The 57,671-nt window shown below is 40.7% G+C and carries 52 protein-coding genes and 2 pseudogenes (1 of these 54 running past the window's edge); 5 read left to right on the top strand and 49 right to left on the bottom strand.

The genetic code is table 11. The annotated features are described in order from the left end of the window. The 4 genes and pseudogenes from ACOMA8_RS11565 to ACOMA8_RS11550 all read right to left on the bottom strand — a co-directional run. Positions 1 to 140, bottom strand: partial view of a thiamine pyrophosphate-dependent dehydrogenase E1 component subunit alpha gene (locus ACOMA8_RS11565; RefSeq protein WP_010731441.1) — the 5' portion only. The gene continues 829 nt to the left of window position 1, outside the view; 140 of the gene's 969 nt are visible here — the first part of the coding sequence; it begins with the start codon at positions 138 to 140; the stop codon falls past the left edge of the window. Between the two features lie 16 nt (positions 141 to 156). Beyond that, positions 157 to 1,509 (bottom strand): dihydrolipoyl dehydrogenase, encoded by a 1,353-nt coding sequence (gene lpdA, locus ACOMA8_RS11560; RefSeq protein ID WP_325810848.1) that lies wholly within the window; start codon positions 1,507 to 1,509, stop codon positions 157 to 159. Positions 1,510 to 1,864: 355 nt separating this feature from the next. Further along, complete coding sequence (locus ACOMA8_RS11555; RefSeq protein ID WP_421370912.1) at positions 1,865 to 3,655, bottom strand: sigma-54-dependent Fis family transcriptional regulator; 1,791 nt, start codon at positions 3,653 to 3,655, stop codon at positions 1,865 to 1,867. Between the two features lie 146 nt (positions 3,656 to 3,801). Continuing rightward, positions 3,802 to 4,611 (bottom strand): annotated as a pseudogene (locus ACOMA8_RS11550) (DNA topoisomerase); the annotation flags it as partial. Positions 4,612 to 4,748: 137 nt separating this feature from the next. On the opposite strand from ACOMA8_RS11550, the gene ACOMA8_RS11545 reads away from it, so the two are divergent. Next, positions 4,749 to 5,429 carry an IS6-like element IS1216 family transposase gene (locus ACOMA8_RS11545; RefSeq protein ID WP_181441734.1) on the top strand — a complete coding sequence of 227 codons (681 nt, stop codon included), beginning with the start codon at positions 4,749 to 4,751 and terminating at the stop codon, positions 5,427 to 5,429. Between the two features lie 96 nt (positions 5,430 to 5,525). Here ACOMA8_RS11545 and ACOMA8_RS11540 read toward each other — a convergent pair whose 3' ends face one another. The 28 genes and pseudogenes from ACOMA8_RS11540 to ACOMA8_RS11405 all read right to left on the bottom strand — a co-directional run bounded on the left by ACOMA8_RS11540 (position 5,526) and on the right by ACOMA8_RS11405 (position 31,833). Beyond that, on the bottom strand, positions 5,526 to 6,437 hold the full coding sequence (locus tag ACOMA8_RS11540) for a conjugal transfer protein (RefSeq protein ID WP_421370910.1): 912 nt from the start codon (positions 6,435 to 6,437) through the stop codon (positions 5,526 to 5,528). Positions 6,438 to 6,455: 18 nt separating this feature from the next. Beyond that, positions 6,456 to 7,460, bottom strand: a complete 1,005-nt coding sequence (locus tag ACOMA8_RS11535; protein ID WP_421370908.1) for a bifunctional lytic transglycosylase/C40 family peptidase — start codon at positions 7,458 to 7,460, stop codon at positions 6,456 to 6,458. Further along, positions 7,457 to 9,580 carry a CD3337/EF1877 family mobilome membrane protein gene (locus ACOMA8_RS11530; protein WP_421370906.1) on the bottom strand — a complete coding sequence of 708 codons (2,124 nt, stop codon included), beginning with the start codon at positions 9,578 to 9,580 and terminating at the stop codon, positions 7,457 to 7,459. Before ACOMA8_RS11530 ends, ACOMA8_RS11535 begins: the two co-directional genes overlap by 4 nt. Positions 9,581 to 9,584: 4 nt before the next feature. Beyond that, positions 9,585 to 12,032 (bottom strand): conjugal transfer ATPase TcpF, encoded by a 2,448-nt coding sequence (gene tcpF, locus ACOMA8_RS11525; RefSeq protein WP_421370903.1) that lies wholly within the window; start codon positions 12,030 to 12,032, stop codon positions 9,585 to 9,587. Next, positions 12,019 to 12,408, bottom strand: coding sequence for a conjugal transfer protein (locus tag ACOMA8_RS11520; protein WP_010739394.1), 390 nt, complete (start codon positions 12,406 to 12,408; stop codon positions 12,019 to 12,021). The genes tcpF and ACOMA8_RS11520 overlap by 14 nt, the downstream gene beginning before the upstream one ends. Before the next feature lie 21 nt (positions 12,409 to 12,429). Next, positions 12,430 to 12,987, bottom strand: coding sequence for an SLATT domain-containing protein (locus ACOMA8_RS11515; protein WP_421370901.1), 558 nt, complete (start codon positions 12,985 to 12,987; stop codon positions 12,430 to 12,432). Between the two features lie 363 nt (positions 12,988 to 13,350). After that, on the bottom strand, positions 13,351 to 13,842 hold the full coding sequence (locus ACOMA8_RS11510) for an SMODS domain-containing nucleotidyltransferase (protein WP_421370898.1): 492 nt from the start codon (positions 13,840 to 13,842) through the stop codon (positions 13,351 to 13,353). A gap of 69 nt (positions 13,843 to 13,911) precedes the next feature. Then, complete coding sequence (locus tag ACOMA8_RS11505; protein WP_421370896.1) at positions 13,912 to 14,688, bottom strand: toll/interleukin-1 receptor domain-containing protein; 777 nt, start codon at positions 14,686 to 14,688, stop codon at positions 13,912 to 13,914. Positions 14,689 to 14,751: 63 nt separating this feature from the next. After that, positions 14,752 to 15,255 carry an antirestriction protein ArdA gene (locus ACOMA8_RS11500; protein WP_421370894.1) on the bottom strand — a complete coding sequence of 168 codons (504 nt, stop codon included), beginning with the start codon at positions 15,253 to 15,255 and terminating at the stop codon, positions 14,752 to 14,754. A gap of 12 nt (positions 15,256 to 15,267) precedes the next feature. Beyond that, entirely contained in the window at positions 15,268 to 15,489 is a 222-nt protein-coding gene (locus ACOMA8_RS11495) for a hypothetical protein (RefSeq protein WP_002298822.1), read from the bottom strand. 4 nt (positions 15,490 to 15,493) lie between these two features. Continuing rightward, positions 15,494 to 15,613 (bottom strand): DUF3789 domain-containing protein, encoded by a 120-nt coding sequence (locus ACOMA8_RS11490; protein WP_421370883.1) that lies wholly within the window; start codon positions 15,611 to 15,613, stop codon positions 15,494 to 15,496. A gap of 14 nt (positions 15,614 to 15,627) precedes the next feature. Beyond that, positions 15,628 to 16,812, bottom strand: a complete 1,185-nt coding sequence (gene mobT / locus ACOMA8_RS11485) for a MobT family relaxase (protein WP_421370881.1) — start codon at positions 16,810 to 16,812, stop codon at positions 15,628 to 15,630. Between the two features lie 254 nt (positions 16,813 to 17,066). Continuing rightward, the gene (locus tag ACOMA8_RS11480; RefSeq protein WP_002335610.1) at positions 17,067 to 17,357 is read right to left on the bottom strand and encodes a hypothetical protein; all 291 of its coding nucleotides are present in this window, start codon (positions 17,355 to 17,357) and stop codon (positions 17,067 to 17,069) included. Next, positions 17,347 to 18,489, bottom strand: a complete 1,143-nt coding sequence (dcm, locus tag ACOMA8_RS11475) for a DNA (cytosine-5-)-methyltransferase (RefSeq protein WP_421370879.1) — start codon at positions 18,487 to 18,489, stop codon at positions 17,347 to 17,349. The genes ACOMA8_RS11480 and dcm overlap by 11 nt, the downstream gene beginning before the upstream one ends. Before the next feature lie 75 nt (positions 18,490 to 18,564). Further along, a complete protein-coding gene (locus ACOMA8_RS11470) occupies positions 18,565 to 18,729 on the bottom strand; it encodes a hypothetical protein (protein ID WP_002335608.1) in 165 nt (54 codons plus the stop codon). Further along, positions 18,722 to 19,396, bottom strand: a complete 675-nt coding sequence (locus tag ACOMA8_RS11465) for a zeta toxin family protein (RefSeq protein ID WP_002335607.1) — start codon at positions 19,394 to 19,396, stop codon at positions 18,722 to 18,724. The genes ACOMA8_RS11470 and ACOMA8_RS11465 overlap by 8 nt, the downstream gene beginning before the upstream one ends. 78 nt (positions 19,397 to 19,474) lie before the next feature. Next, on the bottom strand, positions 19,475 to 20,815 hold the full coding sequence (locus ACOMA8_RS11460; protein WP_421371027.1) for an FtsK/SpoIIIE domain-containing protein: 1,341 nt from the start codon (positions 20,813 to 20,815) through the stop codon (positions 19,475 to 19,477). Positions 20,816 to 20,883: 68 nt separating this feature from the next. Next, on the bottom strand, positions 20,884 to 21,219 hold the full coding sequence (locus ACOMA8_RS11455; RefSeq protein WP_379979210.1) for a damage-inducible protein J: 336 nt from the start codon (positions 21,217 to 21,219) through the stop codon (positions 20,884 to 20,886). Between the two features lie 9 nt (positions 21,220 to 21,228). Then, a complete protein-coding gene (locus ACOMA8_RS11450) occupies positions 21,229 to 21,603 on the bottom strand; it encodes a YdcP family protein (RefSeq protein WP_379979152.1) in 375 nt (124 codons plus the stop codon). Positions 21,604 to 21,615: 12 nt separating this feature from the next. Further along, the gene (locus tag ACOMA8_RS11445) at positions 21,616 to 21,930 is read right to left on the bottom strand and encodes a YdcP family protein (protein ID WP_421370876.1); all 315 of its coding nucleotides are present in this window, start codon (positions 21,928 to 21,930) and stop codon (positions 21,616 to 21,618) included. Positions 21,931 to 22,042: 112 nt separating this feature from the next. Then, positions 22,043 to 25,260: pseudogene (gene fss3, locus ACOMA8_RS11440) on the bottom strand (fibrinogen-binding MSCRAMM adhesin Fss3). Between the two features lie 884 nt (positions 25,261 to 26,144). Further along, the gene (gene lepB, locus ACOMA8_RS11435; protein WP_161899600.1) at positions 26,145 to 26,690 is read right to left on the bottom strand and encodes a signal peptidase I; all 546 of its coding nucleotides are present in this window, start codon (positions 26,688 to 26,690) and stop codon (positions 26,145 to 26,147) included. Between the two features lie 47 nt (positions 26,691 to 26,737). Next, entirely contained in the window at positions 26,738 to 28,186 is a 1,449-nt protein-coding gene (locus ACOMA8_RS11430; protein ID WP_161899599.1) for a S41 family peptidase, read from the bottom strand. 144 nt (positions 28,187 to 28,330) lie between these two features. Then, on the bottom strand, positions 28,331 to 28,552 hold the full coding sequence (locus ACOMA8_RS11425) for a YozE family protein (RefSeq protein WP_161899598.1): 222 nt from the start codon (positions 28,550 to 28,552) through the stop codon (positions 28,331 to 28,333). Beyond that, a complete protein-coding gene (gene msrA, locus ACOMA8_RS11420; protein WP_161899597.1) occupies positions 28,552 to 29,067 on the bottom strand; it encodes a peptide-methionine (S)-S-oxide reductase MsrA in 516 nt (171 codons plus the stop codon). The genes ACOMA8_RS11425 and msrA overlap by 1 nt, the downstream gene beginning before the upstream one ends. A gap of 84 nt (positions 29,068 to 29,151) precedes the next feature. Continuing rightward, a complete protein-coding gene (locus ACOMA8_RS11415) occupies positions 29,152 to 29,817 on the bottom strand; it encodes a YpmS family protein (RefSeq protein WP_421371025.1) in 666 nt (221 codons plus the stop codon). A gap of 29 nt (positions 29,818 to 29,846) precedes the next feature. Next, positions 29,847 to 30,773, bottom strand: a complete 927-nt coding sequence (locus ACOMA8_RS11410) for an SGNH/GDSL hydrolase family protein (protein ID WP_421370873.1) — start codon at positions 30,771 to 30,773, stop codon at positions 29,847 to 29,849. Between the two features lie 217 nt (positions 30,774 to 30,990). Beyond that, positions 30,991 to 31,833 carry a DegV family protein gene (locus ACOMA8_RS11405; protein WP_421370871.1) on the bottom strand — a complete coding sequence of 281 codons (843 nt, stop codon included), beginning with the start codon at positions 31,831 to 31,833 and terminating at the stop codon, positions 30,991 to 30,993. A 124-nt stretch (positions 31,834 to 31,957) separates the two neighbouring features. Between ACOMA8_RS11405 and trhA the strand changes: the two genes are divergently transcribed. Beyond that, complete coding sequence (gene trhA / locus ACOMA8_RS11400; protein ID WP_161899594.1) at positions 31,958 to 32,611, top strand: PAQR family membrane homeostasis protein TrhA; 654 nt, start codon at positions 31,958 to 31,960, stop codon at positions 32,609 to 32,611. 57 nt (positions 32,612 to 32,668) lie between these two features. Here the strand turns inward: trhA and ACOMA8_RS11395 are convergent, their stop codons facing one another. The 8 genes from ACOMA8_RS11395 to ACOMA8_RS11360 all read right to left on the bottom strand — a co-directional run bounded on the left by ACOMA8_RS11395 (position 32,669) and on the right by ACOMA8_RS11360 (position 41,926). After that, positions 32,669 to 33,163 (bottom strand): dihydrofolate reductase, encoded by a 495-nt coding sequence (locus ACOMA8_RS11395; protein ID WP_421370868.1) that lies wholly within the window; start codon positions 33,161 to 33,163, stop codon positions 32,669 to 32,671. Positions 33,164 to 33,205: 42 nt separating this feature from the next. After that, on the bottom strand, positions 33,206 to 34,153 hold the full coding sequence (locus ACOMA8_RS11390; RefSeq protein WP_421370867.1) for a thymidylate synthase: 948 nt from the start codon (positions 34,151 to 34,153) through the stop codon (positions 33,206 to 33,208). Positions 34,154 to 34,273: 120 nt separating this feature from the next. Then, positions 34,274 to 36,175 carry an ABC-F family ATP-binding cassette domain-containing protein gene (locus ACOMA8_RS11385; RefSeq protein ID WP_421370865.1) on the bottom strand — a complete coding sequence of 634 codons (1,902 nt, stop codon included), beginning with the start codon at positions 36,173 to 36,175 and terminating at the stop codon, positions 34,274 to 34,276. Between the two features lie 275 nt (positions 36,176 to 36,450). Beyond that, complete coding sequence (locus tag ACOMA8_RS11380; protein WP_421370863.1) at positions 36,451 to 38,583, bottom strand: penicillin-binding transpeptidase domain-containing protein; 2,133 nt, start codon at positions 38,581 to 38,583, stop codon at positions 36,451 to 36,453. 401 nt (positions 38,584 to 38,984) lie between these two features. Next, positions 38,985 to 40,196 (bottom strand): LCP family glycopolymer transferase, encoded by a 1,212-nt coding sequence (locus ACOMA8_RS11375; protein WP_161899589.1) that lies wholly within the window; start codon positions 40,194 to 40,196, stop codon positions 38,985 to 38,987. Between the two features lie 289 nt (positions 40,197 to 40,485). Continuing rightward, the gene (locus ACOMA8_RS11370) at positions 40,486 to 40,686 is read right to left on the bottom strand and encodes a cold-shock protein (RefSeq protein WP_010753946.1); all 201 of its coding nucleotides are present in this window, start codon (positions 40,684 to 40,686) and stop codon (positions 40,486 to 40,488) included. Positions 40,687 to 40,766: 80 nt separating this feature from the next. Beyond that, entirely contained in the window at positions 40,767 to 41,252 is a 486-nt protein-coding gene (locus ACOMA8_RS11365) for a GNAT family N-acetyltransferase (protein ID WP_421370859.1), read from the bottom strand. Positions 41,253 to 41,317: 65 nt separating this feature from the next. After that, on the bottom strand, positions 41,318 to 41,926 hold the full coding sequence (locus ACOMA8_RS11360) for a superoxide dismutase (protein WP_421370856.1): 609 nt from the start codon (positions 41,924 to 41,926) through the stop codon (positions 41,318 to 41,320). 305 nt (positions 41,927 to 42,231) lie between these two features. On the opposite strand from ACOMA8_RS11360, the gene ACOMA8_RS11355 reads away from it, so the two are divergent. Next, complete coding sequence (locus ACOMA8_RS11355) at positions 42,232 to 43,038, top strand: DUF1189 domain-containing protein (protein ID WP_421370854.1); 807 nt, start codon at positions 42,232 to 42,234, stop codon at positions 43,036 to 43,038. A gap of 126 nt (positions 43,039 to 43,164) precedes the next feature. Further along, the gene (locus ACOMA8_RS11350; protein WP_421370851.1) at positions 43,165 to 44,112 is read left to right on the top strand and encodes a phosphoglycerate dehydrogenase; all 948 of its coding nucleotides are present in this window, start codon (positions 43,165 to 43,167) and stop codon (positions 44,110 to 44,112) included. A gap of 67 nt (positions 44,113 to 44,179) precedes the next feature. Here ACOMA8_RS11350 and ACOMA8_RS11345 read toward each other — a convergent pair whose 3' ends face one another. The 9 genes from ACOMA8_RS11345 to ACOMA8_RS11305 form a co-directional block, all read right to left on the bottom strand. After that, entirely contained in the window at positions 44,180 to 45,127 is a 948-nt protein-coding gene (locus ACOMA8_RS11345) for a glycosyltransferase family 2 protein (protein WP_421370849.1), read from the bottom strand. Between the two features lie 413 nt (positions 45,128 to 45,540). Further along, the gene (locus tag ACOMA8_RS11340) at positions 45,541 to 45,837 is read right to left on the bottom strand and encodes a HesB/YadR/YfhF family protein (RefSeq protein WP_161899583.1); all 297 of its coding nucleotides are present in this window, start codon (positions 45,835 to 45,837) and stop codon (positions 45,541 to 45,543) included. A gap of 14 nt (positions 45,838 to 45,851) precedes the next feature. After that, entirely contained in the window at positions 45,852 to 46,517 is a 666-nt protein-coding gene (locus ACOMA8_RS11335; protein WP_161899582.1) for a potassium channel family protein, read from the bottom strand. A 143-nt stretch (positions 46,518 to 46,660) separates the two neighbouring features. Continuing rightward, positions 46,661 to 47,290 carry a response regulator transcription factor gene (locus ACOMA8_RS11330; RefSeq protein WP_161899581.1) on the bottom strand — a complete coding sequence of 210 codons (630 nt, stop codon included), beginning with the start codon at positions 47,288 to 47,290 and terminating at the stop codon, positions 46,661 to 46,663. Positions 47,291 to 47,328: 38 nt separating this feature from the next. Beyond that, entirely contained in the window at positions 47,329 to 48,414 is a 1,086-nt protein-coding gene (locus tag ACOMA8_RS11325; RefSeq protein WP_421370846.1) for a sensor histidine kinase, read from the bottom strand. Then, positions 48,411 to 49,136: a cell wall-active antibiotics response protein LiaF gene (gene liaF / locus ACOMA8_RS11320; protein WP_161899579.1), complete on the bottom strand. Its 726-nt coding sequence runs from the start codon at positions 49,134 to 49,136 to the stop codon at positions 48,411 to 48,413. Before liaF ends, ACOMA8_RS11325 begins: the two co-directional genes overlap by 4 nt. A 352-nt stretch (positions 49,137 to 49,488) precedes the next feature. Further along, on the bottom strand, positions 49,489 to 49,968 hold the full coding sequence (greA, locus tag ACOMA8_RS11315; protein WP_161899578.1) for a transcription elongation factor GreA: 480 nt from the start codon (positions 49,966 to 49,968) through the stop codon (positions 49,489 to 49,491). Positions 49,969 to 50,229: 261 nt separating this feature from the next. Continuing rightward, on the bottom strand, positions 50,230 to 51,705 hold the full coding sequence (gene mltG, locus ACOMA8_RS11310) for an endolytic transglycosylase MltG (protein WP_421370844.1): 1,476 nt from the start codon (positions 51,703 to 51,705) through the stop codon (positions 50,230 to 50,232). A gap of 315 nt (positions 51,706 to 52,020) precedes the next feature. Further along, a complete protein-coding gene (locus ACOMA8_RS11305; protein ID WP_421370842.1) occupies positions 52,021 to 54,636 on the bottom strand; it encodes a GH25 family lysozyme in 2,616 nt (871 codons plus the stop codon). Positions 54,637 to 54,934: 298 nt separating this feature from the next. Here ACOMA8_RS11305 and ACOMA8_RS11300 point away from each other — a divergent pair, with 298 nt between their 5' ends. Next, a complete protein-coding gene (locus ACOMA8_RS11300) occupies positions 54,935 to 57,490 on the top strand; it encodes a L,D-transpeptidase family protein (protein WP_421370840.1) in 2,556 nt (851 codons plus the stop codon). The last annotated feature ends 181 nt before the right edge of the window (positions 57,491 to 57,671 follow it).

Here is a 57,671-nt window from a genome sequence, read left to right as displayed (position 1 = left end):
GCTTCTTCGCCAGCATATAAGTGAACGAATCCTGGAATTTCACCTGTCGTAAAAATATCATGCACTTGGTTTTCAAAATTACGGATATCGTACATTGTTTTTAGGATCCATTTTGCTTGATCTTTTGTCATTTTTGTCATTTTCTTTTCCTCCTTATTAACCATGAATTGCTCGTCCAAATAATGAATTGCTCGTCTCACCAATCACTTCAGAAAGCGTCGGATGGGCAAAAATCATTTCATCAAGCTCATCAATTGTTCCTTCTGCTTCTTTTACAGCTAAAATCGTATGAATCATCTCTGTTGCATGGCTTCCGACAATTACCGCTCCTAGAATTTGATGGTAGTGTTTTTCACTAATTATTTTGACAAATCCATCTGTTTCCATCGCTGCAATGGCTTTCCCATTTCCTGAAAAAGGCATCATCTTCACAACTACATCTTGATATTGGGCTTTCGCTTCTTCTTCAGATAGTCCAAAACTTGCTACTTCAGGACTAGTGTAAAGACAACGTGGGACAGATGTTTTATCCACTGGGAATCTCTCAGTACCAAACATCGCCTCGACAGCGCGTATCCCTTCTTGACTGGCAACATGTGCCAATTGATAACCTCCGATGACATCGCCTATTGCATAGATACTTGGAATACTGGTCTGATACGTATTGTTTACGCGAACGAAACGGCTTGCTTCATCCAATTCAATCTCCAGTTGACTCGCTAAAGTCAAATCTGGTTTTCGCCCAGCAGCTACGAGTAAGCGATCATATGCCACAGCTTTCCCAGCTACGATGACTTCCTTATCGGTTACTTGGTCAATTTTTGCAGAAGTCGTAATGGCAATGCCCATTTTTGACAATTTCTTTTTGATGATTTTGCGCGCTTCTGGATCTTCCGTTAGTAAAATATCTTTGGCTACCTCTAATAACGTTACGTCTACGCCCAATGGTTTCATTGCAAATGCCAACTCCACTGCAATAATCCCACCACCGATAACGACAAGTTTTTTCGGTAATTCAGCCATAGAAAAGAACGTATCGGTCGTATTATAATGTGCGTGTTCAATCCCATTAATCGGTGGCACAAAAGGTTTTCCCCCTGTCGCCAATAAAATCTTTTCAGCATGCAATGCTTTCTCAGCTACCTCGACGCACGTCTTAGAAACTAACGCAGCCTCACCTTCGATGTAATCAATTTTATTACTCGAAAACAAATGCTGAATGCCCGATTGCAGTGTTTGAACGACGCCATTTTTTCGATCGACCATTTTTGAAAAGTCTAAGGCATTGAGCGTAGTATCTACACCATGTTTTTTTCCTTCTTCCAATGATAAGAGCCAATGCGCATGTTGCAGATAGCTTTTCGAAGGTATACAGCCCACATTTAGACAGGTACCTCCTATTTTATTCTTTTCGACCACAGCTACTTTTTTGCCGAGTTGTGCAGCTTTAATCGCCGCAACATAGCCGCCCGGTCCAGCGCCAATGACAATTAAGTCATAGTTTGTCATGAATTGTCCCTCCTTATTGATTACGCTTTCAGTCTAGTAATAAGCAAGTTGCATGCCAACTTTTTTGTGAAACAAGAGAGAACATCTCTCCTTTCACAAATCCTTGCTATACGACTGATTTACGATGTTATACAACAAATCACTCCGGCCATATTTTTAATCTTGAAACACACACTTTGGAATCGCTTACCTTTTTGAGACACAATCGCAACAAAGATGTGATACAGTTTGTCTCATTAGCGAGTTTCTGAGACACAAAAAAAAGAGAAGTTTCCTTCTCTTTTTTTTTTTGCTTCAAACTATTTTTTTACTAAAAAAACAAATTTCTTCTCAATTTGCTTTTTTTCACAAAAATTTACCAAGACAACTCGTATTTTTTTAGTTTGCGATACAGTGTTGCTCGTGAGATATTTAATGTTTCTGCTGTTTTTGTCATATTGAAATGGCTCGCTTCTAACGCTTCTTCAATCCGATGTTTTTCTGATTTTATTTTGCTAGTAAAGATAGGTTCGTAGGAATTGGTTGAACCCTGATTTAGGTAAATGCTACCTGTTTGAATTAAGGCGTTCAATTCATCCTCTGACGGTTCTGAATCAGAGTAAAATATCGCCACTCGCGATAGAAAATTATTGAACTCCCGGATGTTACCGTACCAAGGATATCCTTTGGCAACTTTTTCAATCTTCCACTTCCAATCAATTTCCCAATGATTGCTCACCATAAATCGGTCAACCAGTGGAGCAATATCCTCTAAGCGTTCTCTAAGAGGCGGAATGCGGACCGTACATACAAATAAGCGATAAAATAGATCTTCTCGGAACTTGCCTTCTAGGGCCAACTTCCGTAAATCCTTGTTACTTGCCGTAATTAAGCGAAAATCAGTCATGACCGGTTTTCCACTAATAGGGGTCACCATCTTGTCTTCTATTACACGAAGCAAAGATTGTTGCATCTTTTCCGACATACTATCAATCTCATCTAAAAATAAGCTGCCGCCATTGGCTTGTGATAATTTTCCTTCAAACCCTTTCGCATTGGCGCCAGTAAACGCGCCTGGTGCATAGCCAAAAAGCTCACTTTCCAATAAATTCTCACTAATAGCCCCACAATTAATAGCAATCAAAGGGCCATTTTTTTGTGGACTATTTTGGTGAATGGTCTGCGATATTATTTCCTTTCCACTACCTGACTCGCCAAAAATATGAATTGGCACACTCGTTGTAGAGACCTTAATAACCTGATTCAAAAACTGTTGGTAACTCTTACTTCTAGAAGCTACACCTGGATAGGTCGGTGTGTTACCCTTTTCATTTTTCACTTGATACAATTTGTATTTGTAACCGATTAGTTGGCGATTACGCATAATACTTTCTTGATCATAAATCATTGCTGGACTAATGATTTTACGCATATCCTGCCCTATATGAAACTGATCTGCCATACTAGGCGGTACTTGAATAATGCGAAAATGCGCATCACAAAAAAGAACTTCTTCTAAAAAAGACTTTGCGTACTCTAATAAGTCATTTCGTCGTTGAATGTGCCGTTTCATCAGCTGATTGGATATTTTTTGCGTCAGCATCGTCAATAGTAAAAATGAATCCTTCGCCGTCGAGTTTTGATACGTTGATATATCTAGGACTCCGAGAATTTCATTGTTTTCATCAAGAATTGGTGATGCCGCACAACTCCATTTTCTTGATGCTGCCGAGTAATGTTCTTCCAAAGCAAGACACTCATCTTCTTTTGATCGCAAGGCCAGACCGATAGCATTCGTACCGACTTCTAACTCTGACCAATTACTTCCTTCACGAAAGGCAATCTCATTGGCAAAATCTCTTGCTTGATAATTTCCCGTTCGCCAAATGATATTTGCTTCATTATCGGTTAGAATAAATAGTTGATTTGTTAAGTGAAACTGTTTTTCAATGCTACTTAATTCCGCTTTAACAAGTTGGATGAGTTCTTGATTCTCTTGCTGCTTCGTTGTTAAGTCACTTGCAGTTAAAATTTTTGGTGGTTTGACTAAAAAAGGATCCACATGGTTTTGTAAACAGAATTGCCATGAATTAGCTATTTTTGATGGAAGCTGCGTTAGGACTCTCGTTTCTCCTTGTACAAACTGCTTCCAAATTTGTTTTTCCATCTAATCATCTCCTTTAATCCTTTACACTATTATACAACAAGATTGTGAAATAAAAAAAGGAAGTCTATCTGCCCTTAAATTCTGTCAATCGAGATGGATTCACTAAGCTTTTTTTTTTTATTTCAGTCTAAAGTCTGTTTTTCCCCCTTCGTTTGTATCTTGGTTTCTTCATACAAGTAATCAGGTAAAAACATGGCAACGGTCGTTTTAACGACTAAAGCATAAATTTTTCGTTGCAAATCGTCCATTTTCGCTAATGCAGATTCGGTAGGTACTTGTTTTGTTGGGATAATGGCGTGGTGTTCCTGTACCTTGCTACCGTCCACATAACGCTTTCTAGGCTCTGTTTGAACCATTTCAAGATCAAGTCCTAAAAAACCGCTATATTTGCCAAAATTCGCTTTTAAATAAGCAAATTCGTTCTCTGTAATAAATGGTGTATCTGTTCTTGGATAACTCAATAATTTTGCTTCATACAGTCCTTGCATAGCTTTTAAAGTTTGGCTCGCTGTCGCTTTATAAAGCTGATAAACTTTTGATTGCAAACTACTTAAAGAAAACAGACTCGGACTATTCGTTTTTTTCTCTTTGGTTTGAACATCAGCAATTATCCCCTCTTGATTGCCTATTTTAGCTTGTTTAGAAGAAACAAAAGCTAAAAGCTCCTCTTGGGTTTTAAAACGCTGTGTGGGGCTTAGAACGCCCTTAAATGACCCTTGGTTTACTTTTATACTAGCTTCCACCTCGAAAAAAGGTTCTTTTTTAAAATTCTCTATGGCTTCCTGGCGCTGAAAAATAAGGTATAAGGTGGGCGTTTGAACACGTCCTAGTGAAAATGTACCTTGTACGCCTTTCTGTTGTAAATTTAACGTATACAAAGGGCTTGCGTTCATGCCGATCAACCAATCGGCAATTTGGCGTGTTTGCGCTTCTTGATAAAAGGGATAGTAATTCATTCCTGGTTGCAAATTTTGAAAACCGCTTCGGATCACATCTTTTTCTAAGCTATTGATCCATAGGGTTCTGTTGCAAAGTTTTAAATCTACTATCAAATAAGGTAGAATAATAGAAAAAGATAGCAGGAGGAATGACGATGAATCATTTTAAAGGAAAGCAATTTCAGCAGGATGTGATTATTGTAGCCGTGGGCTACTATCTTCGTTATAACCTTAGCTATCGTGAAGTTCAAGAAATCTTATATGATCGTGGCATTAACGTTTCTCATACGACGATTTATCGTTGGGTGCAAGAATATGGCAAACTACTCTATCAAATTTGGAAAAAGAAAAATAAAAAATCCTTTTATTCATGGAAAATGGATGAAACGTACATCAAAATTAAAGGAAAATGGCATTATTTGTATCGAGCCATCGATGCAGATGGTTTAACCTTGGATATTTGGTTACGTAAAAAACGGGACACACAAGCAGCCTATGCTTTTCTTAAGCGGTTAGTGAAGCAGTTTGATGAACCGAAGGTTGTAGTCACAGATAAAGCCCTCTCTATTACAAGTGCCTTTAAGAAACTAAAAGAATACGGCTTTTATCAAGGGACAGAACATCGTACCATTAAATACCTGAATAATTTGATTGAACAAGACCATCGTCCAGTAAAGAGACGCAATAAATTCTATCGAAGTTTACGCACTGCCTCTACCACGATTAAAGGCATGGAAGCCATTCGAGGATTATATAAGAAAACCCGAAAAGAAGGCACTCTCTTCGGGTTTTCGGTCTGTACTGAAATCAAGGTATTATTGGGAATCCCAGCTTAAATCATAGATACCGTAAGGGATTTTATTCTTTATTTAAAACTTTGCAACAGAACCATAAAAACTGTTTTCCCTAAACAGTGCCATTCAAGTGTATCTCTAAAAAAATCCAATAATTATCCAATTTCCATGTTTTCCTAACCTCAACCTATATTGAAAAAAACTAATTACTTTTGATAAATTATCAAGATATTTTACATTAACTTTCACTTGAATATCATCTCCATCTTCTGTATAAACTGGGGCAACTATTTCCACAAATGTTAGATTCGAATTGATTGGCCTCATCACATCCTCTTTTACATAATATTCAAGTTCTTTTTCCGATGCTGCTGGATAAAGCTTGAAAAATGTCTGTAAAAACTCGGTGATTTCCTCCGTTGTTTTGGCATCAATTTCTGAATTGTTTTCTTCTTGCTTTACCTCGTATTTTGCCTCATCGGGTTTTGTAATCATGGTAGGTAAACTCGTCACAATATGATTCCCGTTTTCATCTTCAAAGATTGTCACTCGATAAGCAGAAGAAATTTGTTCAGATTTTTTCCCTTCTGTGATCTTTTGCTCCACTAAAAATGAAACGGTAAAATCTTCCGCGCCCTTTTCGACATATAATACTTTTACTGACTGAACTTCGGAACTAGTGGGAATATCTGCCCGGACCATATCTTGACTCAAAGCGAGACCTTCTTCTGTAAGATATTGTCCAAGAGTACTCATTCTTTTTTCAATTACTTCTTTATTATTCTTCCAGGAAAAATATTCTTTCACAAAATCCTCTGTAAAGCTTTCAACACCAGAAGTATTCACTATCTTCTCTTTTATAACCACTTTTTCATGAGTTGTATGTTGATCAATGGCAGTGAAATTTTTGTAGATACCAAAAGCAAGACTACAAGACAATAAAAGCCAAAGGGCAAGCACCATTTTTCGATGCTTACCCACGGATACTACTCGTTCTTTCTTCTTTTTTGGAGTCTTTTCCTTTTGACTCCGTTCAATTTTTATCTTCATGTTCATTCCTCTTTTCTTTTATTTGTATCGGCCAGCTCCGATAAGATGTTGCTGCCAATAGCTTTCTGTTAGATTTGTCCAGCCCACTGGATCTCCTGCATGAAACATGCGATTCTCTCCCGCATAAATACCCACATGGGTTACATAAGTACCGGCATCATAAGTCGAATGAAAGAAAACCAAATCACCTGGTTTGGCATCTTTTAAATCAATATGGGTCATGGCATCATATTGATCCTGAGCAACTCGAGGAAGTGTTAAACCAACTTTGGCATAGCACCATTGGGTCAGGCCACTACAATCAAATCCCGTTTCAGGACTTGAGCCACCAAACACATAGGCCGTTCCTTCATACTTAAACGCCTCGTCAAAAATCCCTTGAACTGTTTTATCATCAAACTGTGTAGTAGTTAGATATTGCTTCACTAATAAGCAATAAAACATATTGCCGTAGTTATAGCGCCATCCACCATTTTCCTTAATAGCGATGGGATTTGGATAATCAACTTTTTGACCACCCGATTTTTCCTTTGAAAAAGATTCGGCTAAAGCAAAACTATGCTTCTTCCCGTTTTTTACGACATGATCCAGATATCCGCCGCCATAGTTATAGGCCTGAATAATACTGTCTTGATCACAGCCCAACTCATTTGCTCGTTTGACCAAAGAGGCAAAATAGAGACACCCTTGTTTAATGGATGCCTCGGTACTTAATGAATTCGGTGGTAAGCCGGCCGACTCAGAACTTTGCATAACGTCTTCCATTGTGCCACCAGATTCTACTTGAATTATCGCCAAAAGAATCGGGACATACTCTGTTATATCCGATTCTTTGGCATATTTTTCCACCATTGCTCGGTGTTTCAAAACTTCTTCTGAGACACTACTCCCCCCAGGAGAAGCACCTGAACTGCCACTTCCTTCACTGTCTTCACCAAACAACAAACCCACACACATCAAAATTCCCATAAAAAAGATTGTCAGGAAAGTTAATGAAATGACAGCCAATTTCTTCAAGTTCATTTTTTCTCACCTGACCTTGGTTTTGAACGAGGGTTCATTCTTTTTTTTATTTTTTGATTGGTCCGCTTTGGAAGAGTAGACCTCTGTTTCACTTGTTGAAAAGAATTTTTCTTACCTGAGGATTGGTTTATTCCTTTTGAAATGATTTCTTGACCAGCTAGTTTTCGTTTGATTTCAGGATTCAGATTTGCTCTCACAATCCGCTTTGGTGCTTCTTTCGTCCGCGGCCTATCTTTTTGAGATTGAAACTCTGTTTTTATCGGAACATTAGTCCTTCTTTTCCCATGACGATTCCCTGTTTCATTCAATACTTTGCGCTTTTCAGCCATTTTTTCATCTCTACGTTGTCGTTGTTCTTCTCGCAACTCCGCTCGATTTGCTTTTTCTTGGACAAGTCCGCGCTTGAATTCTTCTGGTGCTTCTTTCGTCTTTTCAATTCCTTTATGGAGGTTGTATTTCAAGTTAGTTGGCGCATTCCGTACTCCATCCTTTACTTGTTTGGTCTTATCTTTCACCAAAGCTTGGGTATCCAGAACTTTGCCTATTTTTCTCCCGGCCAAATTCATTCGAGATTGTTTCTTATTATTTGAAATTGGATTTTCCTTATTCGAGTCAGGCAACACCTCTTGATCGTTCGATAATCGTGAGTTCTTTCGTAGAGCAGAATCGGATGGCTTAAATTTGGATTTTGATTGTTCCTTTGCCAATTTATTTCCGACTGCTGCACCTCCACCAAAAGCTAAAGTTCGGCCCACATTTCGATTGAGTTGCCGCAATTTACGGTTCATTAACATTTGTGGTTTTCGCATAACCCGTCTGCCCATTGACTGACTATCATTACTTTGAATGTTGAACATGCTCATAATGTCCCCTAATTTGAAATAGATACCGGAAAAGGTCACAAGTTGCAGAAAAGCGACCATGAAGAAGGGATAGGAGGCGGAAATATTGAAAAACATCGTGGAAATACTAAATGCAGTCGTGATGACTAATGTAACTCCCGCTCGCATCATAATCGTATTGAATAAGCGAATAATCGCCTTCTTGCCCAAACTCTCATAAGTCGGCAACATGGACAATAAGAAACTGATAGGAAGAAACATCGCAAAAATAATAAAGAGAATTTGGGAGAACAGCATGATTCCTGTAAGAAGAAAGACAAAGAAGGAGATACCAATATTGAACAATACTAAAAAGACCACGGTCCCTAAGCGGTTCATGGTCTTCGTGATACTTAGATTCGCATTGTCATTGTCTTCAATCTCAGCTTTGACCGCTTCTTCTCGATCCTTCCCCTTATTTTCATCAGGACTTACAGATAAAATCTTGCTGACCCGGTCTTCGCCAATTTCTTCTATATTGGAATCATCAAATTGTAATAGTAGCCACGGTTGTTGGACTTGGATAGAAAACAAACTGTCACGAATTAAATCCACACTATCCTTGCCTTGGCTTTCGGAATTGGGAATAACGATTTCCGTTCCGAGGCTAAGTGCCGCCTCGCTAACATCAGAACTGAATTCATTGATTTTCGTGATATAAGTAGGCGCATAGGCGATAAAAGAACCAGATAGTAGAAAGATCACTACAAAATTTATTACTCCTCGAACTGCCTTCGTAGTTTCTCGCTTGAGTAAACCTGTATAAGCCACATATACGCCAACTACTAAAATCATCAATAGAAGAAAGCCAAAGTAAAAGCCTGAAGTTTGAAGGCCATTTTCGGTAATACCGGCTAAGGTTTGAATATTCTTCCCAATGCATTCAGCCGTATCCGAAATAAAATCCAATTTATAAGCTTCTTGAACCACATAACCCGTGGCGTTCGACAAATACAGACTTACTGTCCAAATAAAATTGGTGATGGCATAAAGTCCATACATCACGCTCTTCCCTAGGCCATCCCCCCAATTCCAAGGGAGCCAATCCCAGGAACTATCTACAAAGAAATCAAGCTGATAGTTATTCAAGGAATATTGAGAATATAAATTGCCGGCTTTCACCGTGTCGTCTACAAGCCCCGTCGCCTCGGCTACCGTACCAACTAAACTCAATAGAGCTGTCAGAGTAAGTATGCTAATAAAAACGATTCCTACAATCCGAAAAAGTTTCTTTTTCATCCCCTCACTCCGTTCTTTCTTGAACCGGCGGACGAGTATCAAAAGCATGGAAGAGTTCTTCAAAGACTGGATGAACTTGGACCACGCCTACTCGACCATACAAATCTTGCATCAAGCATTGCCCATTTTCCAAATCTCGTAGGCGTTTTTGATTGCTTTCATCTTCTTGATCTAACCCAAAGAATTCCAAAGTCTTCTTGATTTCATGAATATCGGTACTTCGAAAAGCAAACTTCAATCCGATATTGTTCTTCAAGCGTTCATCCAGTAGGTCATCACTATTTTGAGTGACAAAATAAACCCCGGCATTCATGGCCCGACCAGCACGCACTAATTTATTCGATAAGGTCTTTCCTTGTGCCACTTGAAGAAAACTCCACGCTTCATCCAGGTCCACAATCTTGAAAACTTCTCGATTGCTATGGATAAAATCCAAGGCAAAAGTCGAAATGACGATAAGCATAGAGACACTTAGTAACTCCATGGTGGTATATTCTTCAAAAGTTGTTTCTGCATCTGGTAAAACCAAATCCGCTACTTGAATGATATTTAACTGTTTATCTAAACTAATCGATTGGGTAATCGAACCATCTGAGAAAAGCAAATGGGCAAAATCATAATCGATAAAAGACTCGATATGATCCGCGATATTTTCCGCAACTGGTGAGCCCTCTTTTCGAAGTTCATTAATGACTTGTAGCAATCCTCGCTGCTCACTTTGGGTAACGGTCCGAATGGCCTTGCGTAATACAGGGAACTTCTCCCCATCTCGACTGGAAATCCCTGTTAAGAAAGTCAGAATATCAATCGCTAGACTTTCCGAGTCCTTCTTTTTCTTCATAATCACATAGGGATCGAGTAAGCCTTGATTTTCTGGCTTACTAGTTAAGTTGAGAATATTGATTTCATCCGCAATTTCTGGCAAGGTCTCTTTCCATCCTCCACGCTCCCCTTTTGGATCGACAATCACAGCTTGACCACCAAAAAGGACGGCATAATAGACTAAGAGATTGTTGCTAAAAGATTTCCCACCACCGAGTGAACCAAGGAACGCAGCTGCCAAAGCATTGGTAACTGAACCCTTCACCCCTTGCGAAGCCAATGCGGGTTTCAAGTAAACATTCCGCCCTGTATCGACATTGTAGCCAAAATAAATACCTTCCAATTCCCCTAGCATTTGAGTAGCCCCAAAACCAAGTCCCGCCAAGAAGTCAGACGTAACATACTGAATATAGTCGTTCATATATCGTTTACTTGAGGGTAAGAATTCTTCATGTAGCCCCATCATATCGCCAAAGGGCCGGACTAGTTTCACATTAGTATCATCATAAAAATCAAGCACTTCATCACAACGGCGTTTTAGTTCATCCACGGATTCCGCACTCACGCGAACCACATAACTTAGTTTGTACATGGATTCTTTCGATTGATCCAAAGTAGTTTCCAATTCATCTACGGAATCCAACGCATCTGAAACATTGGCATTCGTTTCATTGTCGGATTGATACGCATGATTATCTAAATCCTTTAATTCCTTTTTCTTATTGCGAACGGTAGCAAGTGCCTTTTTGTTCGTCACAATTTCCACATTCATTGAAGTATCAATCGGAAACGTAAATTGTTGTTGCTGGTAATAGAAAAGTTCCGAGGAAGGAAACTCCATCTCTCCTACAATCGTATTAATTGTTAAATAGGCAACATACGATTCATGATTTTCATGTTCCATCCGTAAGTACCGAGGCTTTTCTTCAATCAAACAACGACTAGGACGTAGTAGGTCATAACGTTTCACCAAAGTTTCCGACTTCAGCTTTTTCTTTGGTAGCTGAAATTCATATTCTTCAAACGGTGTACCTTTTTCACCATAGATATGTTCAATCAGGTAGGTTAGATTACTCGGCGTGACTCGTCTGACTTTGAATCTTCTAGCCAATTTACTTTCCATTAGTTTTTCAAGCTTAGTATACCGATGAATTTCTTCATTGGATAAGGAAACAAAATCCCCCATCAAATGATGATTTACCCCATAGATAAATTCTTGAAACCCAGAAAAGAAAGATTTCTTGAGACTTTTTAGATTGACTTCTTCATCCGTCGCAATCAGTTTGAAGCCAATAAAAAAACGATGATCAATCTGACTATCGCCAATCATGGATACTAATGCATCCGTCTGTAGGTCAAGCCGTTGTTTCGCCACTTCTTTGAGTCTACCGGTAATTTCCTTTTTCGAACGTTCTTGTGTGGCGTGAATACTGCTTTCTGTCGCAATTTGTAAGGCATGGATCTTACCTTCACGGTTTTGCGCAATTAGTTGGCGAAAGTTATCATGTACTTGATATTTTTGTTCCGGTGACAAAAAGGAGTAGTTGTAAGGCACTAATTCATAGTAGGCAAAACATTCGCCTTCTTGGTTAAACACAAGATTGTTTTCGATATACTTAATCGGGTACATAGTTCACACTCCTCACTAAGGTAATGGATTCATCCCATCGTTTTTTCTGTTCTTTGACTTTCTTTCCTGCAAAAGTGACCTTAAATCGTAAGTGATAGCTGATAAAGGATCGTAAAAATCCCAATGGTTTCTTACCGTCAAAGGTCTTTTGCGACATGAACCAAGTAACTGCCACTGGTATGCCTAAGTATTTTAAAAACGCCCCCTCTATCATAGATAGTGGAGGCACATGGGCAAATACAATGACAAACAGCAAGGATAAAACAAACCAAGCCATCTGGTTAAAGGTCACAGGAAAAGGCAGCTGAAAGTCATTAATTGCATAAATGACTTTTTCAACTGCCCAAATACTGGTATAGCTTTTTATTTTTTTCATATTTCACCTCTCATTATTTAGTTATTTTCTCAGATGCTTAGGTAACATTTGATTCAGCTCTTCTTCTGCAAAATATTGTTCCTCTTCATTTTTAAGTGCTTTTTGAGCTTTGTAATAACTTTTTGAACTTGTTTTCGGTGCAATTTTATAAATTTCACTTGTTTTTTCTTGTAAATCATCCCTTTTTTCCATGATTTGCTGATTATTTAGTATAGGTAAGTCAGTTAGTAGAGAAATATATTGTTCTCTGATTAGCCACAGCTCGTTTGATATGTTTTGATGAGACGCTATTTCTTCTTTCAAATCAAAGTCTTTAAAAAAGATATTAATAGCTAATAAAAACGTCGAAACAAGCCCTGCAAGAACTTTATAAGGTGTCCCGTTATCAGCGAAAATACTACCTATAAACCCTCCAGTTGAAATTGCAGATAATACAATCTGAATATATTTGATTATAGTGTTTGTTTTCTTAATTCTATCTACTTCTTTATTATGTGTTGTGTAAGTATAAACTAGCCTTCCATATGCTTCTTTGATTTGTACTTCTAAGTTTTGTTTATGATGGGAATTTTGATCCATAGATATCCCTCCATTTACTTTTCGCTGACAAAGGCATATTACTTTTCTCATATTCGATAGCAACCAAAGCCAATTTATATGATTGTTTTGCTTTCATCTGGAAATTTTTCAATTTGTAAACACGTCGATTACTCCCGGGAGCATACCAGAATTCAATAGTAGTACTCAGATTTTTTAAATACTCAAAAAAATCACGGCTCATAAAATCATAATAAAGGTAAGACTTATCTCGAAAAGTCCAATCCTTTATAAATTTATATGCGAGTGTATCTATCAGTATCCCACTTATTGGCACTGAATTCTTATCCTTCCAAGCTCGAGCCATACGGCATAATCTTTTCAAATTTTTATTTGTTAATCTATTTAATTCATTGCGGCCATTTCTTCTCTTGGGTAAGTTACTTTCCAAGACCCGCCAGAATTTGAATCTGGATAAGTATAGCTTGAACTATCAGTATTTTGAAATGCTGGCACAATCTCAAAGCTTACTCCGTCTTTAAAATCAATACCAATTACTTGACCATCAGCTTTAACATGAGAAGTTGAATATGTTTGTTTAAGACTAGTTTTGACTTCCTGTAATAAAGCAGATTGACCATTACCAATATATTTATTATACTGATGATATTTTTCAACCGGTAATCGCACAATTATATCAATATCACTTACGTGTATTGCAGTGCCTCGTCCATACGATCCAACATATAAGCTGTGTAAAGAATCAGAGCTACTATTCCAGAAGTCAGAGTTTATTCTTTTAGTTATTTGCTTATAACGATATTGAACATTTGAAACTGTTGTTTCTGACATCCTTAAGTTATTGCAAAAAGTTGAAAAATTTTCACTTACTCCCATTTAAAACTTTCCTCCTGAAATTTTTTTAATATTACTACTTCAAAAAACGAATGTAGTTATTTATCGCAACTACATTATTAATGTTGGTATAGCTTCCCATCGGTTTTGAGAAACTTCGTGCATTACTGTCACAAGATTGATTTTATTGCCGTCTTTTGATTCTCCGATAATTTCAAATGGAAAACCTGGCACCGTAGCTTCTGAAACAGAAATCCCCCACCCACATGCATTAATACCATTGTTTAACGATATCTCTGGGAAAAATCTAACGTTGCTCATTCCATTTTGTTTCATTCGAAGCTCTACTTGATCATGAGTATTCACCAATACAATAATAAAACTAGATTTTGGTTCCATATAGTATTTTGCATTAATCGCTATCTCCAATTTATTATCATTATTCCTGCAAATAGCTTCTAGGTTATGAAATTCAGCATTTTGAGGTTGAAAATTATTAGTACCTTGAACAACATCTACCATTTGCTTTAAAGCTACTTCAAGGCCATTAGAAAAAAGATCTATATACAGGGTTTGAAGCAAAATTGTTGGCATAATTGCTCCGTCTAAACGTACTGGAATTATTTTCACATCATCTTGCGCAGATTTCATTACTGCATTCTGCCACTCCATGGATACCATTTTACTTTCCAAACTATTTTTTGATACAAAAAAGAAGAAAAAACGGCACTTATCCAACCCATTATTCATCTGGTTAATAATCCCATCACCTGGTTGAATTGACCATGAATCATAAAAAATATTATCTTGTCCAAACGTATCCCTTAACCTAATCGCTAATGGCTCCACAATCGGTTTATCTTTTGAATTATGTGAAAGAAAAATCACCTTGTTCCCTCCTAAAAATCTTAAGTAGTATAATTATACTACTTAAGATTCAGGATATCGAGTTTACATAGGATACTCAAAAACACCTCGACTCGTAACCAAATAGTTCCCTCCAATCTCCAAGTCTCGACCACACGCATCAAAATCAATATACGTCTTCAAATGTTCTGGTACTTCTCCAAAATCACCAGCTTCCACAATCAAGTAATACGCGACATCACTCATATCATTACAATCGGGATAACAAATAATATCATCCACATGCTCCACCATCTCCTCAAAAGAATTGAAAAAAGCGTGCTGAATCTCTAAAGCAACCTCACCAATCGGCGTTCCTTCTAATTCCTCTGCCAAGCTACATAGCCGATTGATTTCTTCAATTGGTGTATACTCATCAATCTCAAAAGGCAGTTCATAATCGTGAATTGCGTACTCTTCGTATTCGTCATTTAATCCAATCCGTTCTTTCATTTCATCAGAATCGACAGGTGGGGTAAACCACGCCCCCACCAACTCCCCTTCGTTATATTTCCCGAGATTCGCAATATAAACACGCATCTGTTCCATCGTGATTCCCCCTTAAGCACCAACAATTCGGTTAAACAAATTGAGTAAGACATCCTTCACACCAGAAGCATTAAAGACCAGACCTACCGCAATCAAGGCAATCACTAAGAAGCCAATCAGTTTGGAAAACTCCCGCTTAAATCCTAAAAATAACCCAATGACCACAATCGCTAGTAAAACTAAAGATTGGGCATTGGTTAAAAACCATTGATACAAATTTTGTCCGAAATTCATTTCATCACTTTCCTTTCTTTTCCATTGCTCGATCCGCCGCTGCACTTGCATGCATCAAGTACATCACAGTAACACCAAGCATACTGCCACCAAATACCAATAAAATATCTTTTACAATTCCCATCAAAATTCCTCATTTCATATAATCAAATTTTCAATTGCCATACTTTGTTGCTCCAAAATCTTTTTGTGCCGGTCTGATAGGCGTGCATTCTGTACCATATCCTGGATATATGTTGTCTGATTCAACCGATCCAACTCCTTGGCCATTTTCCACGTAGGGGCAACTTGTCTGCCTAGCCAATTCAAGGTTCGTTCAATGGTATACGGTTTCGGTTCAGAAGTTAATTGAATCTCTTTCCGATTCCGTCCAATAAAACGCCCCCATTGTTCATTCAAGGGCCAATTGGTTCGCCGTTTTCCATCTACTTTATCCGCAAATCGCAAATACCGATTGATAATGGAAAATGTGGTACTTTCAATACTACGACCTTTTAACAAATCTTGAATCGCATGATAAGCGCGGTCATTTTTTAACCGAATTTCGAAACGATTTTTCGTTTCGGTCTGATCTAATGGAATCCCTAACTTGATATATTGTTCATAATCTTTTTCGTACAAACAGAAATAAACCTCACTTTTGAGACTGCCGATATATAAGGTATTGCCCATACCATCCTTTTCATCGGCTTTCAACAGTTCCCCGGAACGGTAACTTTTAAAGGTACGAAACAAGGAGATACATTCCTCCTTCTGACATTTTTTCGTTAAATCAGGAATATCTAACAAACCAACTCGATCATTGATTGCCAAGTCCAAGCGTTTCATCACGCCCCCAGCTTTTAGACAATCTTCGAAAAAGTCGTGCCAGCTACGCTTTTGGGCGAGTAAAAACGTTTCAAACTGCCGGCAACCTCGCCCTTTTAATTCTAAAAGAACACCTTTGTCTTCTTCATGAGACAACATCACTACAATATCTCCCATAACATATTGTTCTTGATAGGAGTAAAAGGCGTAATCTTCATGAAGCATATATTCAAATTTCAAATGGAGAATTTCTTGAATAATTTTTCGTGCATCCGTTGTGGGGAAACGAATCCTTACATAGTCAAACAGTAACGTCAAAGGCAAATCGGGATTGAAACTTTCCAGTTGGTCAAAAATTTTTCTCATGGTCTTTGTAGAGGCGGTTACGCCACCGTTTTCTATCTGGTTTAAGTATGGACGACTAAGCCCACAAGCCGTAGCCAATTTATTTTGTGAAACGCCATATTCGTTACGTCGGTCTTTTAATAACCGATAATCTAAATTCCGTTGTGCCAAGTTCTCACCTCCAAATTCAAGGTGTTAACTTTTTCAAATGAGTTAACACCTATGCAAATTACTTAATATCCTTGATTCAACAAGCATTCTTAATGGTTGCTTGCTTATTTTTTGTGTTTTTGTACCCCCCTGTTAGATACGGGGGGTGAGACATCATGGCCGGCTGGCGCCGCCCATGAACAGGCACACACCACGGAGGATTTCTGCTTCGCAAATCCCCCACGGTCAGCGCCTATCAGTGGTTTATTTGGTTGTTACTCCACGGTAATGCCCTCAATTTCCAACTCTGCTTTTATCTCAAACAAGTACTGACGGATATCCGGTTCTTTGGCAAGGTCCGCAATCCGTTCAATTTCCGTGATTACTTGATTTAGTTCAATTCGAGCATCCGTTTCCTCGTCCATTACATACGAATCACCAGGGACCTTCACCCCATTTTTTCGAATATCGAAATTGAGCCGGTACAGTTCTTCTTCCAATTCCGGATCTGACTGAATCTTGCCAATCACCCAGTAGATTTCTCCAATCAACTCATCATAAATCATGTGCTTTCACCTCCCTTAACCTTCTAGCAATATCAAAAATGACCGGAATTGTTACAGAGTTTCCGGCCTGTTTATACAACTGACTATCTGAATTGACTTGAGAGGCTCGGTCAAAAGCCCAATCGGGAAACCCTTGAAGTCGCCAGCACTCCCTAGGTGTTAGCTTCCGAATCTGATACTGATCTGTGACAACCGCTTGTTGGTCTCCTGTTAGTAAAGTATGCACACTTTGTTTTCCCAGACGGCCTCGGCGACTTGTGGAGTTAGGAAAAGCCAGGTTCACACTGTCCCCTGGCTTCACCTCTTGATATTCTGTTTTATTTTTCCGAATCATGATCTTCGTTCCTCCTTGCTTCGTTGACAAGGTGGGAGCTGTTCCAGTTACCTCATAAACCCGATTGCCTTGTTCAAAATTTCCCGGTAACATACCCGCTACAGAAATCCCATCCTTTACCGACAACGCGATTTTGATTCCTTCATCGCCTGTTAAGGTTGGCGCCACACCATCTGAGCCATAGACTTGTCCACCCATTCCTCGATTGGAAGGATTGATATTTAACAGGTTTCGGATGTTTTGATCAGATGTTGGAGACGCTCCAATGATAGGAAATACTTGTTCGGTACATGCGTCTCGAGAATGTCCGATAAGGAAGACCCGCTCGCGGCTTTGGGGAACGTAGGCCTTTGAGTTAAGCACTTGCCATTCCACATCATACCCCAATCCATCCAGCGTTCGGAGGATCGTCTCGAACGTAGCCCCTCTTTCGTGATTGAACAATCCCCGGACGTTCTCAAGGAATAAAAACTTAGGTTGGAGAAGAGTGGCGAACCGAGCGATTTCAAAGAATAAAGTACCTCGAGTATCGGAAAATCCTTGCCGCTTTCCCGCAATTGAAAAAGCTTGGCACGGAAATCCGCCGCAAAGGATGTCCACTGGTCCGAGGGATCGAACAAACTCGTCTGATACACTTGTGATGTCATGCATTTCCACCTCCTTCCTTGTATCATGGATTGCGTTATAACTCCGCCGAGCAAATTCATCAATTTCACAAAAACCGATACACTGGTGGCCCGCTTGTTCCATACCTAAGCGAAAGCCACCAATTCCGGCGAATAAATCTAAAAATGTCATACATCACCTCATTCATTGCAAAGAAAAAAGCCAAGAACATTTTTGCTCTTGGCTTCTACATTATTACTTCATTTACTATTTTTTATCTAACCCAACTAATTTCCGCTGTTTTTCATTGGCCTGATCGGCAACATATTTAATCACTGTTTTGAACTCTTTTGCAGTAGCATTTTCCGATAAATCCGCAATACTCTTATTGTATTTCTTTACAATTTTCGTTACTTGTTCTTTCTCAGTCATGTAATTGAACCTCCAAATCTTCCCTACTATATCCTAATGGCAAAAATAATTCTAGATTATCCGCAGCATAATGAACTTCAGAAATGTTATTCATATAATCTTTTATAATAATATGAAGCAGCACATCTGGATGTTTACTCTTTACTTTCGCAATATTTTCTCTTGATTTGAAAAAGGCGTTAATGAATACCTTTTTCGGCACATGGCGTCCCTCTGCCAGTTCACGTTCTTGTGTAAAATTCCAAGCGATTTTTGGGTCTTGATAAACATAGAAAATCGTCACTCGAAAATGATTTTTCAATGCCCGCGAAATATTTTTTTCAGCACTTAATATAGCAAAAGTTGCATCCAGGATAAAAGAATAGCCATGATCTAAGACATATCTAAATGCCTGCTCCACCAACCAAGAAGATGCTTTTTGAAAGAGACTAGAGTTTTTTCCATTATAATCAGGAAACAGAGTACGAAAGTAATCCGCGTCAATAATTACGTGATTATCATAATTCTCAGCCAATCCAATGGCAACCTCTGACTTTCCAGCGCCAGGACTCCCTGCCATAAAAACTGCGTCTCGTCCAACTTCGGGGGATTTTCCTTTGATAATATAAGAAATAAAACTATCCTTATTTGCTTTTGCGTACTCTAAATAAGAATCATTACTTTCCACATTATTCGCCCCCTTTTTTTCTACTACATAAAAGTATTATACGTTACTTAAAGTATAAAGTCAGTATTTGAAAATCACTCAATCATTCAACTTTCTTAATTTATTAATTGAGCCTAAAAAATCATACCCTTTTGGTACAAGTGGCGTATAAAACTCACTAATCACACTGCCCCCTATATCCACGTATCCTCGACCTTTGATGCGTTTCATAAAGAAGTTTTTTTCAACCTCGCCAAACATCATGGAATACCCGAGTTCACTCATACGTCCTAAAGCTACGCGAAAGTTGAATTGATCGCGAATCCCATCTCCTAAATATTTTGCATCTGGTCTTTGACAAGCCAAAATCAGAAAGAAACCCGACTGACGACCTAACATCACGATTTGTTTGAGCTTATTCAAAATCACCGCACTTTCTTTCGTTGTTAACATCTCCATATAAGCCACGTATTCATCAAAGATTAAAAAGTTGGGCGGAAGTCCAAGATACGCATAGTTCTCTCCTGTTTTGTAGTTGGGCATTTCTTTCATTGCCTTGCTACGAGCCATCATGCGTTCGTAAAAGTCTTCCACGCAAGTAGAAATTTCTTCCTTTTGTGAATAGACATGGGGCATTACCGTACCTAAATCGGCGAGGTCCGCATTTTTTGGATCGAGGATAAACAATTCTGCATCTGACTTCAATAGTGCTTCGATAATGGTGAGTAAGAAATATGTCTTCCCACCACCTGTTCCACCAGCGATTAACATATGAGGTAAAGAATCATACGCCCATACTTGATTTTTCATCAATCGCAGAGTCCGGTTTTCTGCCACTACTTCTTCAATTCCAATTCGATTGGCAATCATATCGTATAACAAGGTGTATTCCACATAAGAGTCTTTGAGTTCCTTTTCTACTAATTCACAATACAGTCCGCTTTCTAACTTCTTTTCCAACTTTAAAAGCTGATCCTGATATTTTCCCAGTGAAATTTGAACGCGAATAGAAAGTAAGCCATCTTTCATTCGATAATAAATTTTGGGGAAGTAGCTGATGCTCTCTTTGGTCCGACTACTATTCAAATCTTTGAAAAAACCTTCACCTTGAGTTTGTTTCACTTCATACCAATGGTTTTCTAGAATCATCCGAGCCAACTTTTGTCGATGCCACAGACTTCGCCAATGATCATGAAAAAAATGAATATAAAGTAACATCATAGCTCCTGCAAGAGCGAGACTTCCAAGTAGACATGCTAAATCTTTTATAGACCAAACAATTTCAATAGTAGAAAGTGATGGCTTAGAAAGATCAAATTGTCTAAGCTCTTGAAAATAAAAGACGTCCATCCAACCGATGAATAAGGCACTTAGCCATCCAAGAACAAAGTGATAAACCAAGTGCTGATCTCCTGCTCGTATGCGATGCCCTTTGTACATTTTGATGGTTTCCACCCCCAGTCGAAAAAGCCCAATAGGATTTCATTGGGCAATTTCAAAAAGTTATGCTAGTCATTTACTACTACGGGAAGTTGTTTCGTTTCTACCAATTGTTTTAAAAAGCTTTCGATGGCATCCGGCATCTCCACACCAATTTCTTCCAAGACAGATTCTGCCTGGCGACATAAATTTTCATTTACTTCGACAACCATAAAGAAGGACTCTTCCTCATCCAACCATTTGAGTACGTCAAAATCTTCCTCATTGGTTTCAAAAAAATCCTGATTCATAATAAGAAATACTTTTTCGTCTATCGTCAAATCTTCGTTGACTTGTTCTTTGGTTAGTTCTCCTTTGCCATAACGATCGAGACAATCTAAAATATGTTCCACATTAATTTCCATACGCTTCACCTATTTCTTTCCTTCATTTTGGTTTGTAGGGTTTCCTTGATTCGGTTGTCGTTTCAAGACTAAATCATCTGCCTTAATGAACCAATTAACAGTAGTTCCTTCTCGGAAAACATAATTGGCGACCGTATCCACGATTGGATTGACCAACTCTACCTCTGCATCATAAGCAAACTCGCGTAAGGGCACATTTGCTGGGATACTAACTTGAATCATTCGACCTTGCGCAGAGGATTTCAAATTATAGGTTCGTTCTTTTACCTCGTTGCTAACCGTTCCATCCTCATTTTGTTTGCGTACTTCTCGACGTAATGCAGAAAAACGCAAATTTCCGAATGTTAATCTTGAATCTACTACAATACCCTCTGTTAATCTCATAATCTTTTCCTCCTATGCTTTCACTAAATCATCGACATACAACACGTAGTCGGTAAACCCATGATTCTCGATCTCATAGCCTTTCGCAACCAAGTGGGGATTTACAGCTTTTAGTGGTTGATCTTGGTCGAAATCCTTTTCGCCGGCTTCCGCAGATACCACCACTTCAATATCATCGGCTCGTTGTTTACTGGAATACAAATGATAACTACGACCAATCACCTTTGTATTCCGCCCATATCCTTCTGTTAAAATTTCACCTTCGCCGGCATAACTGATCTTTCCAAAGGTTTCGATCATATCTGGCACAACAAATTTCAATTCCATATTTTTTTCCTCTTTTCATTGTTAGTTTTGGGTACAAAAATAGCGCGACCACTTTTTTAGGAGGCGGCCGCGCGTATTGTTTTCTACTATTTACTTGTTTCATCTCATCACCTTAGTTCCGACGATTCCAGAAATAATAGCCAGCTGTCGCAAAGATCAAAGTAAAGCCAACGAACAGTAACACACTGGAAGTTTTCTCCCCAGTTTGTGGGAACGTCTTCACTGTAGGACTAGATTCTTGAGAGTCACTTGGTATTTCCGGTTGTTCTGGTGTGCTTGGTGTGGTCGGAACTTTTTTGGGAGTTAAGGTTTGGGATTTTTCTTTCAAATCTTCATTGTGTTTTCCATTGATATTCCCATCTTTATCATAGTTAATTTCTTTAAAGGTAAAGCTTGTACCTTCTGGATATTTACTCGTGTCTACTTTTTCCGCAAGTACGGTTTTGGTAAATTCTTTGTCATTCACTTCGTAATCAATTTTTCCAGATTTCCAAATTTCTTTGTTCGTACCATCCGGTAATAAGGCGTACAGAATTGTTTCGAAAGCTTCTTTTGAGCCATCCAGTACATCATGAGTAATGGATACATCATCAAACATATCCACCACGTCACCATGAGTGAAAGTTTGCGAGCCGTCTTCTAGGTGCGCTTTTGTTTGAATGGAAACATGGCGTTCCACTGTACAATTAACAGTTTGGGCTTGGTTATTCAAACTAGCATCCTTCGCTACTGGCTCATCGCCTGCTTTAAAGGTTTCCTTGTTTTCATACACATAGTTGAATAATACAATAGTTTTATCTAAAACTTGTTCAGCGGTTAATTTATGCAGAATTTCCCAAGTTCCTGTTTTCTCTTTATTCGCCAAGGTAGCCGTTGTTTCGGCAATTACCACTGGTTTGGCCTTTTCGTCTTTTTCTTGGGCAGCTTTAGTGGCTTCTACATCAATGGCTTGAGCTACGATATACCAGTCTTCTTTGATTTCATGTAGATTGTAACTCAATTTATCAACTAGTTCGGTAGAATCTTGAGTACTCAATTCTTTGTTTCCGTCCTTCCAAGTCGCAAGAGAAGTCAAACTATCTTCTTCCTCAGGCAAATCATAGAGCATCAAACGGTTCAAACTAACAGAAAATTCTTTGTTCGTCAGCTTCTCGTAAGGAACGGTCACCGTTTTAATTGGTTGTTTTTGACCTTGTTCGGTAATGGTAAAAATGTATTCACTCTTGGTGTAATCCTCTTTATTTTCTTTAAACGTAGAACGGATTTCTAATGGTGTAATCTTTTGAAATCCTTCTGGAGCTTCTACTTCTTCAAGTAAATAATCCCCATAAGGAAGATTTTCAAACTTGCCGTAGCCATCAAACCCTAATTGCTCGTTATAAGCTGTGGTCGCTTCATCTTCGGCACCTGTGATCTCATTGGTTCCTTCTAAGGGCGACACTTTAAAGGTTAAGTCATTAAACCCAGTTTCGGCAGTGCCAGCGGCTGATCCGGCAAATTTGAAGAAATCAAAACCAAAGCGAATCACTTGTTCTTTTGCCGTAACATCTCGAGTAATCACAGCATTTTTTTCGCTATCATCCACCTTTTTGATGGAAACAGGATACTTCGTTTCATCCAAGGTATACCCTTCAGGTGCTTTGGTTTCTTGCCAGTAGTACTCGTTGATGGCTAAGTGTTTAACGGCAGCTTGATTCTTTTCATCTAAAGTCAAAGTCACCGTTTCATCAGAAGCCTTCGTTCCTTTCACTAATTCTGGTTTAAAAGCCTCACCCCATTTAACCGCTTGACCATCTTTTGCAGTAAAGAGAGTATATTCAGCTCCTTTAAACTCAGCTTTCCCTTGAGTCTCATTACCGGTATCTTTGTCTTCTTTTGTCAACGTGGTTTCCCCAGTAATTTCTTGGTTTTGCCCTTTTACATTACTCGTAACAAGGGCTATGGTTTGATTGGCATACTTCAATTCGACTTTTACGGGTTTGAAAGTATTCACGAAGCCGTTAGATGCTTTGGTTTCTGTCACATAATATGTTCCCAATTCCAATGCATTGGCAATCTCTTTTGGTGTTTCCGCATGACCTTTTTCATCCGTGGTCATTTCTTGAACGATTTCACCAGTTGGGCTATCTTTGCGAATGGCAAACGTATTGCCAGCTAAAGAATAGTTGTCATTCCAAAGATCACTCCCTGTTTCAACTCCGGTTTTATCCAGAATGATTTGACCTTTTTCTCGCGTATTTTTTGAAGTCACGGAAATGGTCTCACCTGCTTTAATCGTAGCAGTCATGGGGTAGTATCAATCGTATAAGGCGCTGGCACTGATTTTTCAGTAATGGTTACCTTTGTACCATGGGGAATCCCATCCAATGTCGCAATCCCTTCTTTGTCAGTAGTCACGTCTTTTGCGGGTAACACTTTTTCAAAATCTAAATGGAAAACCGTCCCTGGTACAATAGCACCTGATTCTTTATCGACTTTTTTTATTTTTAAAGCTCCCTCAGTTTCCACATCAATTTTGATTGTGTAGGTATTCGGCTTATCAATTGCCCCGGCCATTAAAGTTTGTTGACCAGCCATCTTATAAGCGACCGGTGTTCCGGTACCAGCAGATTTCTTAAGCGTCAACACACCGCTTTCTTTTGAATTGGCATTCGGTGTGATGACCAATTGATTGCCATTGACACGATAATCAATATTTGCGGTATTCTCCACAACTTCATCGAACTCTGACAAGTTCAAATTATTCGTATCCGTTACAGTAGTCGATTGACCTAACACGGTTTTCACTGTGGAATTATGAAAGCTTGGTTTCTTCTGATAATCGGAAATAGCTTGATTAATTTTTGCCTCAATGGCTGCGATATTTACGGCACTGCCATCTGGATGCTTCATAGAGTGAAGCGTATAACCATTAACTTCTTGCCAAATCATCTTTTGAGCAACCATTTGTGTATCAATGTCTGTACCGGCTTTTTTCCATAAAACGGAAACTAATTTCGCTTTCTCCGACATATCAGGCAATGGATTTTTCTCATAACCAGGAGTGAACTCATTGTAAATTGGCACTCCTGGTTCAATACAGAAAATATCTTGTTTCTCCCCATTATAGATAGCATAGTGAGGGACCGTTACCTCTGATAATGTTCGACCATCACTGAACGTGCCTTCGACCGCATATAAGTGTGACAAATCGCAGTGCACAGTCACTGTTTGCGGATGAGTAGTCTCATCGGCAAAGGCAATCGTAGGACCAATTGCTCCGCCAATGGTTTGACCCAACAGAGCTAAAGTCGCAAATAATCGCCAATTTTTGAACTTTGATGTTTTCATAGTGTATTTTCCTTTCATAAAGATACTTTTTTTGCTTTTGCTTTTTTCTGCATATCTTTCTAAATTGATTCTGTACTCACCTTGTATGATTAAAAAAGCAAATAAAAAAGACATCAACTTGTGATGTCTTAGAAATTACTTATTCGTTATTTAATGAAATTCAAACTACGTTACATTCTTATAAAGAAACTTACTTAATATATACTCAAATAGGATTTAGCGTGTCAATCCATGCTGTTATTGGTAAAGGCTAATTGCATGGGACAAAATATGGGACAGTTTGGGACATTCATATAAAACTATGAACAATATGATTTCCAATTTAAAAAAAACAGTAATTTTATCATTCATTATAAATAACACAAACAATGTGAATTTTCACTGATATTACAATGAAGGGAGAAAGAAATATTACATAAATTTTATAAATCAATATCTAAAATTTAGTAAACTACTATTTGTCAGAAGGAAACCATTGTATCGGTACACTCATGGGTAAATTTCCTTTCTTACTACTTATTCAAGTCACATTCGGATCATCCTTCACAAAACATCCTGCATTGGATTGTACTAAGCACACTTTCTTAATCTAACAGGAGATCCGACAACTGAGTATCCTAAGCATTTTACCACGAATTTTTGTCCTTGGGAATGTTCAGCTAAGCAACTTACGATTGACTTATTTGACAACGACAGCTTTTTTCCAAAGACGTTCATTACAATTTTTTAAGCTAAGCAGCGATGATTACTGCCTTTTTATACATCTGACTTCTTGAAAAACACTTTGCCAACAAAAAAAGGCCCTTGCTTTCACAAGTGGCCTCAATCTTTGCGTAAACTTTTTCAAATCCTCTGCTTTTTTTATCAAGCACTACCGGCAATCATTAAATAATCCGCCAATGCTTCACAGGATAATACACCAGACGGGCCTTACCGATAATGTCTGACGAGGTGATAGCTCCAAATGAGCGACTATCTTTTGAGTTGCGCCGATTGTCTCCCATGACGAAATAGCTGTCTGGTCCCAACTCGGTTTCACCGGTCAAATCCTCCAGTGAAAAATCATTGGTAAAGTGATTTTTCAGTTTATCTTTTTTTACCGATTCCTTTAAAAAGGGTTCTGAAACTGGCTGATCATTGATATAAAGCTGATCATCTTCATAGCGCAGTGTGTCTCCCGGCATGCCAATGACTCGTTTGATGTAAGTTGTGCCACTGGAAAGCCGGAACACTACCACGTCAAATCGCTTAACCTCGGAAATTCGTTCCATCAGTACCATATCATTTTGTGCCAGAGTAGTTTCCATCGAATTGCCCACAACTGGCACCGGAATCAGCAGAAATCCTCTGACAACTACTGCAATGACGACAGCCACGACCAAATACTTGATGGTCAGCCAAAATAAATCAATGTATTCTTTTTTAGACATGCTGCCCCTCTTTTCCGCGACTGTTTTATCTCACTGCTGGATACTTATCATTTTTCTAACTGCTCTGACAGGGTCTGAATTCCTTCTTGGTAAGCAAAATCCTGGCCCATTAAAGTCTTGGCTACTGCTGTTTCGATAGCATCTGCAGTTGTTCCATCCACCACACCGGTTTCTTTGAGTTTATTGGCTTTTTGAACTGCTTTGACAGCCTCTTCAGTTGTCTGATTAAAGGAATCGCCTTTGGTCTGATAGCCAATTGCCTTCAAAAATTGATTCAAATAATCAATCTTTTGGCCGCTATCTCCTTTACGGTATTCTTCATTACGAGACAGCGGCGGCAGGTAAGCATAACTTGGGTAATCAGCTTTGATGGTTGGTGTCAGCCCTTTTTCGTTAATCCACTCGCCATCAGGGGTCAGCCATTTGCCTACTGTCAGTTTCAATTCACTTTTTGAATCTAACTCGGCGACTTGCTGCATTGTTCCTTTGCCGAAGGTTGTCGTTCCAATCACCGGCGCATTTGCTGATTCCTTCAACGCCGCAGCAAAAATTTCCGCTGCCGATGCTGAGTTGCCATCTACTAAAACCACAACTGGTTCCCGGACTTTAAAGCCACCATCCAGTTCTTTGTTGGCAACCGTTTTACTTTTATTTCCTTGACCGTCTTCAAATTGAACAATCGTTTTTTCGTCTTCTAGAAACATGCTGGCCATTTCCTGCACCCGATCCAATAGCCCGCCGGGATTTTGTCGCACATCTAAAACAAAGCTCTTAGCGCCAGCTTCTCTAAGGTCTTCAATGGTACGCTGTAATTCTTTTGTCGTTCCTGCTCCAAATGTGGTGATCTGAACATAGCCAATTGTTGGCTCTTTTTTATCCAATTGCCCATGAACAGTCTCAATGGGAATTGTGTCTCGGGTAACTGCAACCTCGAAAGTATCCTTGCCCCGTTGGATTGTCAAATTGACTTTGGTGCCTTTTTCACCGCGAATTTTTGCCACCACTTGATCCAGTTTTTGCCCCTTGGTGTCTTCCCCATCCACTTGACTAATCACGTCTTCTGCTTTGAGGCCAGCTTTTTGAGCCGGCGTCCCTTTGATGGGGGTCTGGGCAATTACCGGTTGCTCTTCCACAAGTCCCAGCGTGGCACCAATCCCTTCAAAAGAATCTGACAGCGATTCATTTAAAGCCGCGGCACCTTCTTTATCTAGATAGGTGGAATAAGGATCATCCAGCGCTTCGGTCATTCCTTTCAGAGCCCCTGCTACCAGTTTATCCTTGTCCACTTTTTGGTAATAATTCTGATTGATAGTATTGTACAGTTGGTATACCTGGTCCAAGTCATTGTCGTTTGTTCGAATGGCAGACTGCTTGGCGCCAAAATCGATAAAAGCTTCGGGTCCTTCTTTGGCCAGCAAGAAGCCACCGCCGCCAAAAAGAACCGCTGTACCGATAATCGTCCCAATGTAGATGGGCAGGCTGATTTTTTTCTTCATTCAAAGACCTCCTTGCCTCTGAAAAATAGTACCATGTAATCAAAAAAAGGGGAAGGTTCAATCTTCCCCTTGCAAAACAGATTTAAACGTCAGGACGAGACTTGCCCAAAATGGGTCCTCTGTTAGAACGATTTTGTACGACGTTTATTTGTTGTTTTCTAAATATTTCTCCCACATTTGATCAAAAATGTCCATCGATGGCAAGTAGTCCGTACTCATTTCCAAATAAGAAGATATTTCGTGGTAATCTTCACTGTGTTTAGGAAACTGAATATCATGACTGACATGGGTCGCAAAAATCTGCTCTTCATCGAGATGACTGGGTCCCTTTACAGCCATTAAGTACTGATAAAAACTCCGCCGCATCAGTGATTCCCCCAATGTGAATTAATAAAAGCCGCGCGTCTGGCATGATTGCGAGCAAAATTACCCGGGTGTTTACGGTAATACTCTTGATGATACTCTTCCGCGGGATAAAAAGGCTGAGCGGGTTCAATCGTTGTTACAATTGGACGGTCAAAACGGCCACTATCTTGGAGAGCCTGACGACTTTTTTTAGCGGCCTGTTGCTGCGCTTCATCGAAATAATAGATAACAGGTCGATAATTATCGCCCCGGTCTTGAAATTGGCCAAATGCATCAGTAGGATCCGTTTGCTGCCAATAGATTTCCAACAGCTTTTCATAAGACAACAGAGCGGGATCAAAAATGATCTCCACCGCTTCAGTGTGTCCAGTCGTGTGACTGCATACTTCCTCATAGGTTGGGTTTTCTGTATGGCCGCCGGTATAGCCCGACATCACCGAGTAGACCCCAGGTTGTTCATCAAAAGGCTGCACCATACACCAGAAACAGCCACCAGCAAAAATTGCTCGTTCCATCCTTCATCATCTCCCATAATTGTCTTCATTAAAAATAGCGCGTATCCTCGTTGTTATCAAAGCGATTTGAACATCGGCTTTGGACTACTTACTGCTGGACTCACTCACAGACGAACTCGTACTTTCTGCGGTTTTGTCTTTGGGCAAGTATAAACCGAACTGGATCTCATCGTCCAATAAATTGATGCGATTGGCTTTGATAAACAAACCATTTTGCATTTGAAATTGATCAAGACGAATCAAGATACTCTTATCATCAGGATCCACTTCAATCCATTCCGGAAATTTGAAACTACGCTTGACCATTTTCATAACTTCCTTGAGGGGCAGATCCAACGTTCCCACTGAAAGACTGGTCCCTCGCAGCTGCACATTGCCATTTTCCATCACATAGGGATCAAAGTACAGATACACCGTCACGGGGAAGTTTAAAATCTTGAATTCACCACTGAGCATGGCTTCATTTTCCAATACAAAATTATACTTGATATCAGAATCCTTGAGATATTCTTGCAAATAAAAATCGATCAGCTGATTGACCTGCTTTTTATTGCTGTTGATGGTGAGAATTGGGTCCCCCTGCCGAGTTGTTTCTGTCGCATTTTGGTAATGAGGCTCGCGAACAGAAAAAATTCTTGTACCCAAAAAAATGCCGCTCCCCAATAACAGTACCACAAGGACCAAGAATGCCCACTTCCAAGGATTTTGTTTTGGTGATTTTATAAAAGTTGTCTTATCTTTTTGCTTGATTGATTCACTGGTTGGCTCGCTCATATTCATCATTCCCCTTTTTTCAGCCACTCATCTTGGCTTTTAATCAACTGGTCTCGCACCGCATTGGCCATCAATTGGTAGCCGATATTGTTGGGATGAAATTTATCATCTTCATATAAGACATTGTTGTCCACCCGGTCCAGGTCATTGCCTCCAGAGGATTTTTCCTCAGTTTCACTGCTGGAACTGTCAGATTCTGACGCAATCCCGACTTTTTGATCCAATCCTTGATAAAGCAAATCATTGATAGGAATAAAGTGGGATTTTGGAAATTGCGCTGTCGCATTTTCCGTAGCAGTATTCCAATCATCCACCACTGTCTGCATATCGGTGATCTCCGGAAAATTCAAATAAAAGGGATTGTAGATGCCCAGTACATAAATTGGGACCTGCTCATTCAATGTACGAATCTCTTCAATGATCTCTGTTACCCGCTCTTGATATGCCGCACGGGGCTTATCAAATTTTTTCATAGTCAATGTAAAGAAGCTGTCTTGAATGACTTTCATCAAATCGTTTCCCCCAACGGTAACAGTCACAAAGTCAGCCGTTTTCAGATTATCCCGCAGAGGTTTGTCCTTTTTTAAACGCTTTAGGATTTGATCACTACGCTCTCCTGCGATGCCGTAATTTTCAACTTCGACGTTGGACAATTTATAGCGGGTCTGCAAATCTTCAGCCACAATCGGGACAAAGCCTCCCCGTTTCGTCTGATCACCAATTCCTTCTGTCAACGAATCACCAACTGCTACATAATGGACCCGCTCTTTGAGATCACTAGTGGCATCGCTAGCGGCAATTGGTTTTAAAATCGCTTCAGCTGGTGGAAAAAGCTGATTTAATGAAATATAGACAATCAAAATACCGATTACGACTAATAATCCCTGAAAAAGAATTTTAAAAAATGGTACGCGCTTTAATTTTTCTTGCAAATCAGCGCCTCCTTACTCAATATTTACTGGTAGATGCTAACGTCTATTTTAACAGAATCCTAAAGAAGTCTGAAACTTTTCAGTGATTTTCTAGAAAATCTTAGATAATCATTTTGCTTAGCACTACGCCTCTTTTATAGCCCCTTTGCAGGGTACAACTCTTCTATAATTCAGAGTAAAAAAACCAGCCCATAATGGACTGGTCAGAAGGTTAATCTTACTCTGTATAATAGGTGATAGCAAAGGCACCCTTACCCGTATGAGTAGCGATGATAGGTGTCGTATGCAAAACCGGAATTTGCATTTGTGGATACAGCGCCTGCAGCTGCTTTTTGAACTCTTCGGCTAATGCCAGCCCTTCTGCATGGGAGATGCCAATCTGTTTCACGTTGGGTAGTTTTTTTAATTCATCTTTGAAGCTGTCAAACCATTTTGTAAAGGTCTTTCCACCGCGGCCCTTAACCACCGGAATCAATTCGGAATGATCAAAATCCATCACAATTTTCATGTTGAGGATACTGGATAAAATACCCGTAGCACGACTGATACGACCACCTTTTACCAGATTATCCAGTGTTGACAAACCAATATAAAGTTTGGTGTTTTCTCGAATTTCATACACTTTTGCGAGAATTGTATCCAGGTCTTCACCGGCTGCTACCATCTCAGCGGCACGAATCACCTGAAAAGAGAGTCCCTGGTCAGTCGTATCACTGTCAATAATCGTCACTTCGGTTTTACTCAGATTGCTGGCTTGACGAGCAGCTTCAACGGTCCCGCTGAGTCCGTGGGTCATATGAATGGAAATCACGTGGCTGCCATCTTCTCCCAGCTTATCATATAACTCGACAAATTCTCCGATGGGGGGCTGACTGGTCTTTGGAAGTTCTTTGGCACTGGCCATCATCGACATGAACTTCTCTCCGGTCAGCGTATCATCGTCTCGATACAAAACACCATCAATCATCACTGAAAGCGGAACGACGTGGATATTCAAACGATCACGGACTGCCGGTTCCATCGTACATGAAGAGTCCGTTACGATCTTGATAGTTGTCATTTAATTCACTCTTCCTTTAAAAACATTGGGATTTCATGTTAGAATACAGATAACATTCGATTACTTCAAGTATAACAGAGAGAAATCGTTTTTTCATCAACTTTAGACCAAGGAGGTCCCATTCATGCAAAATACGCAACACTCTCGCAGCTATCTGATCGTCAATGAGGTCCTAAATGCGGTCACTCACGGTATTGGCTGCGGCTTGAGCATTGCCGGACTGGTGGTTTTGTTAGTCAAAGGCGCCCGCTTGGGTTCACCTATTCACGTCGTTTCTTACGCCGTTTATGGTTCCATGATGATCTTGCTCTTTTTGTTCTCAACCTTGTTCCACAGTTTGATTTTCACCAAAGCAAAAAAAGTCTTTCAGGTCTTTGACCATGATTCCATCTTTCTACTAATCGCCGGCAGCTACACCCCCTATTGCCTACTAAGCGTCAGAGGGTGGCTAGGTTGGGCTCTGTTTGGTGCCATCTGGGCCATGGCCATCGGCGGCATCGTTTATAAATCCCTGACCCTTCACAAAAAAGAAACGGTCTCAAAAATTTCTACCGCTATCTACATCGTCATGGGCTGGCTTTGCCTGGTTGCTGGACCAAGTCTCTACCATTCTTTAGGGACTGTCGGCTTTTGGCTTTTGGTTGCTGGTGGCGTATCCTACACAGTGGGTGCTTTCGTGTATAGTTTCAAACAGATTCCTTTCAATCACGTCATTTGGCATCTGTTTGTCATGCTAGGCGCCGGCCTAATGTACTTTTCTATCCTGCTTTACACTTGATTTCTTTCTATCAAAAAGGCTTGCCGGAGACATTTTCAATCTGTTTCCGGCAAGTCTTTATTTTCTAGCCCATTTTTCAAAACGGTGGGGGTAGAGATTTTTTTCATCGACGTGACCTTCTTTTTGACTTATCAGCTCATAGTCACCAAAGTCAAAGGGTGGAAAATAAGCATCGCCGGCAAACTTTCCTTCAATGACCGTTCGCAACAGCTGATCGTAGTAAGGTTCAAACAGCTGATAAATCTGAGCGCCGCCGGCAATAAAAACCGGCTCTTCCATTTGCTCAGCTAACTGCCTTACTTCATCTGCTGTATGCATAACCAGAACGTCAGGATGGGGGACTTGATAGGTCTGATCGTGGGTCAATAAAATGGTTTGTCGCCCAGGAAGTGGACGGCTCCCCATCCCCTCAAAAGTTTTGCGGCCCATCACAAGTGTGTTTCCCAGCGTTTGTTGCTTGAAAAACTGTAAGTCTGCTGGTAGACGCCAAGGCAGATGCCCCTGTCTGCCAATCAATCCATCTTCAGCTTGTGCCCAAATAGCAATCAACAATGCAGTTTTCCTCCTTCAAAAAGCTCCTTTGTTACTGCTTTTTCAAACAGCGATGGGGGCTTTGATCCCAGGATAAGGATCGTAGCCTTCCAGTTCGATATCTTCCATCTCAAAATCAAAGACTGATTGTTTTTCTTGATTCAAGACCAGCTTTGGAAGTGGACGTGGCGTCCGGGTCAGCTGCTCCTGCATTTGTTCGACGTGGTTATTATAAAGATGGGCATCCCCCAAAGTGTGAATAAATTCGCCAATTTCAAGTCCGCATTCGTGAGCAATCAGATGGGTCAACAGCGCATAGCTGGCAATATTGAAGGGTACACCCAAAAAGACATCACCGCTGCGTTGAAACAACTGACAGGAAAGTTTGCCATCATTGACATAAAACTGAAACATCGTATGACAAGGCGGCAGTGCCATTGACGGGATATCTTCTGGATTCCAAGCTGAGACAATCAGACGACGAGAATCTGGTGTTTTTTTTATCATTTCAATGACGTCCTTAATCTGGTCAATAAAGCCTCCATCTTTTTTCTCCCAGTGGCGCCACTGATAGCCGTAAATATGGCCAAGATCTCCATATTTTTCAGCAAACTCAGCGTCTTCCAAAATCAAACGGCAAAATTTCTCGGACTCTTCTTGATACTGCGCATTAAACACCGGATCTGTTAAAGAACGATGACCAAAATTAGTCATATCCGGCCCCTTATAATCGGAACTCTTGACATACCGTTCAAAGGCCCATTCATCCCAAATATGGTTGTTGTGTTGCAACAAGTAGCGGATATTGGTATCCCCTTTTAAAAACCACAACAGTTCACTTTTAATCAAGCCGAAAGGAACTCGTTTAGTCGTCAGTAGCGGAAAGCCCTGAGACAGATCAAAACGCATTTGATACCCGAAAATACTTCTCGTTCCCGTGCCGGTACGATCCCCTTTTTGATGCCCTTCTGCTAAGAGTTTTGCTCCCAGATCCAGATATGCCTGTTCCATTTTGCCACATCCTGTTCAGTAGTTTATTGGTTCGCAACAGCAGATTGATCCGTCTCTACAGCGCTTGACCGATCAATTTGTTGTCACTTGTAAAGCCTATATTGTTTGATACATCATACCTCAATCGATAAATTCACTCAAATATTCCCACCGGGCCATTTTTTCTTCTAGATGCAGCTCCGTCTCAGCCAAGCGTTTTTGCAGCTCCTGCAATTTGGTGAAATCTGATCCTTGACCATTCATCGCTTCAGTAAGGACAGCAGTTTCTTCTTCCAAAGCAGCAATGTCGTCTTCGATTGTTTCCCACTCTTTTTGCTCCATATAGCTGAGCTTTTTCTTTTCTTTTGATGTGACTTCTATAGCGGGTTCTGATATTTCTTCTGCTTCTTTCGTTTCATTGCCACTAGCTGCTTTTTGTTCATCATTTTTTTCGAGATATTCTGTGATTGAACCAAAGTAGCGTTGGATTTGACCGTCACCTTTGAAAATCAGAAGTTTTTCAGCCACTTTATCCAAAAAGTAACGGTCATGGGACACCGTGATCACTGCGCCGGGAAAGCTTTGAAGATAATCTTCCAGTACAGTCAACGTCGCGATGTCCAAATCATTTGTCGGTTCGTCCAACAGCAAGACATTTGGTTGGGAAATCAGCAATTTCAGCAAAAACAAGCGGCGTTTTTCACCACCGGATAGTTTTGCAATCAACGTGCCATGGGTATTGCGGGGAAACAAGAAACGCTCCAATAATTCTGCCACAGAGATACTGGTTCCATCGCTCTGGCGCGCTTCTTCAGCTACTTCCTGTAAATAAGCAATCACCCGTTTGTCTTCAGCCAACGCTTCATTTGTTTGTGTATAATAAGCGATTCTCACCGTTTCTCCAACGATTAGCAGCCCTTTATCCAGCGGTAAACGTTCAGCTAAGATATTCAGCAAGGTGGATTTGCCGGCACCGTTCTCCCCAGTGATCCCCAAGCGTTCCCGTGACTGTATCAAAAGATCGAAGTCCCTTAAGATGACCTTTTCGTTAAAGGCGTAGCTGCCATCTTTGATTTCAAGGACTTGTTTGCCCAAGCGCTTATTTGAAAGCTCAATAGCTACTTGACCATCGCTTTTCACCTGATTCAAGTTTTCTTTTAGATCCTCAAAACGGTTAATACGGGCTTGCTGTTTGGTCGTACGGGCTTTCGCTCCTGCCCGCATCCAGGCCAATTCTTGCTTGTACAGCTGATGACGTTTTTCTTCTTGCTGAACCGCCTGGCGCTCTCGCTCGGCTTTGGCTAGGACATATTCTTCGTAGTTGCCCTTGTACTCAATCAAATCTCCATGAGAGAGTTCAAAAATCCGATTCGTGACGCGATCCAAAAAATAACGATCATGGGTCACCATCAACAGTGCGCCACGGTATTGCCGCAAATAGCTCTCCAGCCATAAAATTGCCTGATAGTCCAAGTGGTTGGTGGGCTCATCTAGCAACAGCAAGTCTGGTTCTTGGATCAAGACTTGAGCCATTCCCACTCGTTTTTTTTGCCCACCGGATAATTCACTGATTTTTTGATCCATTTGGGTGATTCCCAACTTTTGAAGAATTGTTTTGGCATTGGTATCCACCAACCAGGCATCTTGTTCGTTCATCGCCTCTTCTGCCTTGGTGTAGCGTTTTTGAACCTCTGGATTGCCACCTTCTTGCGCCAGATCAACCAACGCTTGTTCATAGCGGCGCACAGTTTGAATCATCGGGGCCTCGCCTTGAAAGACAGTTTCTAAGACAGTCAAGGTTTCATCAAAATCATTTTCCTGCATCAAATAGCCAATCTGATAGTCACTGGGCTTTTGGATATGCTCCAAATCCCCGTCACCTTTATCTTTACCGGATAAAATGCCTAAAAGACTGGATTTACCAGTTCCATTGACACCAATCAGTCCGATGCGATCCTTTTCGTGGATCAAAAATGAGATTTGCCGAAAAAGTGTCTTCTCACCATAAGTTTTGGTCAAACAGGAAACTTTAAGTTCCTTCATTCCGATCCCTCCTAAATATATTTGAATTGCCAGATCGTCCTACTGGAATACTACTGCTATTTGTGGGCAGAAATCTTTCAAACGCTCTTTTTACCAGCGGTTACTTCTAGGCATCACTTGGCTTATTGTAACACAAGAGTACCGGTTGAAACAGCGCCGGTTTTCCAGCTTTAGCTAGTATTTTTCCATAGAAAAACTGCCCTTTCCGTCAGTTAATTGAGGAAAAGACAGTTTTACAAAGCTTCTTAAAAAGTTGGCGCTCATTCACTAAGCAATTATTGCCCCGCCATGAATGTGTCATAGTAGGCATCCATGATTTCTTTAGCGATATCCGAATTGATATGCTGATCTTCACCGGAAAGAAACGGCAGGACAACACTGATGGCAACTTGCGGGTTTTCCACCGGGCCATAAGCAACGATATTACTGTTGATGGTCGTCACGCCATAAGCGCTGGTTTCCGCCGTCCCGGTCTTAGCCGCCAAATCCATTTTAGCTGATTTTAATTTAGTCCCGGTTGTAAAGGCATCATTGCCGTGAACCGCATCATAAAAACCGCCTTGAATAATCGCCATCTGATCTGGTGTCAGATCTACTGTACCTGTAACAGTGGGTTCGATTTTTTTAACCAGTGAACCTAAATTGCCTTCTGCATCATTGCCGTAAATCCCGCTGACAACGTGCGGCTGAATCTTTTTCCCGCCGTTTGCAATGGTGGAAACGTATTGTGCCAGTTGCATCGGCGTATAGGTATCAAACTGACCAAAGGAAATATCCAGAATCTTCCCCCCGTCTTCCACCGGATCAAGACTGCGTACCGGCGTTTGAATCCCGCTGGCTTCATTAGGCAAATCGATACCTGTTTTGGCTCCCAACCCAAATTCTGCCATAGCATTACGCAACTCGTTATATAGTGGGCCCTGCTTGTTGACACTCATGATTTCCATATCTTTGGAATAATTAAGCCCCATCATTTTCAAGACCACTTGTACCATATATGAGTTGGAGGAGATTTCCAACGCTTTACGTGCGTCGAGATCACGATTGGCCTCACCTTGTTTATTATAGATAGATGCCTTTACCGGTGTTCCCTTGATATAAAGGGGTTGGTCATACATTGTTTCATTGCCGTTCAACGCACCGCTTTGCCAACCCGCTGCCAGTGTCCCCGCCTTTACAACGGATCCCGGTACAAATGAAGAAGTAATCGTACCCAATGCGTGTTCCTGCAAATCTTTTGAATCTTTTTCATGGGCATAACCCACCATCGCCAATACGCCGCCAGTATTAGGATCCATTGCAACGGCATAGACTCCCGGTGAGACCGCCGCTTTCCCATTATCAATCAGAATTTGATAATTACGCTTGACGATTTCTTCAACTTTTTTCTGAAAGTCACTGTTGATAGTCAAAATCAGATTGTCGCCTTTTTCGCCGTCAAACACCTGTTTTTGAGAAGAAATATTTCCATTTCGATCCAAGGTGATCTCTGATTGGGACTTGGTTCCTTGAAGCACATCCTCGTATTGTTTTTCCAAATAGCTGGTGCCTACCCGGTCATTTCGTGCATAACCTTTTGCCAAATAAGCCTCCGCGTCCTCTTTTTGCAGCCCAGTGGTAGAGACTGTTCCTAAAATACTGCGAATCGAGCCGTTTTCTTCAGTGTATTTTCGAGACCAGTCTGTACCTGTCGAGATACCTGGCAAGTCTGCCGAACGTTCTGCCACGACGGCCAACTCTTCATCAGTGACATCGCGGTTTTTGATATATACCGTGTTCAAAGCTGTGGCGCTATTCATCGTTGTAAAAATTGCAGTTGCTTGTAATGTTTTGTCATCAAACTGGATTTCATCGTCTTTGACTTTGGCAACCACTAAATTGTATTCTTTGCTGCTGTCCTTAGCAATTTCCGCTTTGTCGTCTTTAGACAGACGTTTATAGGCCTTTTGGAAATTGTCTTCATCGGCTAGCCAAAAATCGATTTTGTCCCGTTTACCTAACTTCTCATCTTTTAGCTTATCAGGGATTGGCAGATCAATCAGCTCATTTAACTTTTCTGCCAAAGACCGTAGATCTGCACCGGTCATTTTATTGCCCCGGGTAAATGTAATCGCAGGGTCTGCTTGATTTTCTACGAGGGGTTTGCCGGTGGCATCGTAAATAACACCACGGGGGCTAGAACCAGAAACTTTTACAACAGAAAATTCCTTTAGCTGCTTAGTGATGTTCTCACCGTTAACAATCTGTAAATACCCCAATTGGACAATCAGTGCAATAAACAATCCGAAAATAATAAAAAATAAAAAGTTCAATCGAAATGGGATATGGGATCGTCGCCCGCCACCACTGGGTTTGGGCTCCTTCTGTTTACCTTTTTTTTGCCAAAATTTTGCATTCTTGTTTTCCATATGCCAAATCCTTCCAGACAGTTGTTTGTACCGTACTATTCTACCAAAAAACCACCTTTGCCGCAGTAAAAATGGTGAACTAAAGAAATCCTTTAAGCTTTAGCCAAAATTGTTTCACACATTACATGAGAATTCTAATAACAACATACGCCATTCCTGATTCAACCGTCTTTTTAAAATATATTTCTTTAATCTGGCGTGAAACACAAAAGACAAAAGGTAAAAATGTGGAAAACTTTCTGTGGAGAACCCACCTAGAAAAAGCGGTTGGTCTTTTGCTGCGCTTCGTTAATTCTTATAACGGTCTGAAAAAATGCAGGTTTTTAAGGTAATAAAAAAAGGATGGTGCTCTCTCTATATCAAAATCCTTGAGAGAGCACCGTCCTTTTTCGATAGTCTGACTAATATTCGGTTGCGGGTTCTTGGTAGCCAGAATCGTACTCTTGATTAGAATCGTACTGATTATCGGTACCGTCGTAATTTTCTTCGTAGGTCTCATCATAAGCTTCTTGATACCCATCGTTCGTTTGATCTTCGCCAGTGCCATTGGCCTGTATCGTTTCATTGTAATCGTGCACGCCGGCATCCATGGTTCCATCTGAATCATTGTAAAAACGATAATCCGCATAACCTTCTGTGTATTGATCTTGTTGCGGCAGTGTTTCACTGGTAGCGATGCCCAGTTGTTCTTTCAGCGTATTTTGTGTTTCCAAAAGGCTCGCTGCGCTTAAAAATTGGTAGTAAATACCATTATAAAGTTCGCCTTCACCTTGCAATTGCAACGGATCGATTGAGCTGAGGGCAGGATGATAGTGATTGGCGATATCCAGCATGTCATCCCAGGTCAAATCGGTCTTGGTATTCTTTTCTACCGCATTCAAAATCTTTTGATAATTGGTAACACTGTCTAAAGAAAGAACTTTTTGCACAATCTTTTCGATAACTTCTCGTTGTCGTTTCTGACGTCCGATATCCCCTTCAGGATCTCCCATACCGGTATCTGGATCATACTTACGGTAACGAGCATAAGACAAGCCCATCGTTCCATCCAAGTGATAGTCCGTATCTGCTTGTAATTCAACACCGTCCAGCTCAAAGTGATACTGGTTGTGCACGTCGATACCACCAACGGCATCAATCAGGTCACTCATCCCCTGCATATTGATTGTTACATAATGATCGATTGGAATATCCAGCAGGTTTTCCACTGAATCCATAGCCATCTCTACACCACCAAAGGCATAGGCATGATTCAATTTGTCCATCGTGTCATGACCAATGATTTTTGTATAAATATCCCGGTCCAAACTAACAATCGTCGACTTTTTCTTTTGGGGATTGACAGTTACCACCATCATCGTATCTGAGCGTCCTTGCTCAGTCCGTCCCAATGCGCCGGTATCAACCCCCAGCAGTAAAACCGAGAAGGGTTCTTGATTGTCGATATTTACGACTGTTTCCCGTTTTGTCGTCTTCCGATCGATCTTTTCAACGATATTATCGAAGGCGGAATTGGCATCGAAGTATACTTTCAAGCCATAAGTAGTTGCTGCTGCCACCATGACTGTGATCACACCCACGATGCCGACGATGACTTTTTGCCATGTACGCATAGGACACCTCATCTTTAACTTTGTGATTTTTTTCAGTATAACGTATAAATTCTGCCACAACCCCCGACAATCAGCAACGGCAGAAAATGTTTATCACACAACTTTAACAGTTTTGCAACACCTTTGAAACACTACGAAACATCTGAAATCAAATTTTGTATAAAAATTCCTTTGATAGGCCTCATCTAACCTGTTGCTTTTTAAGTAAAGGATTTTGATTTTAGAACAAAAAAAGAGGCGACACGCGGTCTCCTCTTCGCTGGCTTGTCGGTACTGACAACTGCAGTGATTATAATTTAGTCACTTCAGCAGCTTGTGGTCCCCGTTCGCCTTCAACAATCGTGAATTCAACGTCTTGACCTTCTTCAAGGGATTTGAAGCCGTCTCCTTGGATTGCTGAGAAGTGTACGAATACATCGTCGCCACCGTCAGTCGTAATGAAACCAAACCCTTTTTCGTTGTTAAACCATTTCACTTTTCCGTGTTCCATGTTTTGTGTAGCCTCCAAAAAATTAGTGACCGATTTTCACCGGTAAATCAATTATAGCGAATCTTGGAAGCGATGACAAATCATTTTTCCAAAATGTAATCCTTCATAACGAAGCCTGATCCGATAGCAACAATCTGTTCTCTCATGACTGAGAATCCCCGATGTTGGTAGATATCTATTGCTCGCTGATTGTCTTGATTGACCTTCAATTGCTGCTTGCAACCTAAGGAGTTCGCTAATTTTTCGTACCAATCGAAAATGTCTCGCATATAGCCTTTTCCACGATAATCCTGACGTATATAAAGCTTACTAATGAACAAAATTTCGTCATCCTTCAGCTCATAAGCTGTGTAGCCTACCGTTTCATTTGCTGCACAAAGAGCAAAATAATGGGCACCTTCCCTAATTTCTGCCAAAATGACTGGTACTGACTGATAGTGTTCCATCATATAGTCCACTTGCGCCTTGCCAATCATAGGCGTAAATACTTCCCGCCAGATTTCTTCAATTACCGGAAACAGGGCTTCGACTTCGGCCTGATTTTTTATCGCTACCTTATTTAACATAGTTATCCACTCCACAAAAAAGATGAAGAAAAACTAACGTTCTTCTCCACCTTATTGTAAACTACTTATTTTGCATTTTCAAAATGTTCGTTGACTTTGTCCCAATTCACAACATTCCAGAATGCCGCAATATAATCCGGACGAACATTTTTATATTTCAAATAGTAGGCATGTTCCCAAACATCTAGACCTAAGATTGGTGTTTTCCCATCCATCAAAGGAGAATCTTGATTTGGTGTCGATGTGATTGCCAATTTGCCGTCATCCACGATCACCCAAGCCCAACCAGAACCGAAACGGCCGGCTGCTGCAGCTTTAAAAGCTTCTTTCATTTCGTCAAAGCTACCAAATGCGTCATCGATAGCAGCCTTCACTGCACCCGTCGGTTCACCACCGGCATTTGGTGCCATGATTTCCCAGAAAAAGCTGTGGTTGGCATGTCCGCCACCATTGTTGCGAACAGCTGTCCGAATGTCTTCGGGAATCCCTGCCATATCGGAAATCAATTCTTCAACAGACTTTTCACCTAATTCAGGATGTTTTTCAATGGCCGCATTCAAATTTGTAACGTAAGTGTTGTGATGTTTGTCGTGATGCAGGTGCATCGTTTCCACATCGATGTATGGTTCCAATGCATCGTAAGCGTAAGGCAGATCTGGTAAAGTGTAAGTCATAATGGGTCCCTCCGTTATTTGTAATTAATCAATAGCACATGTAAACACTATCAAATAAACCGCAGTTGTTCAAAAGATATGCCTAGCCTGGTGGCGGCTTGACCAAAATAAGCAGCTTCCACTTTCTTTGCTGAAAATCCAAGTAATATTTTTTCTCCCATTAATAATCGCTTCTGCAAAAAATGTGTCCCTCTGTTTTGCCAGGGCCCGAGGATGTCCTTGTGTTTCCCATGATTCTCCGCTAGAATTGTACATATCGCCGACGGTTATCGTTAGCAACAATCGTTTTTAAAGGAGTTTTCATCATGACAGTTCGTGAATTATTTCTTGCGTCCTTTTATCGTTTTAAAGATTTGAAAAATGCCCGCTTGCTAGGTTTTGGCAAAGTCGTCTTATACTTGTTGGCATTAAGCCTGTTTTTGGCTATTCCCATAACAACAAACGTCTTGCAAGTTTTCAATGATGTCCGGGCAGATGGACAAAAAATCGCTCAGAAAATCCCGGATTTTACGATCCAAAATGGGGTACTGACCCCTACAGAAAAAACAGAAGGCTTTATTTACCAGACGAACTCCATCATTTTTACTTTTGATCCAGAGGGAAAACGCAGCACTACTGATATTTCCGGAGATATGATGGGGAACTTTTTAAGTGTTGGCTTGTTGCCAGATGAACTTGTCGTGGCACTTCCTTCTTCGGGACTGACCAATCAAATTTTAGGCAGCAACTTATTAGAGATTCCCTACGACCAAGGACTCACCAGCCTTGATGGGGCCCATATTCGCACCTATCTCGCTGAAAACAGTGTTCCTTGGTGGATGATTTTGATCACTTTACTCGTCTCTGTCTACCCTTCGTTTATCAATCTAGTGATGACGATTTTGATTGCCTGTATTGGTGCTTCACTGATGGCGGCTTTCAAGGGGATTCAAGTCACTTTCTTTGAAAACCTGAAGATTTTGATTTTTTGTGGAACCTTGCCAGTGATCCTCTCTGCTTTAATCGGTGTCTTCACATTAGACTTTGACACCTCTCTGTTCATTATCTTGGCCACCTTATTCATCTACAGTCAAGCCAGTAAGGGACTGCCTCGGCGTCAATCTCAAGTTTAATCGTCGACAAGAAAAGACATTTTACTCCCAAGCGGAGAAAATGTCTTTTTTTTCAGCTTCTGCTACACTGACAGTGACGTCAGTTAGATACCTTTTGACTGGCAAACAGAAAAAGGAGTGAAGGACATGTCAAAGATCATCCTTTCCAGCCGTGAGTTTAAAGAAGAGTGGCTTGCTGAAATAGCCAAAAAAGCACCCGAATACCACTTTACAACAACAACTGAAAAGTTGGACTGGTCATCAGTAACACTTACGATTGGCTGGTCCAAAGAATGGGAAGAACACTTGCTTTCCGCAGACAGCACTCTAAAATGGGTTCAATCCATTTCAGCCGGCGTAGACACACTGCCCCTGGCTAAATTTCGCGAAAAAAATGTCCTTTTGTCAAACTCCAGTGGCATCCATGCACAAGCGATTGCTGAACATGTGCTGGCAGCGATTTTGATGACCACTCGCGGCTTCACGCAAACAGTAAAAAATCAATCGCTGGAACGTTGGTCTGCCCAAGCTATTCACTTTCGTTACCTGACTGAACAAGAGATTTTAATATTAGGAACTGGACATATCGGTCAAAAATTGGCTGAGTTATTGCAAGCACTTGGCGCAGCTCCGGTTGGAATTAATACTTCCGGTCACCCTGTCGCCGGCTTTTCAAAGACTTACAGCTTAGATCAGCTAGAAGAAGTGAGCCAAAAAGCTGATTTTGTAATTAACATCCTACCATTAACACCCGAAACCACACATCTTTATGATAGCGACTTTTTTGAAACCATGAATCCTACCGGGACCTTTATCAATGTTGGTCGTGGCGCCAGTGTCGATACTTCGGCTTTGGTAGCTGCGCTGAAAAATGGGCAGATCCAACAAGCTCTTTTGGATGTCTTTGAAGAAGAGCCACTACCTCAGGGTCACCCATTGTGGCAGTTGGAAAACTGCATTATCACGCCACATATTTCCGGCGTGACCCCACATTTTCAAAAAGCCTTTATGGAGATCTTTTTGAATAATCTTTCCTGTTTTGTAACGACTGGTGAATTGGCTCAAAACCAAGTCTCACTCACTGAGGGGTATTGATTTATTTACAATAAAAAACGTCACCGGCTTTCTGGTGCTCATGAAAGCCGGTGACACTTTTTTAATTTTAGATTGTTTTTCTTTCTTCTATGTCTTTTTCAGTTTCTTTTATTAGATAGATGGGACGGCGTTTGGTCTCCAAAAAGATTTTTCCGATGTATTTCCCAATGATACCGATACATAACAATTGCATCCCGCTGACAAAAAGCAGAATCGAAACTAGCGATGGCCAACCGGCAGTGGGATCGCCAAAGAGTAATGCACGAATAACAATGAATAGCAGCGCAACAACGGATCCGATACAAGCAATCCCACCGATAATTGAGGCTATATTCAACGGTGCCTCCGAAAAATTAACGATGCCGTCAATCGAGTATTTAAAAAGACTCCAAAAAGACCAAGATGTTTCCCCCGCTGCCCGCTCCCGATTTTCATAGGAAAGGTATTTCGTCTTAAAGCCTACCCAACTAAAAATACCTTTTGAAAAGCGATTGTACTCTGTCAGTTCCAAAATGGCATCGACCATTTGGCGTGTCATCATCCGAAAATCACGAGCGCCATCAACCATCTCCGTCTGTCCAATGCGATTGACCAAACGGTAAAAAGTCTTTGCAAAAAAGCTGCGGATTTTGGGCTCTCCTTCACGATCTGTTCGACGCGTCCCAATACAGTCGTATTCTCCTTGACGAATTAGGTGAACCATGTCCGGCAAGAGCTCTGGTGGATCCTGCAAATCGGCATCCATCACCGTCACAAGCTCCCCTTGTGCCGACTTCAATCCAGCGTAAAGAGCCGCCTCCTTGCCAAAATTTCGAGAAAAGGACAAAAAGCGGACTTTCTCAGGATACTTCTGATACAGTGACTTAATCACCGTCAAGGTCTTATCCGTTGATCCATCGTTGATAAAAATGTATTCCAACGGCTCTTGCATCGTCTCATTGACTTGCTCAACAGCAGCAACAAATAAGGGCAGCGTAGCCTCTTCGTTGTAGCAGGGTACGATAATCGATAACATAAACTCACACCATCCTCTGATATTTTAATTATAACACAGGTCAAAACGTACGGACCCTACAGCGCAACACAGTTCTCTGTGGTGACTACTAAATTCCCGTTGAAAAGTTGGCTGAGCCATCTTTGAACTTTGCACCGCAAAGAACTGGCTTTTGTCTGGAATTTGCTTTCCACTGGATGGATCACTCTATTTATAATTATTCGCTTGTATTAAGCTCTGTTAGCAAGTTGCACCTACTTGTTACCTAATGCCTCCTAAAAAAAGCGACCACCGCAAAGTACGGCCGCCGCTGTTCTCTCTTTTTACCAATTATTTCCATCGATTGAAATTGTTTTGCCAAAGTTGCTGGTTTTCACGTTATTGCTATGACAGCCTCTATTATATCAGCAAGAAAATAGGCTGCAGTGCTTCAGTTATTTTGCTTCGGAAAACTCATATTTTGGCTCATTCAGCTTCTCGTCATAAGCCACGATTAGATCATAGCCTTTAAAGAACCATTCGTCCGCTTCATCTGCAAAAAATAAAATTCCCTCTTCCGTCGTCTCTGCAATGGGTTTTTCCGGAGTATCCACGTTCATGCCAATAGAAAATCCGTCATGAACATCCGTTTTTCCATATACTTTCCCGAAGAATCGCACACCTTGCCCTTTAGGAATCTCCAACTCACTTTTGAACCAAGCCAACGCTTCTGGTTTGATAGTTATTTTCATTTATCACACACTCCCTAATCATTCATTTTATTATCTAAAACATCCACATCATCAGTTTCACCAATTACTAGCAGATTGTCGTTTTGTTGAACAATCTCATCAGCTGTCGGAGATACGACGACTTTCCCGTTTACGCGGCGAATCCCCACAACAGTCAATCCGAACCGTTGTCTAAAATTTAATTCCAGCAGTGTTTTGTTGAAAAACTTAGGATTGGAGACTCGGATCTCCGCCAACGAATAGTCATCTGACAGCTCGACATAATCCAAAATATTCTTAGAGACCAGATTATGAGCGATTCGAATACCCATGTCCCGCTCCGGATGGACCACCCGATCTGCACCGATTTTTTCTAGTACTCGCGCATGGTATTCGTTTTGCGCTTTTGCCAAGACGTTGGGCACGCCCATTTCTTTGACCATTAATGTCACCAGAATAGATGCCTGAATATCTTCACCAATTGCAACGATTACATGATCGAAATTTCTGATTCCCAACGACTTTAACGTCATCTCATCTTGCGCGTTGCCCACCACTGCGTGTGTAGCGATATTCATGTATTCATTGACCCGGTCTTCGTTGCTGTCAATGGCCAAAACCTCCTGGCCAGACTCGATGAGGGTACGACAAATACTACCTCCAAAACGTCCCAAACCGATGATTGCATAGTTTTGTTTCATAGTGAACTCCTTTTGGTTTCTTGTCAAAATAGCGGATTCTCTTATAGGGACCGCTTATTCTCAACATGCGTTTAAAACGCTGCTCTCTGTCTGCTTTAGTATAACAAAGACCTCGTCAAAAAACTAATGACGAGGTCTTTTTACTATTTTATCATGCCATGTTTAAAGGCATAGATTGCTGCTTGGGTCCGATCTTCGACTTCCAACTTGGATAAGATATTGGAAACATGGGTTTTGACTGTCTTCAAAGTGATAAACAATTCGTCTGCGATTTCTTGGTTGCTCTTGCCTTGTGCGATTAACATCAAAATCTCCAACTCACGATTGGTGAGATCATCATGCAAAATTTGGTAACGCCCCGTCATCTTGTCCATCATTTTGGAGGTCACTTCCGGTTCTAATACCCGTTCTCCCCGTTGTGTCGCACGAATCGCATCTGCAATTTCGTGGGCAGTGGAAGTCTTCAAAAGATAGCCGGCAGCCCCTGCCTCAATTGCCGGATAGACTTTTTCATCGTCAATAAAGCTAGTCACAATTAAAATCTTAGCTTCTGGCCAATCTCGCAAAATCAGCTTGGTTGATTCGATGCCGTCCATCTCTTCCATTACCAAATCCATCAAAATCACGTCCGGACGTAAAGCCAATGCCTTCTCATAGCCGATTCGACCATTTTCAGCTTCTCCAACAACCTCGATATCATCCTGAATGGAGAGATAAGACGACACTCCCAACCTGACCATCTCATGGTCATCAACAAGCAATACACGAATCATCGTGAACCCCCTCCTCTTTCAATGCGGCTCACGCCGACTCATTCTTTACTGTTTTCACTGGTCAAGCTTACCAATGGTACTTTGATTTCAATACTGGTTCCCTGACCTTTAAAGCTGATGATCTTGACCGTACCACCGATACCTGCGATCCGTTCTCGGATATTCATCAAGCCGTAGCTGCCGGCCTTTTGCTGTGAAGTATCAAAGCCGACGCCATCATCAATGATTCGCAGCAAAACATTTTGCTCAATCTTATGGAGATAGACCTCCAATTCTTGTGCTTTGGCATGCCGCAATGTATTAGACAACAGCTCCTGTACGACACGAAAGAGCTGGTCTTCAATTCCTGTAGGCAAAGAGACATCTTCAACATCCCATTTAAGATCAATCTTAATTTTGGATTGAAGTTCTTTTAATAATTGCTCGATCCCTTGACGTAAGCTTTTTCCTTCCAAACTTATTGGTCGCAAGTGCAAAAGCAACGCCCGCATTTCCGATTGAGAAGCATTGATGATATCTGTGACCATCTCCAATTGTTTTTGCTGCGCTTCTGGTACGTGGTCTTTTTTGGCTTTCTCGTTGATTGCCGATAGCATCATCATAGCTGCAAACAATTGTTGCGAAACCGAATCGTGAAGTTCCCGGGCAAGACGATGCCGCTCGATTTCCAGTATTTCTTCTTTGGTTTGTCCTGCCACCAATTGTGGTCGGCTGTTCAGCTGCTGCAATTCAGCAGAAATTTCCTGCATTTTTTTGGCAATCTCCTGAATATCCTTATCAATTGCAGCAATGTAATGATTTTCTTTCGAATGGGGTATGGCTTCAGTCACTAACGGGTTTTCATAATTACCAGCTGCCATAATGCGGAGCTTTTCTTCAATCTCTCCATAAAGACTTTTCCGGAAAACTGAAATCAGAAAATAGGCCAATAAACCCAACCCGACAGAAATCACCATGATGTAGATAATCATAGGAATAAAGAAAATTTGACTTTCAAACAATACTTGCCACCAACGATGGATATTATTAGCATGTAAAAAGGAAAACAGTACAAGGATCATCGTCAAAAAAGCCGTAATTCCTACATAAAAAGCGACCATTCCCTTCGAGACCTTCGCGATCATACTCGGATCACCTCGACATCTCCAAACAAGGTATTGGTGATCAATTTAATTCGTCGCTGATTGTCATCATAATCATCACTGTATACTTTAAGGGCCTCATTGCGAAGCGTTGTCCGCTCACCTTCAAAAACCAGATCACCAGCAAAAGTAGCATGTTCCACTACAATTCCAACACCAAGTGGCACTAAGATTCTCGTTCGTCCGAATCCTTTACGAACAATCACTACGTTGTCTCGTTTCGGTAAAATCGTATTGCCTAAGTCAATAATGGTGTCGCCGGAAATCATGTTCAAGTTGATATCGTCCCATTCATAAACTTGATTTCCGATGCGTTCGTTACCAAACAAGGGTTGCTTCACTTTCGTCCCAGAATGAGTGGTCGGTTTTTCACCGTCTACCATCACCATTTGTTTTTTCTTCCAAAAAGCATTTTGTGAAGGATCGATTCCAGAAACCTCCACACCTTTCAGACCGACAAATAAGATACCAAACGCAAGCATCAACCATAGTGCCGGACTGGATACCAAGCTGATAAAGATGCAGACTCCACCGACTACATACCAAAAACTGCTTTTTTTTCGGCTGCGTTTTAAGCCAAAAGAAATACATAACACACCGCAGATCAATAAGATCAAAAGCTGCGGACTACTGATAATCTGCCAGACAGCAAACAACAGTAATAAAGCCTCTACGATAAAGAAGAAGCGCCACGGACTTTTCATAAAGGCCACCTCCATTGAATTGATAATAAAACGATGAAACCGTCCTCACAATAGCGATTTTGAACGACGCATCAGATCTTCCTAAGACTATCATACCCTGAAAGATTCCAAAACGTATCCGTCTTAAGCATGAGTTCTACAAGATTTTAATAAGCATCTGCTTACTCGTTTAGCAGGTGTGTCAGAAAGGTGTGAGAAAACAACGAAATATCCGAACGCCTTAGCTGAAGAAAAAAGCGATTTTTCTATGTAGGCTCATTCTTTAGCCCTTGAGAAAAACAATCCGCTCACAGCATATGTCGTTCGGATACTATTTTTGATTTACTATTCAAAACCCCTCGAAATTTCCGAATTAGTTTTGTTCAACTTTTGTGATTTTCACTTGCATATCGCCGCCAGGAGTCGCGATTGCTACTTGGTCTCCCACAACTTTACCGATTAGCGCTTGTGCGATGGGTGAATCATTTGAGATTTTACCGGAAAACGGATCAGACTCGGCACTGCCTACAATCGTATATTTTTCTTCATCGCCATCTGGTAATTCAATGAAGGTTACTGTCTTACCAATGGACACTTCATCAGAATCAACACCATCATTATCAATAATCTGTGCGAAACGAATCATGTTTTCCAAAGTTGTGATTCGCCCTTCGACAAAAGCTTGTTCATCTTTAGCAGATTCATATTCCGAGTTTTCAGATAGATCGCCAAACCCGCGGGCGATTTTAATCCGTTCAATAATTTCGCCACGTTTGACGGTCTTTAATTCTTCCAATTCCTGCTCTAGCTTTTCTTTTCCTTCAGCTGTCATGGGATAAACTTTTTCTACCATAATCTCATATCTCCTTCAACAATTATCAGTGAGCTGAACTTGAGGGACGGACTCTGATTTTCAAGAGTTCGGCGCCTATCGTCCGCTCCACTGTTTCTTTCGATAGTATAACAAAAGGCAATCTTTCCGTGTTCCCCGAACGGTTCATCACCGCCAGATGCTGAGTATATCAGCAAATGAAAGTGTTTTCTAGCTCTATCGGGGAATAACACTGAAAAGATTACCATGCTTTGTTCAAAATGTAAATCTCTTTCAATACTTTTATTGATTAGCTTCGCTATCTTCCGAGTTGGTATTGTTGACGTATTGCTCTACCAACGCGTTATGTTCTTCAAAGGTACGGGCATAGTAAACCTGTCCTGTCTTAATATCAGCGACAAAATAATAGTAATCATTTTGCTGTGGATTCAATACTGCTTTAATCGATTGCTCACTTGGATTGTCAAATGGCCCTGGTCCGTATCCGTGATTCACATAAAGGTTATAAGGAGAATCAACCTGAGTATCAGCAATCGTCACTAATTCCTTGTGCTCACCCAAAGCATACAAGATTGAGATATCTGACTGCAACGGCATGTCGCTGGCCAGACGATTGAAGAAAACTTGTGCGATCTTGCGGCGATCGTTTTCGTTATTTCCTTCTTTTTCCACCAAGGAAGCCAGCGTCAATACTTCTTGAACATTTAATTGCTTGTCCTTGATGGTTTGATAATACTGACTCATTACACTGTTGGTTTTTTCCACCATCTGGGTAACAAAGTCTTTCAGATCAGTCCCATTGTAATAATCATAGGTAGCTGGGAACAAATAGCCCTCCAAACGATAACGAACCCCTTCAGCCTTCGCAGCAGAGTCCAGCAATTCCGGATATTTTTTATGCAGCTCATTAAAGAAGTCTTCATCTTTCATCAAATCAATGAAATCCTGCTTCTTGAGCTTCAGGTTTTTCTCTACCGCATCCCCAATCTGATCGATAGTGTAGCCCTCAGGTATGGTCAACTTCAGGTCAGCTGTTCCGGTACCGGTCCCCCCCATCAGTTCTTTGCTGATTTCATCCAATGTCATATTGGGAGAAAAACTGTATTTACCCGCTTGAAAACCGGTCAAATTATTAAACTTCGTGTAATAGTTAAATACCATACCACTTTTGATGATCTTCTCATTCTCTAAAATCTCACCAATCGCCTTATTTGAGGAGCCTCGAGGAATCTCCACAGTGACTTTCTCTGTTTTAGCAGAATTCAGCGGCTTTAAGCCTGCAGAAATATAGCGATAGACTGAAAATCCTAGAATACCGCCAACAAATAGTAAGAGAATCACAACAATAGTCACAATTTTATTTACGACTCGATTTTCCTTTTCCCTAGAGGATTTTCGCAAATATTCTTCCTGCTTCTTTCCTGAAAGTTCTTTTTTAGCTGAGGTATTCGCTTTTTTAGAGCTGCTTGCGCCCTTTTTCGACCCAGCAGTTTGTTTCACAGCGGGACTTTCCTTTTTAGCTGCCCCATTTTTAACTTTACTGTCAGTCGCCTTTTTGCCATCGGCTGGCTTGGTTTTCTTACCACTAGTCTGACTGCGACGGGAGCCCACAGCCTCTTGAGGGCCTTGCATTCTTTTCTGAGAAGCTGATGATTCAGTTCTTTTATCGGGTGAAACTCCCGCTGTTTCCCCGGTATTATTGAGGGAATTCAGAATTTTATCCTTGAAGGATTCCTCTTCCGGATGTTGTTTAGACAAAACAACTCCTCCTAACTTCGTATACTGGCTTGTACCATTATACACGAAAGTCAGGAGGAGTAAAAGAATGATTTGTAATTGTAAAATGATGCAAGCCCAGTCATTGCATTCCACATAGCGCGTCGCCACAATTTCTTGCTTGTTATGGCAAAATACGGGACTGTCCTTTGGTTTCTTTCACTACAACACTTTTTATCCAGAAGTTTTACTAGATATCAATTAAGGCTACCAAAATGTTCCAAAGAGCTTCTGCTTTTTTTATACCATTGATAGAGGTGATGTCCGCCTTTTTTCCAGCTACTTTATTGATTCAAATTAGACTTTTTTGACACCACTGCTTTCAATATATCCGAGCCATTGTTTTTTGCTGTTGTATACAGAATAGTAGGTTTTACCGTTATAATGTTCGTATTTACCAGTGACTGAGAGCTTTTGATTTTTGAAAGCTGAGGCTTTGTTTTTGACTGTTTTGGTGAAGTCACCGCCGTACAGATTTTTGGTTCCATTTAAAGTAACCGTTATTTTATAACTACTCCAGGCACCACCGGGATTCGTCCCTTGTTTTCCACCATTGGCATTGATGTAGCCAACCCATTTCCCTTTGTTGTCATAAAGTGTCAGATACGTACTGCCATTTAAGTGCTTGTATTGTCCTTTTGCCAAGTAAGTTTTTCCCAATAACTCAGAGGCATTTTTTCGTAGTTTCCAATCAAAATTACTCCAAATCTTATGATTCTTCCCCGTAATGGTAAAATATTTTCCCAGTTTTACATAGGGCCCTTGGTCGCCAGCAACTTTGACACCAGCTTCTTCCACATAGCCTAACCAGGTGTTGTTCTCATAGACAGAGTAATAAGTTTTACCATTAAAGTGTTCATACTTGCCGGTGGCTAACAGTGTCTTTCCCTTATATACTGAGCCTTTGTTTTTGATAGTTTTAGTAAAATCGCCGGCATACAAATGCTTACTACCAGTGACAGTCAGATACTTTTTATAGCTACTCCAACTTCCTCCAGCACTAGTCGTCAACTTCCCACCAGAAACATTGATATAACCTACCCACTTATCCTGATTATCGTACAAGGTCAGATAGGTACTGCCATTTAAGTGCTTGTATTGTCCTTTTGCCAAGTAAGTTTTTCCAAGGTGGCTCTTTGCATCACTGCGCTTTGTCCAATTGAAATTTGACCAAATTGTATGATTTTTCCCAGTTATCGTAAAGTATTTTCCAAGCGCAAGATACGGGCCTTGATCACCAGCTAGAGTGACACCACTCTTTTCGACGTATCCCAGCCAAGTCTTGCTATCGGCTGTGTACACTGAATAATAGGTTTTACCATTGAAATGCTCATACTTACCAGTGACCAACAATTGCTTGTTTTTGTAGGATGACGCTTTATTCTTGATTTTAGAAGTAAAGTCGCTGTACAGATCCTTTGTCTGATTCAAGGTGACATATTTTTTATAGCTTGCCCATTTACCACCGGGGCCGTCAGTTAAGGTGCCAAAAGCTGCGTTCACATAACCAATCCATTTGTCTTTGTTGTCATATAAACTAAGATAGGTGCCCCCATTGACGTGTTTATACATTCCCTTGGCATAATAGGTCTTGTTAAGATGGTTATCGGTTCGATCTTTTTGCGCCCATTTAAAACTACTCCAGATGGCATTATTTTTGGCAGTTATTGTGAAATATTTACCCAAACTGATGTATGGTCCCTGTTCACCATAGGGCAAAGTGATTGTTTTACTATAATCTGAAGACATATCAAAAGGAAAGTTTTTTCCGGGAATATACACTTGGGAGGTCCATTGCCAAGCGCCGTACTGAGTATTCCGCTGTTCTTTTACAGTCGGAATTGGGTATTCAGCAATCCAGCATTTATTATAGCCCAACTTAGCAGGATCCAATTTTCCTGCTCGTACCCACCATTGACCAATGTAATGCTGACTGTTGTTATAGCCCAGTTTTTTCAGTGCATCTGCAAAATAAATCGAGTTCTGTGTATGATTGATATTTTTGGCATAAAGTTGTGGGTCTTCAATATCATTGAACATGATGGCATTGTTGCCCAATTTCAATTCATCGGCATACTTCGCAAAATATTCGGCTTCCTTTTCAGCGGTACTTTTGGAAGTAAACCAGCTGTAATGGTATCCGTGGACCACCAATCCAGCCGCTTTGGCATTATTAATCTGACTTTTAGCATAGGGATTACGATAGGTCGTGTACTCTGTCAACTTAACGATAACCGCTTTGACGCCGTATTTTTTTAGCGTCTTATATTGATCCACACTGATTTCGCCATTATGAGAGGAAACGTCGACAAAATCCATTGTTGGTGTGTCTTTGTCAGAATCCGCATAAATATTTTCCAACCGAGCAGCCGCGGCAGCAGCGATTTGTTCCTGTGGTTCAACAGTCAATGCCGCAGCCCGAGCTTTAGGTCTGGGAGTGTCCGAATCAATGGGTGATTCTGCTAGATCAGAACGATCTTTTAGATATGGAAAAACATCATTTAAAATTTCCATTTCTGCTATCGCTTTTTCCACTGCCGCTTGGGAAAGATCCTCGTTGGCTTGTTCTGCATCTGCCAAACTACCGTCTGATTCATCCGTTTCAGCGGGAATGTTCTCCTCTGAAGAGTTTTGCGTCACTTCAGTAGCAGATGTTAACGAGCTTTCACTTGCGGAGATTTCTGAACTGTTTTCAGAAGACACCTCTTTTTCAGATTCTTCTGATGAAAAGCTGTCTTCTACCGCTGAAGTACTCGTCACATCATTGGTGACAGGACTGCCGCTTAATGGCAATTCTTCTGTTACCGTTGGCGACTGAGTTTTTGCCGTTGTTTCAGCCAAGCCCGTAATCGGTCCCACCGAGCTTAGAATCACTGTTGATACCAACACTATGATTTTCTTGATTTTTTTCATGATTCAACCTCACTTTTTTCAATCTTCGCTTTTATTATACCGAACTTCGACATTTTATAAAAAGCATAATTCCTGTTATATTTTTATAAATAATGATCATTTTCTAATCATATGCTTTTAGAAATAAAAAAGAGAGAATTTTCACCCTAAATAGTATAAAACTGCCACATACTTATTAAATAGTTTCGCTAAAACAAATGAATTTTTTCTAAAAATGCATTTCTACATATCAGTCGTCAAAATCACAGCTGAAATGCTATAATTCTTATGAGGAAATAAAGATAAAAAGGAGAATACTATGAAAAAGTTGTCTTGGAAAAAAATCACCACTTTGTCGGCGACGATCTTATTGCTGTCAACAGCAATCCCGTTGCCCGCTGCGGCAATCAGTGATGAGGATTCGTTAACTGACCTCACAAACTCTCAAAGTACCACACTTTTCAACGGAACTGGTTATTCCGCTGAAACTAACGGCGATATTGAACAGGATACCGACGAGTCGCTACCTGCATCAAATACGCAAACAGACGGAACGAATTCCGGCAGTCAAAGCAGCACCGAAACAAACAATGAACTCTCTGGCTCCAGTGAAGTTCCCACTGATGAAAGTTTGCCATCTGATTCTGGACTTCCTAATGAAACTAATCCTAGCAACACTGACAAGTCCAATGAAAGTGAAACTGACGGGTCATCACAAACGCTTCCAAACGAGCAAGGTTCAAAAAATACGTCTGCGTCTTCTGACGAGTCACTAATTGGCCAGCAAAGCGTGGAACAGACCGTCGCTTCTGAGTACAAGTACTTTACTGTCACTACCCAAAAACCAGTTGTCTATCAAAATGAAAACTTGGATCTACCTTTTGAGAACTCCGCTGATCTTTACCAAAAGACTTTCAATATTCTCGGTCAACTCACCTCTTCAGCTGGTGCCAGATACTACCGACTACAAGTTGGTGATATTGTCGTCTTCATTCGTGATGAAGACGGGAAAACCACTAACTTTCCAGCCGGTAGTGAGCTGGGTGCTTCTGGCTACGCTACCGTTACTACAAAAGGTATTGCCGTCTGGAAAAATATTGAGCTGAACGCAAAAGCTAGTACAACAACAGATATTTTCCAACGAACTTTTAAGGTCACCGGCAAACTAAGTCATGTGGACGGAACCGTGTATTACAAGCTCTCCGGTCAAGGATTTGTCAGTCAAAACGCCTTGCAAACAACAAACGAAGCCCAAGGAGCACGCTTAACCTTTAATAAATATGTCTCAATTTCAAGTCAGAATTATTCGGTTTGGAAAAATTTCAAGTGGCAAGAGCTGACTCCTTCAAAAAAAATCTATCAACAAACGCTATATGCCAAATATAAATATGCCCACTCCAACGGCGCAATCTATTACGAACTCTATCGCCCAAATGGTTCTTTTGCTGGTATCATCAACTCGAGTGCGACCAAATCAGCGAATAATCAGGGGGGAATTTGGTACAAAGAAAATCTTTATGCCAATAAAAAAGGAGGCACCTACACCCTCTGGCAAGATCTGAATTTTTCCAAAAAAAGAGGCTCCAGCACTTCCTTTGCTAAAAAAACAGTCAAAATCAGCGGGAAATATTACCATTATAATGGTAGCACTTACTACTCTTTGTATGACAATAAAGGAAACTGGTTAGGCTATATCAATGCCAGTGGCGTCAGCACTTCAAAAAATAAACAAGGAACCTATCAAAACTTCAACAAGTATGTCACCATTACCAATAAAAATTATGCTACCTGGTCGAGTTTTGCCTTTAAAGGGAAAGCAAAAAAACCGGCTACTTATCAATGGACCTACAAGGCAAAAGGCGTCTATTACCATTATAATGGCAGTAGCTATTACAGTCTGTATGATAAAAACAACAAATGGGTGGGCTATATCAATACAACGTCCTCCTCTGTTGCACAAAATGGCGGTGGTACTTGGCAAAAAGAAAACTTGCAGCGAAAAATTGTCAAAAAGAATTATACGATTTGGCAAGACCTTGCTTTCAAAACCAAACGCAGCAACACGAATAATCACTATGGCAAGCAGTATACTGTAAAAGGAAAATATCGCCATTTTAATGGCTCCTTGTACTACTCGTTGTATTCTGGCAACAAGTGGATTGGGTATGTCAACGCCACTGCTACCGGCTCACCTTTCACGATTTACTCTACAAAAACAATCAGTCGCTACCAGGTTATCAACAATAAGAGTGGTAATTTTTACAGCAAAGCCGATCCAAGCAGTAGTAAAAAAGCAGCTAAATCTAACTACTACAAATACATGGTTCGGGCCATCAAAGAAGCCAGCACCAGTGATGGCACTTACTATCTTGTTGAATTGGCCGGCTCAGGCACGGATTTAGGTTGGATCAAAGCAAACCAAACCTACAGTGTACAAGACAGCTTCTACATGTATCAAACTGGGGGGCCTTTTCCTTCCTTGAATGTCAAAAATCTGAATATCAAAGTTTCGATTAGCAAGCAGCGAATTTACATTCGTTCTGGTTCTAGCACAATTTACACCATGATGTGCTCCACTGGCTTACCGGGTACACCTACACCCCTTGGCAATTTCAAGATTCAAGCAGAACGCGGCCCTTGGTTCTGGGGTGCAAATGGCGGCGCGGCCTATTACCGTTCATTCCACGGACATGGTATTTATCTTTTCCATTCCGTAACGATTACTGGGCCTGGTCGCGTCGGTTCCTACTATCATCCAGAGGCGATGAAATTAGGGAAACGCGCCTCTCACGGCTGTATCCGCATGGCCGTTCCCGATTCGATTTGGTTTTACAATAATATCCCTAACAATACCCCAGTCAGCATCGTCAACTAATCATTACCCTCAAAAAAAGCGCCTGCCAATGATGAAAATCAATTGGTCAGGCGCTTTTTGGCTCTTCGTCAAATAGTGTTGGTGAGTTCAAATTGAATGAGTGAATGAGCTCAGGCAGGAAAAAATTCTTGCCTGAGCGCTTTTTTATTTTTCGCTCTTTCTTAAACAAAAATCAGTCCTT

The organism is Enterococcus infantis (genome assembly GCF_049166715.1).
GTDB lineage: Bacteria > Bacillota > Bacilli > Lactobacillales > Enterococcaceae > Enterococcus_C > Enterococcus_C leclercqii.
The sequence above is the reverse complement of the archived record's forward strand: the minus strand, read 5'-3'. Positions and strand labels throughout refer to the sequence as shown.

Bases quoted from the DNA above. Each gene is read 5' to 3' on its own strand.
- lpdA (WP_325810848.1), bottom strand. From the start codon at position 1,509: ATGACAAACTATGACTTAATTGTCATTGGCGCTGGACCGGGCGGCTAT.
- ACOMA8_RS11555 (WP_421370912.1), bottom strand. From the start codon at position 3,655: ATGGAAAAACAAATTTGGAAGCAGTTTGTACAAGGAGAAACGAGAGTC.
- ACOMA8_RS11545 (WP_181441734.1), top strand. From the start codon at position 4,749: ATGAATCATTTTAAAGGAAAGCAATTTCAGCAGGATGTGATTATTGTA.
- ACOMA8_RS11540 (WP_421370910.1), bottom strand. From the start codon at position 6,437: ATGAAGATAAAAATTGAACGGAGTCAAAAGGAAAAGACTCCAAAAAAG.
- ACOMA8_RS11535 (WP_421370908.1), bottom strand. From the start codon at position 7,460: ATGAACTTGAAGAAATTGGCTGTCATTTCATTAACTTTCCTGACAATC.
- ACOMA8_RS11530 (WP_421370906.1), bottom strand. From the start codon at position 9,580: ATGAAAAAGAAACTTTTTCGGATTGTAGGAATCGTTTTTATTAGCATA.
- tcpF (WP_421370903.1), bottom strand. From the start codon at position 12,032: ATGTACCCGATTAAGTATATCGAAAACAATCTTGTGTTTAACCAAGAA.
- ACOMA8_RS11520 (WP_010739394.1), bottom strand. From the start codon at position 12,408: ATGAAAAAAATAAAAAGCTATACCAGTATTTGGGCAGTTGAAAAAGTC.
- ACOMA8_RS11515 (WP_421370901.1), bottom strand. From the start codon at position 12,987: ATGGATCAAAATTCCCATCATAAACAAAACTTAGAAGTACAAATCAAA.
- ACOMA8_RS11510 (WP_421370898.1), bottom strand. From the start codon at position 13,842: ATGGGAGTAAGTGAAAATTTTTCAACTTTTTGCAATAACTTAAGGATG.
- ACOMA8_RS11500 (WP_421370894.1), bottom strand. From the start codon at position 15,255: ATGGAACAGATGCGTGTTTATATTGCGAATCTCGGGAAATATAACGAA.
- ACOMA8_RS11495 (WP_002298822.1), bottom strand. From the start codon at position 15,489: ATGAATTTCGGACAAAATTTGTATCAATGGTTTTTAACCAATGCCCAA.
- ACOMA8_RS11490 (WP_421370883.1), bottom strand. From the start codon at position 15,613: ATGGGAATTGTAAAAGATATTTTATTGGTATTTGGTGGCAGTATGCTT.
- ACOMA8_RS11480 (WP_002335610.1), bottom strand. From the start codon at position 17,357: ATGATTTATGATGAGTTGATTGGAGAAATCTACTGGGTGATTGGCAAG.
- dcm (WP_421370879.1), bottom strand. From the start codon at position 18,489: ATGACATTTTTAGATTTATTCGCCGGAATTGGTGGCTTTCGCTTAGGT.
- ACOMA8_RS11470 (WP_002335608.1), bottom strand. From the start codon at position 18,729: ATGACTGAGAAAGAACAAGTAACGAAAATTGTAAAGAAATACAATAAG.
- ACOMA8_RS11460 (WP_421371027.1), bottom strand. From the start codon at position 20,815: ATGTACAAAGGGCATCGCATACGAGCAGGAGATCAGCACTTGGTTTAT.
- ACOMA8_RS11455 (WP_379979210.1), bottom strand. From the start codon at position 21,219: ATGGAAATTAATGTGGAACATATTTTAGATTGTCTCGATCGTTATGGC.
- ACOMA8_RS11450 (WP_379979152.1), bottom strand. From the start codon at position 21,603: ATGAGATTAACAGAGGGTATTGTAGTAGATTCAAGATTAACATTCGGA.
- ACOMA8_RS11445 (WP_421370876.1), bottom strand. From the start codon at position 21,930: ATGGAATTGAAATTTGTTGTGCCAGATATGATCGAAACCTTTGGAAAG.
- lepB (WP_161899600.1), bottom strand. From the start codon at position 26,690: ATGTCTAAAAAAGAATACATTGATTTATTTTGGCTGACCATCAAGTAT.
- ACOMA8_RS11430 (WP_161899599.1), bottom strand. From the start codon at position 28,186: ATGAAGAAAAAAATCAGCCTGCCCATCTACATTGGGACGATTATCGGT.
- ACOMA8_RS11425 (WP_161899598.1), bottom strand. From the start codon at position 28,552: ATGCGGCGGAGTTTTTATCAGTACTTAATGGCTGTAAAGGGACCCAGT.
- msrA (WP_161899597.1), bottom strand. From the start codon at position 29,067: ATGGAACGAGCAATTTTTGCTGGTGGCTGTTTCTGGTGTATGGTGCAG.
- ACOMA8_RS11405 (WP_421370871.1), bottom strand. From the start codon at position 31,833: ATGACAACTATCAAGATCGTAACGGACTCTTCATGTACGATGGAACCG.
- trhA (WP_161899594.1), top strand. From the start codon at position 31,958: ATGCAAAATACGCAACACTCTCGCAGCTATCTGATCGTCAATGAGGTC.
- ACOMA8_RS11390 (WP_421370867.1), bottom strand. From the start codon at position 34,153: ATGGAACAGGCATATCTGGATCTGGGAGCAAAACTCTTAGCAGAAGGG.
- ACOMA8_RS11385 (WP_421370865.1), bottom strand. From the start codon at position 36,175: ATGAAGGAACTTAAAGTTTCCTGTTTGACCAAAACTTATGGTGAGAAG.
- ACOMA8_RS11380 (WP_421370863.1), bottom strand. From the start codon at position 38,583: ATGGAAAACAAGAATGCAAAATTTTGGCAAAAAAAAGGTAAACAGAAG.
- ACOMA8_RS11375 (WP_161899589.1), bottom strand. From the start codon at position 40,196: ATGCGTACATGGCAAAAAGTCATCGTCGGCATCGTGGGTGTGATCACA.
- ACOMA8_RS11370 (WP_010753946.1), bottom strand. From the start codon at position 40,686: ATGGAACACGGAAAAGTGAAATGGTTTAACAACGAAAAAGGGTTTGGT.
- ACOMA8_RS11365 (WP_421370859.1), bottom strand. From the start codon at position 41,252: ATGTTAAATAAGGTAGCGATAAAAAATCAGGCCGAAGTCGAAGCCCTG.
- ACOMA8_RS11360 (WP_421370856.1), bottom strand. From the start codon at position 41,926: ATGACTTACACTTTACCAGATCTGCCTTACGCTTACGATGCATTGGAA.
- ACOMA8_RS11355 (WP_421370854.1), top strand. From the start codon at position 42,232: ATGACAGTTCGTGAATTATTTCTTGCGTCCTTTTATCGTTTTAAAGAT.
- ACOMA8_RS11350 (WP_421370851.1), top strand. From the start codon at position 43,165: ATGTCAAAGATCATCCTTTCCAGCCGTGAGTTTAAAGAAGAGTGGCTT.
- ACOMA8_RS11345 (WP_421370849.1), bottom strand. From the start codon at position 45,127: ATGTTATCGATTATCGTACCCTGCTACAACGAAGAGGCTACGCTGCCC.
- ACOMA8_RS11340 (WP_161899583.1), bottom strand. From the start codon at position 45,837: ATGAAAATAACTATCAAACCAGAAGCGTTGGCTTGGTTCAAAAGTGAG.
- ACOMA8_RS11335 (WP_161899582.1), bottom strand. From the start codon at position 46,517: ATGAAACAAAACTATGCAATCATCGGTTTGGGACGTTTTGGAGGTAGT.
- ACOMA8_RS11330 (WP_161899581.1), bottom strand. From the start codon at position 47,290: ATGATTCGTGTATTGCTTGTTGATGACCATGAGATGGTCAGGTTGGGA.
- ACOMA8_RS11325 (WP_421370846.1), bottom strand. From the start codon at position 48,414: ATGATCGCGAAGGTCTCGAAGGGAATGGTCGCTTTTTATGTAGGAATT.
- liaF (WP_161899579.1), bottom strand. From the start codon at position 49,136: ATGAAAAGTCCGTGGCGCTTCTTCTTTATCGTAGAGGCTTTATTACTG.
- greA (WP_161899578.1), bottom strand. From the start codon at position 49,968: ATGGTAGAAAAAGTTTATCCCATGACAGCTGAAGGAAAAGAAAAGCTA.
- ACOMA8_RS11305 (WP_421370842.1), bottom strand. From the start codon at position 54,636: ATGAAAAAAATCAAGAAAATCATAGTGTTGGTATCAACAGTGATTCTA.
- ACOMA8_RS11300 (WP_421370840.1), top strand. From the start codon at position 54,935: ATGAAAAAGTTGTCTTGGAAAAAAATCACCACTTTGTCGGCGACGATC.